The organism is Prevotella sp. AM23-5 (genome assembly GCF_003473645.1).
Taxonomy (GTDB): Bacteria; Bacteroidota; Bacteroidia; order Bacteroidales; family Bacteroidaceae; genus Prevotella; species Prevotella copri_A.
This window is the reverse complement of sequence record NZ_QUCG01000029.1, coordinates 1-44,359: the sequence shown is the minus strand read 5'-3', so window position 1 is coordinate 44,359 and position 44,359 is coordinate 1. Positions and strand designations below refer to the sequence as shown.

General features: G+C 47.0%; 33 protein-coding genes, 1 other RNA gene and 1 riboswitch. Of the genes, 20 read left to right on the top strand and 14 right to left on the bottom strand.

Annotated features, from left to right (window positions below):
* The first annotated feature begins 26 nt into the window (after nt 1-26).
* The 8 genes from DW657_RS08860 to DW657_RS08825 all read left to right on the top strand — a co-directional run bounded on the left by DW657_RS08860 (nt 27) and on the right by DW657_RS08825 (nt 10,837).
* Complete coding sequence (locus DW657_RS08860) at nt 27-977, top strand: toprim domain-containing protein (protein ID WP_118312241.1); 951 nt, start codon at nt 27-29, stop codon at nt 975-977.
* 190 nt (nt 978-1,167) lie between these two features.
* On the top strand, nt 1,168-2,532 hold the full coding sequence (mobV, locus tag DW657_RS08855) for a MobV family relaxase (protein ID WP_118140359.1): 1,365 nt from the start codon (nt 1,168-1,170) through the stop codon (nt 2,530-2,532).
* 256 nt (nt 2,533-2,788) lie between these two features.
* On the top strand, nt 2,789-3,382 hold the full coding sequence (locus tag DW657_RS08850; protein ID WP_022328649.1) for a C39 family peptidase: 594 nt from the start codon (nt 2,789-2,791) through the stop codon (nt 3,380-3,382).
* 10 nt (nt 3,383-3,392) lie between these two features.
* Nucleotides 3,393-3,776 carry a hypothetical protein gene (locus tag DW657_RS08845; RefSeq protein WP_106812876.1) on the top strand — a complete coding sequence of 128 codons (384 nt, stop codon included), beginning with the start codon at nt 3,393-3,395 and terminating at the stop codon, nt 3,774-3,776.
* 376 nt (nt 3,777-4,152) lie between these two features.
* Nucleotides 4,153-4,404, top strand: a riboswitch (cobalamin riboswitch).
* Nucleotides 4,362-6,767 (top strand): TonB-dependent siderophore receptor, encoded by a 2,406-nt coding sequence (locus DW657_RS08840; protein WP_158577342.1) that lies wholly within the window; start codon nt 4,362-4,364, stop codon nt 6,765-6,767. It overlaps the preceding riboswitch by 43 nt.
* Before the next feature lie 92 nt (nt 6,768-6,859).
* Complete coding sequence (locus DW657_RS08835; RefSeq protein ID WP_147381918.1) at nt 6,860-7,963, top strand: YncE family protein; 1,104 nt, start codon at nt 6,860-6,862, stop codon at nt 7,961-7,963.
* A gap of 147 nt (nt 7,964-8,110) precedes the next feature.
* On the top strand, nt 8,111-8,623 hold the full coding sequence (locus tag DW657_RS08830; protein WP_118312238.1) for a nitroreductase family protein: 513 nt from the start codon (nt 8,111-8,113) through the stop codon (nt 8,621-8,623).
* Nucleotides 8,624-8,635: 12 nt separating this feature from the next.
* A complete protein-coding gene (locus DW657_RS08825; protein WP_118312237.1) occupies nt 8,636-10,837 on the top strand; it encodes a helix-turn-helix domain-containing protein in 2,202 nt (733 codons plus the stop codon).
* A 177-nt stretch (nt 10,838-11,014) separates the two neighbouring features.
* Here DW657_RS08825 and DW657_RS08820 read toward each other — a convergent pair whose 3' ends face one another.
* From DW657_RS08820 to DW657_RS08810, 3 genes are all read right to left on the bottom strand, one after another.
* Nucleotides 11,015-12,196 (bottom strand): MalY/PatB family protein, encoded by a 1,182-nt coding sequence (locus DW657_RS08820; protein WP_118312242.1) that lies wholly within the window; start codon nt 12,194-12,196, stop codon nt 11,015-11,017.
* A gap of 146 nt (nt 12,197-12,342) precedes the next feature.
* Complete coding sequence (locus DW657_RS08815; RefSeq protein ID WP_118312236.1) at nt 12,343-13,527, bottom strand: PLP-dependent aspartate aminotransferase family protein; 1,185 nt, start codon at nt 13,525-13,527, stop codon at nt 12,343-12,345.
* Nucleotides 13,528-13,697: 170 nt separating this feature from the next.
* A complete protein-coding gene (locus DW657_RS08810; RefSeq protein ID WP_118312235.1) occupies nt 13,698-15,938 on the bottom strand; it encodes a TonB-dependent receptor domain-containing protein in 2,241 nt (746 codons plus the stop codon).
* 311 nt (nt 15,939-16,249) lie between these two features.
* On the opposite strand from DW657_RS08810, the gene DW657_RS08805 reads away from it, so the two are divergent.
* A complete protein-coding gene (locus DW657_RS08805; RefSeq protein ID WP_233546693.1) occupies nt 16,250-18,847 on the top strand; it encodes a prolyl oligopeptidase family serine peptidase in 2,598 nt (865 codons plus the stop codon).
* A gap of 263 nt (nt 18,848-19,110) precedes the next feature.
* On the opposite strand, the gene DW657_RS08795 is transcribed toward DW657_RS08805, so the two are convergent.
* Nucleotides 19,111-20,283: an MFS transporter gene (locus DW657_RS08795; RefSeq protein WP_118312232.1), complete on the bottom strand. Its 1,173-nt coding sequence runs from the start codon at nt 20,281-20,283 to the stop codon at nt 19,111-19,113.
* Between the two features lie 400 nt (nt 20,284-20,683).
* On the opposite strand from DW657_RS08795, the gene DW657_RS18165 reads away from it, so the two are divergent.
* From DW657_RS18165 to DW657_RS08760, 6 genes are all read left to right on the top strand, one after another.
* Nucleotides 20,684-20,857, top strand: a complete 174-nt coding sequence (locus tag DW657_RS18165) for a hypothetical protein (protein WP_176425561.1) — start codon at nt 20,684-20,686, stop codon at nt 20,855-20,857.
* 388 nt (nt 20,858-21,245) lie between these two features.
* Entirely contained in the window at nt 21,246-22,631 is a 1,386-nt protein-coding gene (mtaB, locus tag DW657_RS08780; protein WP_089544172.1) for a tRNA (N(6)-L-threonylcarbamoyladenosine(37)-C(2))-methylthiotransferase MtaB, read from the top strand.
* Between the two features lie 53 nt (nt 22,632-22,684).
* Nucleotides 22,685-23,569 (top strand): TIGR01212 family radical SAM protein, encoded by an 885-nt coding sequence (locus DW657_RS08775; RefSeq protein ID WP_089544171.1) that lies wholly within the window; start codon nt 22,685-22,687, stop codon nt 23,567-23,569.
* A 3-nt stretch (nt 23,570-23,572) separates the two neighbouring features.
* Complete coding sequence (locus DW657_RS08770; protein WP_118312230.1) at nt 23,573-24,598, top strand: glycosyltransferase family 2 protein; 1,026 nt, start codon at nt 23,573-23,575, stop codon at nt 24,596-24,598.
* 226 nt (nt 24,599-24,824) lie between these two features.
* On the top strand, nt 24,825-25,601 hold the full coding sequence (locus tag DW657_RS08765; protein ID WP_117663446.1) for a gliding motility protein GldB: 777 nt from the start codon (nt 24,825-24,827) through the stop codon (nt 25,599-25,601).
* A 114-nt stretch (nt 25,602-25,715) separates the two neighbouring features.
* Nucleotides 25,716-27,872, top strand: coding sequence for a S9 family peptidase (locus DW657_RS08760; protein ID WP_233546691.1), 2,157 nt, complete (start codon nt 25,716-25,718; stop codon nt 27,870-27,872).
* A gap of 195 nt (nt 27,873-28,067) precedes the next feature.
* On the opposite strand, the gene DW657_RS08755 is transcribed toward DW657_RS08760, so the two are convergent.
* The 3 genes from DW657_RS08755 to DW657_RS08745 all read right to left on the bottom strand — a co-directional run bounded on the left by DW657_RS08755 (nt 28,068) and on the right by DW657_RS08745 (nt 31,259).
* Entirely contained in the window at nt 28,068-28,697 is a 630-nt protein-coding gene (locus DW657_RS08755) for a hypothetical protein (protein WP_118312228.1), read from the bottom strand.
* A gap of 29 nt (nt 28,698-28,726) precedes the next feature.
* Nucleotides 28,727-29,590 (bottom strand): RNA polymerase sigma factor RpoD/SigA, encoded by an 864-nt coding sequence (locus DW657_RS08750; protein WP_118312227.1) that lies wholly within the window; start codon nt 29,588-29,590, stop codon nt 28,727-28,729.
* Nucleotides 29,591-29,792: 202 nt separating this feature from the next.
* A complete protein-coding gene (locus DW657_RS08745) occupies nt 29,793-31,259 on the bottom strand; it encodes a trypsin-like peptidase domain-containing protein (RefSeq protein ID WP_118312226.1) in 1,467 nt (488 codons plus the stop codon).
* Nucleotides 31,260-31,715: 456 nt separating this feature from the next.
* On the opposite strand from DW657_RS08745, the gene rnpB reads away from it, so the two are divergent.
* The 3 genes from rnpB (at nt 31,716) to DW657_RS08730 (ending at nt 33,125) form a co-directional block, all read left to right on the top strand.
* An RNA gene (rnpB, locus tag DW657_RS08740) (RNase P RNA component class A) lies at nt 31,716-32,148 on the top strand.
* Between the two features lie 113 nt (nt 32,149-32,261).
* Nucleotides 32,262-32,696, top strand: coding sequence for a hypothetical protein (locus DW657_RS08735; protein ID WP_089544165.1), 435 nt, complete (start codon nt 32,262-32,264; stop codon nt 32,694-32,696).
* 21 nt (nt 32,697-32,717) lie between these two features.
* Nucleotides 32,718-33,125, top strand: a complete 408-nt coding sequence (locus DW657_RS08730; protein ID WP_089544164.1) for a YkvA family protein — start codon at nt 32,718-32,720, stop codon at nt 33,123-33,125.
* Between the two features lie 151 nt (nt 33,126-33,276).
* On the opposite strand, the gene DW657_RS08725 is transcribed toward DW657_RS08730, so the two are convergent.
* Complete coding sequence (locus DW657_RS08725) at nt 33,277-34,611, bottom strand: NADP-specific glutamate dehydrogenase (protein WP_118312225.1); 1,335 nt, start codon at nt 34,609-34,611, stop codon at nt 33,277-33,279.
* 298 nt (nt 34,612-34,909) lie between these two features.
* On the opposite strand from DW657_RS08725, the gene DW657_RS08720 reads away from it, so the two are divergent.
* The gene (locus DW657_RS08720; protein ID WP_118312224.1) at nt 34,910-35,572 is read left to right on the top strand and encodes a hypothetical protein; all 663 of its coding nucleotides are present in this window, start codon (nt 34,910-34,912) and stop codon (nt 35,570-35,572) included.
* 117 nt (nt 35,573-35,689) lie between these two features.
* Here DW657_RS08720 and DW657_RS08715 read toward each other — a convergent pair whose 3' ends face one another.
* Nucleotides 35,690-37,051: a VapE domain-containing protein gene (locus tag DW657_RS08715; protein WP_118312223.1), complete on the bottom strand. Its 1,362-nt coding sequence runs from the start codon at nt 37,049-37,051 to the stop codon at nt 35,690-35,692.
* Nucleotides 37,052-37,690: 639 nt separating this feature from the next.
* Between DW657_RS08715 and DW657_RS08710 the strand changes: the two genes are divergently transcribed.
* Nucleotides 37,691-39,253 (top strand): ATP-binding protein, encoded by a 1,563-nt coding sequence (locus DW657_RS08710; RefSeq protein WP_118312222.1) that lies wholly within the window; start codon nt 37,691-37,693, stop codon nt 39,251-39,253.
* A gap of 290 nt (nt 39,254-39,543) precedes the next feature.
* On the opposite strand, the gene DW657_RS08705 is transcribed toward DW657_RS08710, so the two are convergent.
* From DW657_RS08705 to DW657_RS08685, 5 genes are all read right to left on the bottom strand, one after another.
* Nucleotides 39,544-41,109 (bottom strand): ATP-binding protein, encoded by a 1,566-nt coding sequence (locus tag DW657_RS08705; protein WP_199658333.1) that lies wholly within the window; start codon nt 41,107-41,109, stop codon nt 39,544-39,546.
* Between the two features lie 17 nt (nt 41,110-41,126).
* Complete coding sequence (locus DW657_RS08700; RefSeq protein ID WP_158577340.1) at nt 41,127-41,993, bottom strand: DUF2971 domain-containing protein; 867 nt, start codon at nt 41,991-41,993, stop codon at nt 41,127-41,129.
* A 9-nt stretch (nt 41,994-42,002) separates the two neighbouring features.
* On the bottom strand, nt 42,003-42,383 hold the full coding sequence (locus DW657_RS08695) for a hypothetical protein (protein ID WP_199658331.1): 381 nt from the start codon (nt 42,381-42,383) through the stop codon (nt 42,003-42,005).
* A 64-nt stretch (nt 42,384-42,447) separates the two neighbouring features.
* On the bottom strand, nt 42,448-42,684 hold the full coding sequence (locus tag DW657_RS08690; RefSeq protein ID WP_118312219.1) for a helix-turn-helix transcriptional regulator: 237 nt from the start codon (nt 42,682-42,684) through the stop codon (nt 42,448-42,450).
* Nucleotides 42,685-43,004: 320 nt separating this feature from the next.
* On the bottom strand, nt 43,005-44,270 hold the full coding sequence (locus DW657_RS08685) for a dicarboxylate/amino acid:cation symporter (RefSeq protein ID WP_233546689.1): 1,266 nt from the start codon (nt 44,268-44,270) through the stop codon (nt 43,005-43,007).
* Between the last annotated feature and the right edge of the window lie 89 nt (nt 44,271-44,359).

Here is a 44,359-nt window from a genome sequence, read left to right as displayed (position 1 = left end):
ATACACCACTTAATCCACAGTAAGACATGAACATTCAAGAAGCAAAGCAAATCAAGATTGCAGACTATCTGCAAAGTTTGGGACACCGCCCTGTCAAGCAGCAGGGTGCAAACCTTTGGTACAAGTCACCGCTGAGAAACGAAAGCGAGGCATCTTTTAAGGTGAACACCACGATGAACAGTTGGTTCGACTTCGGAATGGGCAAGGGCGGCAACATCATCACCCTTGCGTCATACCTCTACGCATCAGACAGCTTGCCATATCTCTTGGACAAGTTAGAGAAGCAAGCACCCCATGTGCACCCGACCGACTTTTCTTTCCCTCAGCAAGCCTCCGAGCCGAGTTTTGAGATATTGGAGGTTAGGGAACTCAACCATCCTGCACTCCTGCGCTATCTAAGCGAGCGGAATATTGACCTGCGCATCGCCCGAAAGGAATGTGTCGAACTTCATTTCTCACATGATGGCAAGAACTACTTCGCCATCGGCTTCGAGAACAAGTCGGGCGGTTACGAGGTGCGCAACCGATTCTTCAAGGGGTGTATGTCCCCCAAGGACATCACCCATATCCGACATCAAGGCGAGCCAAGATACGCTTGCTATGTTTTCGAGGGCATGATGGATTATCTTTCTTTTCTCTCGTTACGCTTGGAGAAGTTTCCTGCTTGTCCGTCATTGGATGCGCAGGATTATGTGATACTCAACTCCACAAGCAACGTGGACAAGGCAATTGATGCACTCCATGGCTACGAGCGCATCAGTTGTCTGCTCGACAACGATGAAGCAGGGCGGAAGGCAACGCATGCCATCGAGACTGCCCTCGGCTATCGTGTGAGGGATGCCTCCCACTTGTACAGTGAGTACAACGACTTGAACGACTATCTGTGCAGAGTGAAATCCAAACAGTCGGTACACCAAGTACAGCCTGTTAAGCGAACCGTTCCACCTCGGAAGAGAGGCGCAGCCTTGGGCATGTGATGTGTTTTCTGCCCCAATGGCTATTCTGAACGGAAAAGCCATAGCTCAATAGGGCGTTTTCTTGACGCAGTGGCACGCCACCGCTAAAAACGCCCATTGAGCAAAGGGGCATCCCCTTTTGAAACCCCGTAAGCCATGCGCAGGACGCAATGTGGCAAGCGGATTTGTACAACTCTAAAACAAGTTTATTATGGGACATTTCAGTTTGGATTTCAAGAAGGCAAAGGGCAGTTCTGACGCAAGGGAATCAGACCACATAGAACGCAAGGTGATTCCCGACAACGCAGACCCAACGAGAACGCATCTCAACCGTGAACTGGTCAAGATGCCGAGTGGTGTGTACGGTCGTGACGAAGCCATCTCCCACCGCATCAAGACTGCAGGCATCAAGCGAAAGATTACCAACGACCAGGTTAGGGTGATAAGAACAGTTCTTTCGGGAACACATGAGGACATGATGAACATCGCAGAAAAAGGACAGCTTGACGATTGGTGCAACGACAGTTTGAAGTGGTTGCAGGACACGTTCGGCAAGGAAAATGTCGTGTCGGTGGTTCTCCACATGGACGAGCACACGCCGCACCTTCACGCCTCCATTGTTCCGATAGTGACAGGCGAACGGAGAAAGGCGAAGAACAAGACAACGGAAGAGGGCAAGCGGACATACCGCAAGAAAGCCAATGCCGTGAGGTTGTGTGCCGATGATGTGCTCAACCGTGACAAGATGGTTGGCTATCACGACAGCTATGCGGAAGTCATGGGCAAGTATGGCTTGAAGCGAGGTGTCCGTGGATCAGATGCGAGACATACCACCACGACACAGTATTACCGCAACATCAAACGAGAGACGGAGAGACTTCAAAACTGCATGAAACTGCTGCAATCCGATGTGGAGGAAGCGGAGCGATTGCTCAAACAGACCAAGAGTGAAATCAACACGGAGAAGCTACAGGCAGCCAAGACGGAAGCCAAGACTGCCTTTGTGTCGAAGATTGGTTCTCTTTTGGGTAGTGGAAAATTGAAGGAGGTGGAGCAACACAACCGAAAGTTGTGCGAGCTTGTGACAGACCGAGAGCAATACATTGACGAACTCCATGAGAAAATTCAGCGAACGGAGGACAGTCACAGCAAACAACTTGACGAGATGCAGCGGAAGCACCAATCGGAGGTCGCGAATTTGGAGAGCAAGCACTCCACGGAGGTAACGATGCTCAACGACATCATCCGCAAAGCCAAGCGTTGGTTCCCGATGTTGGAGGCACGCTTGCAAATGGAAGACCTGTGCAGGAAGATAGGATTCACAGTCGAGCAAATCGGAGTGCTTCTGACCGGAAAGGCACTCAACTTTAGCGGTTCACTCTATTCCGAGAAGCACAGAAGAAAGTTCAATGTGGAGAATGCGGAAATCAAGGTGTTTTCTGATTCTACCAAGCCGAACCAACTGTTTTTGTATATCAATAGACAGCCTATTATAGAATGGTTCAAGGAGCAATGGAATATCTCAAAAGATAGAAGAACCTTAAATCCGAAGATAAATAAAGAAGAAAAAATCTAAAGACCTGAGCAACAAAAAGTTGCTCAGGATTTGGATATGTCAGAAAAATCACGCTATCTTTGTAGCGTCAAAATTTAAAAAGATATTTCTAGGCAAACAAAGATATATTGTTAAAAAGGATAAATAATTTTAATTTTTCAACACTTAAAATATTTTTTTTGTAAATTTGTAAAAAATATAGAATCTTGTAGATTTAAAGATGGTTGCTACAAGTGCAAGAATTGAATGACGAAACCATTTGGAAAGGAAAATGTATATGAAGATAAAACATTTGTTATTTTTTATTCCTGTGACTTTTTTGGTCGCATGTGAAGGGACTGATTTAATCGAGCCAGACAATGTGTCGAAAGAACAGATTTCCACTCAAATAATTTATAACCCGACAAAATATTCAAAACAAAAAGGTGATGTCTTTGTCAAAAGTAGTTTGCCAACAACAATGGCAAAGCAAATACCTAATGCCTGCGTAACATCAATTATGGAGTATGCAAACAATAAAGTTTTTGGTGGAACAGTAAATGAGGGAGCGTATATTCTATATTATACACAAACATATAATTCAAATCCTTTGATTGATGGTGTTTCTTTGGATTATATCGAGCCTTTTGTAACACATTTCTTTAAAACTCAAACATTTACAAATTATAAGTCTGCAATAGATGCCAAGCATCCCGTCATGACTGATGTAAATAGCCAAATAGAAAGCTCTGCCCATAATGTGTTATGTGTAGGATATAACTCCAATACGGGTGCTGCTATTTATATGGACCCTGAGCTTGCTTGTATGTACTCAGTTAATGCTGGGTATTTTTTACAAGATTATAATATAGTATTAACAGGTATAAAGTAATTAAATAAATATGAAGTTAATTTTTAAATATTTTTTTATTTCTCTATTGTTCCTAAATGGGCAATTAGTTCATGCACAATCATTTAAAATCGACAGCTTAAAAGGTAAAAAATGGGAGTTGCAATTGCCAAAAGGAAAGTCTTATACTTCGAATCTTATATTCAAAGATACGACATACACAACTAGTTTCTCCTTTAATGGACAGACTCATACTATAGAGAAGCCATACTTAATACAGCAGGAAAACGTAGAAACATTTTATGTTATTTTTCCATCAGAAGGAAAGGGTACAAAAACTTTCCCTGTTAAGTTTAAAGTTTTAGAATTTACCGACAAGTTGCTAAAATTGCAAAATACAACAACAAATGTTGTAAATACGTATTTCGCAAAATAAACAACTAGTAGATTGTAAAGTCTAAAAGTTTAGTAAGGCACGTGTGATATTTCATCAATCATCAGTATGTGACGAACGACGTTTTACTCAACTTTTAGACTTTACAGACTACTAGTAAGACCGTGCTTTTTGCAACATATTACTCTGTTTGATATTTTTTGTTTAATAAAATTCTTAGATTCATTATTTTTTTTGTATTTTTGCAGCCGAAAAGAGTTGTTAGGCAGCAAACGTATGCAGATTGCAGAATTTAGAACTGTTGCTAAATCATTACCTCTGTTGAGGTGAAAAACTCATAAATAGTTCATTTTTAGCTATTCGGCTGATTTTAGCGTAATTTTCGAAGAAAAACTTTGTTATTCCGCGATTTATGCTTACCTTTGCACCCGCAATTGGTTCGCAGTCGCCACGTGCCGCTATAGGAATGGGGGTGGACTGCGATTAAAAGGGAATCGGGTGAGAAGCCCGGACAGTCCCGCTGCTGTAAACATCTTCTTCCGAAATGAGGGGCACGAATGCCACCGGGGAAGAACAGGCAAGCATCTAAAAGGTCACTGACATTTTTTCGGGAAGACCGCTTGTCTGATGGATGTAAGTCAGAAGACCTGCCGTTGCCATCCTTTCTTATCACTGCGCCCTGCAGCTGATAGGAAGATGATTTCATCCAACCCCGTGGGATGGGTTCGTGATGAAGAAAATAGAAACAACAGAATGAAGAAAAAGAAAAGAATAACGCATGTTGCCCTGATAGGCGCCATGTGGATGAGCGGCTTATCTACCCTCCAGGCTCAGCATCTTGAACCGGTATGGGTAGGAATGCAGGCTTCGGTAAGCGATTCCCTTCGTACTCGCACGCAGCATCTGGATGATGTGGAGGTGAGAGCGAAGAAGCCCCGTAGTGCCCTTTCGAGCGTGACTCCTGTACAGACCATCACCAGTTCTGAACTTCAGTTGCTGGGCATTACCTCAGTGGGAGATGCTGCCAAACGAATGGCTGGAGTGCAGGTGCGTGACTATGGTGGAATCGGTGGACTGCAGACGGTGAGTGTGAGAAGTCTGGGCGCCTGCCATACGGCGGTGAGCTACGATGGAATCGTGGTGAGCAATATGCAGGCAGGACAGATTGACGTGTCGAGATATTCGCTTTCCAATATCCGCCAGCTCTCGGTGGCAATCGGACAGGGTAGCGACCTGATGCAGTCGGCACGGCATTATGCTTCGGCAGGAATCCTGAGCATCGAAAGCCGTGGGATAGACTGGACTTCTCCGCAGCCCTGGCAGCTGAAAGTGAACGCCAAGACAGGTTCCTGGGGCTTGTTCACGCCTTCCCTTCAATATAGCCAGCGGCTCAGCAGTCAGACAGCTCTTACTTTCGACGCCAATATGGTGAGGGCAGATGGAGTCTATCCTTTCACGATTCAGAACGGAAGATACAAGGAGCACCACAAGCGCTATAATTCTGATATCCTGTCGGGACAGGGAGAGGTGAATCTCTTCCATCGTTGGGATAAAAACGAACTTTCTGCCAAGGTTTCCTATTACAATTCCAAACGTGGATTGCCGGGAGTGGTGATTCTCTACAATTCTGATGCTGAAGAGCGGATGTGGGATAAGAGCTGCTTCGCCCAGATGGTTTGGAAATCGCAGCTAGCTCCCCGTCTCGCACTGAATGCAAGGTTGAAATACGCCCATACGTGGTCGAAATATGAAGATTACAATGTGAAATATCAGGGCGGAAAGCTGACGGATATTGCCCGGCAGAATGAGTATTATGCCTCTGCCACGATAGGTTATGATCTGGGGTGGGGATGGACAACGGCACTTGCCGAAGATTTCTCCATCGGCGATCTTCGCACCAATGTTGTTTCACAGCCTAATCCTACCCGCTACTCATCGCAGACCGCCTGGTCGCTGAGATGGAAATGGCAGAGATGGCAGGTGGATGGGAATCTTGTAGGAACCTACATTTCCGAAAAAGCTTCGAAAGAGGATAAAGGTTCTTCCGACTCATCCTCATCTTCCGGTTCTTCCGGATCTTCCTCTTCAGTAAATGCCCGGATTCCTGCCGACCGAAAGCGGATTTCGCCAAGCATCGCCATGAACTATCGTCTGCTTGCCGATGAAACGCTCTATCTCAGGGCGATGATGAAGAGCACCTATCGCGTGCCGACTTTCACGGATATGTATTATCTGCACATCGGCAATACGAATCTCAAACCTGAGAATGCTACGGAATGGAACCTCGGTGTAACTTGGGCGCATCAGTTTGGAGGAAAAACGCTGCGGAATCCGGCTCGTGGAATCAGTCTGCAAGCCACTCTTGACACCTATTATAATAAGGTGACGGATAAGATTGTGGCTTTCCCGACTACCTATGTATGGAAGATGGTGAATTTCGGACGAGTGGAAATCAAGGGCGTAGATGCTACACTTTCGTTCGGTGTTCCGATGGGAGAGAAGATGGCTTTGGATGTGGATGTTTCCTATACCTATCAGTATGCGGTGGATAAGACGGACAGTAAGAAGAGTTATTACCGCCATCAGTTGCCTTATACGCCTCGCCATTCGGGCAATGTTTCTGCCGTATGGCGCAATCCCTGGGTGTCTGTGGGATGGCAGATGCAGGCTGTGGGCGAGCGATGGAGTATGATACAGTGCACGGATGAATATCGGATGAAAGCATATCAGGAGCATACTTTCACCTTATCGAGAGAGTTTTCGCTCGGAAAGAGAAAGAAGAACATTGAGTCGGGAAGTGGGGCGAGAGAAAATGCTCTTAAAGGCAATGTTTCAGAAGAAAATGCCCTTTATGGAAACGCTTCAGAAGAGAGTGCACTTGATGGGAATGCTTCAAGAAGGGATTTTTCAAGGGGCAGCGTCCTGAAACTCAGTTTCTCCCTGCTCAATGCCTTCAACAAGCAATATGAGGTAATTAAGTATTATCCGATGCCGGGCAGGAGTTGGCAAGCCACAGCTTCGCTTACCTTATAGAAAGCCGGATGGTTGGAAAACGGAATAGAAATCTGAATAGAAAACTGAAAGTGAGAAAAAATAATATTCAATATAACAAATAGAGAATGAAAATGAAAAAAATGAAATTGAGAAGTTTGTTTATGGCAATCATCTGCGGATTGATGATTGCTGCTGGTTTTACATCATGTAGTGATGATGAGGAGGATAATTCATGGAAGGAGGGATCTAAGGTAGATCTTCCTCAGTATCGTGCCTTCGTTCTGTCAGAGGGTAGCTATCGTAAGAACAATAGCCATCTCTTCTTTGTGGATCCTCAGACTGATCTGCCTTCTGAGAATGATATCTATTTGACTCAGAATGGTAAGGGCCTGGGTGATACAGCCAATGATATGATTGAGGAAGATGGCAACATCTACGTGGTAGTAAATGTTTCCAAGAAACTCCTGAAGCTGAATGGTTCTGGTGTTCAGCAGGCAGAGTACAGCTTTGATGAGAAGTTGGGTGAGCCTCGCTACATCTGCGAAGACGATGGTAAGCTCTATGTTTCCAGCTATGGTGGCTATGTAAGCCGTTTCGATGCAAAGACCTTGGCTTTGGAGGCTTCTGTAAAGGTAGATGCTAACCCAGAGGAGCTTGTTGAGGAAGATGATGTAATCTACGTAGTATGTTCTGGTTATGGCGCTGGCAAGACTCTCTGCACCATCAATACCAAGACTTTCGACAAGGCTGAGTCTATTGAAATCGCCAACAATCCTCAGCGTATCGTAGAGAGCGATGATCATATCTACGTTCTTGCTGGCAGCCCATCTTATAATCCTGCCAACTACGATTATTCTACAGCTGTCTATACTTACAATCCTCAGACTAAGAAGTGCGATTATATTGCCAACGCTACCAAGATGATGGCTTATGATGGCAACCTCTACTTCACCAATTCTACATCACCTGATTGGGTGACTTACACCACTACCTACAACATCTACGATGCCAAGAGCAAGCAGGTTTCTACATGGAATCTGAAGAATATTCCTGCTGAGGTGGCTGGTAACACTGTATATATGATTGAGCGCAATCCATACGATGGCAGTTTCTATCTCGCCTATACAGACTATGCTAGCAACAGCACCATCTGCCACTTCACAGCAACAGGCGAGTACAAGAGCAAGTTTGATGCAGGTGGCATTAATGCCAACTCAATGTTGTTCTTGAGATAATCAGCTTGCTGAAGAATGAAATCCTATGAAAAGTAGGAAATTCCTGAAAATCATAGGAGGATAAGAAGGAAAATCCCCGAAAGGCTTGGGCTTTTCGGGGATTTTTTGTAATTTTGCCTTATATTAATAAGATAAAAACGAAATGGTATGAAAAATATGTTGGCATTGAGCCAAGAGCGTTTCTCGGCTCGCAAGTTTACCTCCGAGGCAGTAAGTCAGGAGGATGTGGATTACATCATGGCGTGTGTGCGACTGGCTCCATCGGCAGTGAACAGACAGCCTTGGCATTGGCTCATCGTCCGCTCGGATGAGGCTAAGGAGAAACTCCAGGAGTGCTACGACCGTGAGTGGTTCAAGACAGCCCCAATGTATATTGTGGGAATGAAGAATGTGAATGAGAACTGGGTTCGCAGATACGATGAGAAGCCTCATGGAGATATTGATGTGGCAATAGCTGCCGAGCACCTCTGTCTGGCTGCCACCGAAAGAGGTCTGGGCACCTGCTGGGTCTGCAATTATGATACAGACAAGATGCAGCAGTTTTTCCCTCGCGAAGGTTTCGAGGCTGTAGTGATCATCCCTCTCGGTCATATTGCTGAGGATTGTCCTCATACCGAGAAGAAGCGCAAGGAAATGAACGAGATCGTGGAAGAAATCTAAAAAACGAAGCTAATGGAAATGAACGAAGAATCCATCCTGGCATGGAACATCATAGAAAAGACCAGCGCTAACCTCTTCCTTACGGGCAAGGCAGGCACAGGTAAAACGACCTTCTTGAAACAGCTCAAGGAGAAGTCGCCTAAACGAATGGTTGTGCTTGCCCCAACAGGTATTGCCGCCATCAACGCCGGAGGAATGACCATTCATTCGTTCTTCCAGCTTCCTTTTTCGCCATACATTCCGGGTACAACCTTCGGAAGTGGCGAACAGAAACGCTATCAGTTCAGCAAACTCAAGCGAAACATCATCCGAAGCATCGACCTGCTGGTCATCGATGAAATCAGTATGGTACGCAGCGATTTGCTCGACGCCATCGACTCCGTGCTTCGTCAGTACCGCAAGCGTCACGACCTTCCTTTCGGCGGTGTGCAGCTCCTGATGATAGGCGATCTGCAGCAGTTGGCACCAGTGGTTACGGCACAGGAGGAACAGCTTCTGAAAGAGCATTACGATACTCCTTTCTTCTTCAGCAGCAATGCGCTGAAGCAGGTGGGCTATCTTACCGTAGAGCTCAAGAAGGTTTATCGCCAGCAGGACGAGCAGTTTATCTCCCTGCTCAACCAGATTAGGGAGAACAGGGCTTCGGATGCTACCTTGCAGGCATTGAACCAGCGTTTTATCCCTAATTTCGAACCGCCGAAGAACAGTAACTTTATCCGCCTGACCACTCATAATGCGCCAGCCCAGCAAATCAATGAGCAGCAGCTTGCCGCCTTGCCATTCAGGGCATTTTCCTATACGGCAGAGGTGGAGGATAACTTCCCGGAATCATCTTATCCGGCAGATTTCATGCTTACTCTGAAGCCCGGAGCACAGGTGATGTTTATCAAGAACGACCCGCAGCACCGCTTCTATAATGGTATGATTGGTGAGGTTATCGGTGTGAAACCCGATGAAGAAGGAGATAAGATCATCGTGCGCAGCAAGGATTCTGATGAGGAGTTTGAGCTGGAGAAGATGGAGTGGGTGAATGCGAAATATACGATCAATGAGGAGACCAAGGAGATAGAGGAGACGGTAGAGGGCAAGTTCCGACAGTATCCTTTGCGCCTGGCTTGGGCGATTACCATCCACAAGAGTCAGGGCCTTACCTTCGAACACGCCATCATCGATGCTTCCCATTCCTTTACCCATGGTCAGACCTACGTGGCTTTGAGCCGCTGCAAGACCTTGGAGGGAATGGTGCTCAGTCAGCCTCTGTCTCGTGGAGCCATCATCAGCAGTCAGACGGTGGATGCTTTCAACAGTCAACTTGCTGCGCCTACCCAGGAGCAGATCAGCTATCTGGAGCAGCAATACGTGCTTCACTGCATCGGCGAACTTTTTGATTTCTATGCTATTAGCGGAAGTTACGAGCATCTGATGCGCTGTCTGGTAGAATTCTTCAACAGCAAATATCCTCGTGTGGTGAGCGAGTATCAGAAGTTGCAGGTGGTGCTGAAGAGTCTGATAGGTGTTTCTGATAAGTTCCGTCTGCAATATACCCGCATGCTTTCCCAGAATCCTGATATCCTTCAGGCAGAACTGCAGGAGCGTATTCACAAGGGTGCTGAGTATTTCTTTGATAAGATAGGTATTCTGAGCGATTTGATCAGAAAGTCGAATCTCGATACGGATAATAAGGTAGCAAAGAAACAGTTCCAGGACCGCTTCTCTGTCTTTTCTGAGGATGTGAAGTTGAAGGAACGTCTTTTGAAATACGAGCGTAGCGCTGTGTTTACGGTGACTGATTATCTGAAGAAGAAGGCGCAGTTTATGTTGCTGGATGAAATGGGCGAAGGCGCGTCTTCAAGTGCAGGTTATGCTTCTGGTAGAAAAGCCAGAAAGCAGAAGAAATCGAATGAGTCGAAGGAACCGAAGATTCCAACCAAGGAGGTGAGTTTCAATCTTTATCAGCAGGGAATGACTGTGGATCAGATTGCTGCAGAACGTGGTTTTACCAAAGGCACCATCATCGGTCATCTTACCTCATACGTAAAGGAAGGAAAGGTGGGATTGCGTGCGTTGATTTCTAGTGCCCACGAAAAGAAAATCCGTGAATTCATGGAGGCTCATCCCGAGATGGAGCATTTCAGCGAAATCAAGGAAGCATTGGGAACCGGCATTGATTATTACGAAATCAAACTGGTACGTGATTTAATGGAGGAGGAATAAAGGTCTTCCTCTCACCATTAAATCATTATATCTTTTTATATTGATTGATAGAACTTTCGTCGGTAAGCCCCATACGCCCTGAAAGGGCAGAAGCTCATAGCCCAGGGCACTCGCCCTGGGTTTTGTAATGGATTTAAACTTGTCGCCCTGTAAGGGCAAAAGCTTCTCTTGGCTGGTCTAGAGTTGGGCTACAGCCTTTTCCAGCTGTTGCAAAGCCTGCTTGAGAATGCTTCTAGGAGTTGCAACATTCAGTCGCATGAAGCCCTCACCGCCAGGACCGAACATTTCACCATCATTCAGTGCCAGGTGTGCCTTGTCGATGAATAAATCGAGAAGCGCATCGTGGGAGAGATGCAGGTCTCGGCAGTTGAGCCAGACCAGGAAGGAAGCCTGTGGGCGCAACGGACGAATGCCTGGAATGTGCTCGCAGCAGTAATCCTCTACGAATCGGATGTTGTCTTCTATGTAGGCAAGCATCTTCTTTCTCCATTCCTCACCCTTGCGGAAAGCAGCGATGGTGGCGATAGGAGCGAAGAGGGTTGGCTCATCCAGTTCGTTGGCACTCAGCCAAGGATAGAATTTCCTGCGGATTTCTTCGTTTGGAACGATGGCGTAGCTGCTTACGATTCCTGCAATGTTGAAGGTCTTGGAAGGAGCCTGGAAGGTGATGCTGATGTTGCGCGCCTTGTCGGAAACCGAAGCAAATGGGATGTGCTTGTGTCCGAACAGAGCCATGTCTGCATGAATCTCATCGCTGATAACGAGCAGATGATGTTCGTAGCAGAAGTCGGCAAGTCGCTGCAGGGTTTCCTTGCTCCAGGTAATTCCGCCTGGATTATGAGGATTGCAGAGAATCAGGATCTTGCACTTCTCATCATAGATTTTCTCCAGGTTTTCGAAATCCATCTCGTAATATCCATCCTCCTTCATCTTCAGCGGATTGAAGACCACCTCTCTGCCGTTGCCCTCTGGAGTGAGGCGGAATGGGTGATAAACGGGTGGCTGGATGATGACTTTTTCATCTGGACGGGTGAAGACATTCACCACGAGTCCGATACCTTTTACAATACCTGGAATGAAGCGGATCCACTCTCGCTTCACATCCCACTGGTGATGGTCATGCACCCAGTCGATGATGCTGGGCAGATAATCTTCCGGCTCCATGGTGTAGCCGAAAAGAGAGTGTTCCAATCTTGCCTTGAGGGCATCTGTAATGAAAGATGGGGTCTCGAAATCCATATCGGCTACCCAGAGTGGCAGCAGATCATCTCGTCCCCAGCGGGGCAGCAGGGCGCCATGCTTCAGGTCGTCGCTGCCCGAACGGTCTATAATCTTATCGAAATCGTACATTTTTTTAATCTTTAACTTTAAATGCCGGGCAATATACAAAGCTTTTGCCCTTACAGGGCGCCTTACTGATTGCCATTATACCCAGGGCGATGCCCTGGGCTATGAGCTTTTGGGCCTTCAGCCCGTACTTAAACCACTTGCGAAACTTGAGTTTACTATAAATTATCAACCGCCTGCTTGATGTCTTCGAAGAGATCATCCACATCCTCCAGACCTACGCTGAGGCGGATGGTAGTATCTTTTACATCCATCGACTTGCGCATACTCTCGGAGAATGCACCGAAGATGGTGCTTGCCGGATGAATGGCGAGCGAACGGTTGTCGAAGAGATTGGTGGCACGATGGATGAGCTTCAGATTGTTGAGGAAACTGAAGCAGGCTTCCTTGCTTTCCAAATCAATGCAGATCATGGCTCCCGCCGTCTTGCCAAACTGGCGCTGCGCCAATTCGTGGTAAGGATTATCCTCCAAACCTACATAGTTTACATACTGAATCTGAGGCAGGGTGCGCAGTTTTTTGGCAAGTTCCAGGGCATTGCCGCTTTGAACACGATAGCGTGCATCGAGCGTTTCGAGTCCGATGGTCTGCATATAAGCTACCTGTGGAGTCATATAGGCGCCGAAGTTGAAGAGCATTTCTCCATAGAGACGCTTGGCGAAATCGCCGTTGTAAGGAGTTCCGTAGTCGATGACCAGACCGCCGAGCGAAGTAGCACCACCACTTACATATTTAGAGCTGGAAACCACCTCAATATCTACTCCCAGACTCTTAGCCGAGAACTGTGTGAACGGAATCACGGTAGAATCCACTACCAGCGGAACATTCTTTTCGTGAGCCACTTCCGAAATGGCTTTCAGATCGGCAACCTCCAACTGTGGGTTGGTCAGGATTTCCAGGAATACGCAACAGGTGTCATCGTCGATGGCCTCACGTACCTCCTTGATATTGGTTAAATCGCGCAAGCGTACCTTTACACCAAAACGGCGCAGAGTAGCCACGAGCAGCGCATAGGTGTTACCGAAGAGATGCTTCGAAGTAACGATGTTCTTGCCCTGTGCTGCCAAGGACATGAAAGTATTGCTGATTGCCGCCATTCCTGAGTTGAAGGCTGTGGCGTGGGCTGCATCGGTGAGGGCTGCCACTCGGCGCTCCAGGTTGGTTACCGTAGGATTCTCCACACGGGAGTAATCAGGTGCCTTGATTTTGTCGGTGAATGCTTCCGACATCACGGCAGCATTGTCGAATTCGTAGGCAAGGGTGTTATATACTGGAACGCTCAGCGAATCGTAAGCATCGCGGCGTTCGTATTCCAAATGAATGGCTTGCGTTTGTTTCTTCATTCTTTTATGATTTTATGTGATATTTTGTATGCAAAAGTACAAAAAAGAAATCAAATAGACAATAGCTAGCATTAAAAAACGAGTTGCGAATGCTTTTTTTATGCATTGCAACTCGTTCGAGAGAGTGTATTGATTATTCTATTCTATGTTTCCGATGGTTCCTGGGCTTGTTAGTTTCCATTCATTCCACCCGTCTGGATTCCCTGTTTTTCTTCCTGGAAATCGTTCTTGATGTTGGATTTCGCCTGCTGGAATTGCTTCTTGGTGTTGCCGAATTTCCAGGTAAGGGTGAGACTGATCTGGCGCAGAGGCACCTTCACCGTCATATTCTGAACATAGTCAGAACCCATGGTCTTCTGCTTGATGTTGAGCTTGTCGTCGGTTGGTGTGAGAAACATCAGACTCAGGTCCAGCTTATCCTTGACGATGGATTTGGAGAGGGTGGAGTAGAAGAAAGCCATTCCGCTCTGATAGCCCTGCAGGGTGTGCTGCTTGCTCTGAATGATGCTTCCTACCGTCCATTGTAGTTCCCAAGGCAGAGTCTGTTGCAGATTGATCATCGTACTGCTGTTCCAGCCATGGTTCTTCCATCCCAGGATTTCGCTGCGCAGGTCGTTGTAGCTAAGACTCTCGTTCAGCATCAGTCTCGTCTTCTTGAACACCAGCCAGTTGGCAAAGACATTCAGACTGGCGTTGCGAGTCTTCGAAACATTGCCGTAGGTGGTGTTGAGCAGGTTGTCTGCATCGATGAATGAATACTGCTCTATCTGGTTGTTGCAGAATCCATAGCCCAGAGTCGTGCTCAGGATGAATCTAGGGTTGTAATAATTGAACACCATGTTCAACTGATGCGACTTCACCACGTCGAGGTCTGTATTACCATAGCTGATGGCGGTAGGATTACTGCGATCTACATACGGGTTGAGATAGGTGATTCCCGGACGGGTGATTCTCATGCTGTAGTTCACGCCGAGATTCACTCCTGGAGTGATGCTGTAGGAGAGGCTGGCGCTCGGCACGAAATTACCATAGTTTTTGTCGAAGTTGTCGCCCTTGCCCTGCTCGAATTTCACTTTCTCCCAGGTCTGTTCGTATCGGGTTCCCAGCATGGTTCCAATCTTTCCGAAGTTTCCTTTCCATTCAGCATAGGCAGCCAGGATGTTCTGGGTGTTCTTATACTCCATACTGTTGGCAGGATTCAGCGTTTCGCTTTTGTCAGCTGCTACGTCGTAGTATCGGGAATCGCTCTTGTTGATGCGGGCAATATACTTGGCTCCGAAGTTCAGACGCTGGGTGGCGCTGAGCGAATGGGTGAAGTCTGCCTGGAATGTATGCTCCGTTCCGCGTGTCTTGCTCTTCGAGAGCAGGTCGTTGAGCTGGAGAGTCGTCACATGACTGATATTGTCGTAGAATGTATAGTCGTCGGTGTGAGAAGGGTTGGTACTGAAGAGATAGCTGAGGATGAGATTGTTCGTACGCTCCTTGTTGAAGAATCGCTGATAATCGAGACTTCCGTTGAAGGAGGTGTTGCCCATATCCTGCTTCATCTCATTGCCGTATTCGAATCCTTCGCCGTAGATTCCGCCTGCCATCTTCGTGAGAGGGTGACCCGTAATCTTCTGGTTGAAGGTGGTCAGACCAGCCGTGGCGCTGATGTTGCTCAGCGAATCGAGTTCGTAGCTCAGACTAATGTTGCCCATGGAGAAGGGCTGCTTCATATCCGAATTCTGATAGTAGTTCATCGTGCTTCCATCTTTCTGGATTCGGTCGAAGGAGATGGTGGTTCCATCCATGCGCTGATGATTGTACATTCCGTTGGCACTGTAGGTAAGCTTGCCCTGCTGACCGCTGATGAAGGCGGAGATGCGCTGCGTCTGGTTGCCGGCAGCAGCACTGATGTTGCCATTATAGCCATTGCTGAGGTCGTTGCCTCCGCCGCCGTTCACGGCTTGCTTGTTGAGTACGATGTTAAGCACGCCTCCCGTACCTTCAGCATCATACTTGGCTCCCGGATTGGTGATTACCTCAATGTTCTTGACCATGGTAGCCGGCATTGCCTTGAAAATCTGCGAAGGGTTGGCAGAGAACATCGGGTTGGGTTTTCCATCCACATACACCTTGAAGCTGGATGAACCATTCACGGTAATGTTATCCTGTCCATCCACGGTAACCATCGGCACCTTGCGCAGCATGTCGAGAACGGTAGAAGCCTTGGCGTCAGCATCCTGTTGCACGTTGTAGGTCATCTTGTCGGTCTCCATTTTTACCAGTGGTTTGGATGCAACCACGGTAACAGCGTTGAGATCCACGTCTTTCCAGAGGGAATCTGTGACCTCAGCATTGCTCTGCGCGAAACTTTCGAGCGAGCAGACGAGCAGAGTGCTCATCAAAATCATATTTTTCTTATTCATATTCTTCGTGTTTGAATATCCTTGTTTATTGACTATCTTTTTGCCTTTTTGTTTGTTTGACGATGCAAAGATAACAGATTCTTTTGTAAAGACAATGACACCGGGAGGGGTTTAACCCAACAATAACTTTCTGAAAGCCGTCCTTAACATTGAAATAACATAAATTTATCAGAAACCTTGTAAAAAGCATAAAATGTAAGCCATTCATTCGTTTATCTCGACTTTATTTTGTAATTTCGCAGCGAAATAGAAAATTCAGAGTTTCTTGGATGATCATAGAATAAACAATAGAATAAAAATATAAATCAGTTATGATGAAATCAACTAAAATGAGCCTCCGGGCTCTTACGTTTAGTGCTGCACTCTGTGCTTCGCTCGGAACATCGCTTTCTGCCTTTGCCGAGACCATCGAAGTGCAGAAGCTGAAACATGCAGGTCCTTATCCTGTAGCTACCCCTTGGATGGCGGATAGCGTGAATGTGAAGGGTGAGAAATTCTCGATGGAGGATGTGCTCGACTCGCCGCTCTCGTTTACCTTATTGAATAATGGTAAGGAGGTGGCTGCTTCCCAGCTCCTGGCTGATAGCAGGCAGAATGCTCTTCACCTGGCTTCTTTCACCATATCAAATACCAGCCGTACCCAGGCTACCATCGAGGTGAAGGGATTGAAGCAGTATCGCCTCTTTGTGGATGGAGAGCAGGTGAAAGTGAATGGCGATAAGGCAGAGACTGTCCTGATGCCTTCTACCCATACCGTGGTCATCAAGTACCTCACCGCTTCATCAGCCGATGCTTCCGCTTCAGAAAAGAATGCATCAGAAAAATCATCTTCTTCAGAAAAGAAAGCTGATCAGGATTTCAAGATCAGCATTACTGCGGCAGACGGCAAGCAGCTGAGCGTGGGCGAATCTTCTGTCAGCACCAAGCGTACCTTTAATATATATGATGTAATCTGCATGCCTAACTATGCGAGCGTTCAGATGTCGCCAAACGGCAAGTTCATGATCGTGAGCAAGACTTGGGTGGATCGTCAGGGTAAGAACCATAGCATCAATGAATTGAGAAACTGTCAGACCAACAAGGTGGTTGCTTCTTTTGAGGAAAGTGTAAGATGGATGCCTCGTACCAACAAACTGTATTTTACCGAGAAGGCGAGCGACAGTTCCATTGCCGGCGAAGGAAAGGCTGATGGCGAAGTTCAGCTGATTACCATCAATCCGATGAATATGGAGCGAGAGGTGTTGGCGGCAAACATTCCGGAGGGATGGTTCCAGTTTACTCCAGATGAGAAATCGCTCATCTATACGCTCTATGAGGAAGGCAGAAAGAAGGACCCTCAGGTGTACGATGTAAAGGAACCAGATGACCGCCAGCCAGGATGGAGAACCCGCAGCTATCTGGCTAAGTATGATCTGGCTTCAGGCATTCTCCAGCCGCTTACCTTCGGCTACCATAATGTTTATCTCAACGATATTTCCGCAGATTCCCGCTATCTGCTCATCGGCAAGAGCGAGGAGCGCCTTACCAAGCGTCCTACTACTCTCAACTCGCTCTATCGTCTCGATCTGAACGATATGAGTGTTGAGGCGCTGGTAGAGAAGGGTGAATTCCTGAACAGTGCCCAGTTCTCGCCAGACGGCAAGAGCATTCTCGTTACCGGTTCGCCTGAGGCTTTCGATGGAATTGGAAAGAATGTGGAGGAGGGACAGACTCCTAGTATGGTTGACACCCAGCTCTATCTGATGAACCTGGCGGATAAGAAGGTTCGTCCGATGACCAAGAATTTCAATCCTAACGTGCAGAGCGTGGATTGGAGTAAGGCGGATGGCAATATTTACTTTACAGCCGAGGATAAAGACTGCATGCATCTCTTCCAGCTGAACCCTAAGTCTGGCAAGTTTACTTTGCTCAAGACTCCAGAGGAGAACATCAAGAGCTTCTCCATCGCAGCGGCTGCTCCGGAAATGGCGTTCTCAGGACAGAGTGCATCCAATGCTGACCGACTCTACAAGATGAGCACCAAGGCACAGAAGTCGCTGCTCATAGATGATCTCAGTGCCCGCCTGCTGAAAGACATCGAGCTGGGCGAGTGCAAGGCTTGGAACTTCGTGAATTCCCGTGGCGACACCCTTTGCTGCCGTTACTATCTGCCACCTCATTTCGATGCTTCCAAGAAGTATCCGATGGTGGTGAACTACTATGGCGGTTGCAGTCCTACCACCCGTATGTTCCAGAGCCGCTATCCTCATCATGTCTATGCAGCGATGGGTTATGTGGTTCTGGTCGTGAACCCAAGCGGAGCCACCGGTTTCGGTCAGAAGTTCTCTGCCCGCCATGTGGATACTGCCGGCGAGGGAGTGGCTGAGGATATTATCTCCAGCACCCAGGCTTTCTGCGATGAGCATAGTTTCGTAAACCGCAAGAAGGTAGGTTGTATCGGCGCCAGCTACGGTGGCTTCATGACTCAGTATCTTCAGACCAAGACCGATCTCTTTGCCGCAGCCATTTCTCATGCCGGCATCAGCGACCATACCAGCTATTGGGGCGAAGGCTATTGGGGCTACAGCTACAGCGAGGTTTCCATGGCGAACGAGTATCCTTGGACCAACAAGCATCTCTTCGTAGATCAGAGTCCGCTCTACAATGCTGACAAGATTCATACTCCATTGCTCTTCGTGCATGGAACAGCCGATAACAATGTGCCTGTGGGAGAGAGCATCCAGCTCTATACGGCTTTGAAACTCCTCGGTCGTCCAACGGCGATGGTTCTGGTAGATGGTCAGGATCACCACATCATCGATTATGAAAAGCGCATCAAGTGGCAGGACACCATCTTCGCATGGTTTGCCAAGTGGCTGCAGGATGATGGCAGCTGGTGGAAAGAAATGTATGGAGAGGAGAAAATGTAAAAAGAAGGGTGTGTCATAAGTCCAGATAATGGCAACCGAGGACGGGCTGAAAGCCCAAAAGCTCCTAGCCCAGGGCAGCGCCCTGGGTTTTAGAACAAATACAAAAAGTCGCCCTGAAAGGGCAAAAGCTTTCAATTTCAAAGCTTTTGCCCTTTCAGGGCGACTTTGCTTTTTGCCAATATTTCCCAGGGTGCTACCCTGGGCTAGGAGCTTCTGCCCTTTCAGGGCGTATTGGATGTGACTTATAATACATCCTCTTTTTCTTATTTCTTATTGCTCAGTGAAATCATCAGGGAGATGAAGGCGAAGGAAATGCCTACGATGCAGACTCCCAGCCAGTCGGCTTGGGTCCACACGTATCCGGCACAGAACGTACCGAGTGAACCACCGATGAAATAGGTCGTCATGAAGATGGTATTGGCGCGGTTGGAAGCCTGCGGAATCTCCTGCAGGCAGCCGCTCTGATTGCTGAGCTGCTGACATTGCAGTCCGATATCTACCAGGATGATGGCTGCGATTAGTCCTGCGTAGGTGTCGCCGAAAAGGAGGGCTATTACCCAGGCGATGATCTGCATGGCTGCTCCGAAGAGGCTGAACTTGTGGATTCCGAACCTTGGAACCAGCTTTCCAACGCTGCTGGCTGCCACGGCTCCCATGATTCCGCAGAGTCCGAGCATTCCCACCATGTCGCTGCCTGCATTGAAAGGAGGCTGGGCAAGATGGAAGGCGAGGCACGACCAGATCGCCATCATGCTTCCGAAACCGAAGGCGGCACGGATGGAGTAGATGCGGATGGAAGGGTGGAGGATGAAGATCTCAGCCACGGTAGTCATCAGTCCTCTGTAAGTACCCACATAGTTGCGCTTCATCTCAGGCATCATCAGTATCATGATTCCCATGCAGACCACCATGATGAGGGCGGCGAAGAAGAACATCTCCCGCCATCCCAGCCATTCGCCGATGTAACCGCTGATTACTCGTGAGGCAAGAATACCCGTGAGCAGTCCGGAGAGCACAATGCCCATATTCCTGCTCTTGTTCTCGGGTGCGGAGAACTGTCCGGCTATCGGGATGAAGAACTGAGGAATCACGGAACAGGCACCTATGAGCAGGGAAGCTCCCCAGATCATCCATACGTTTTGTGCCACGGCCATCACGATTGCCATCAAGGTTGCGATGGTCATATTCACGAGGATGAGTTTCTTGCGCGAAAACATGTCTCCCATAGGGATGAGAAAGAACAGTCCCAGCGCATAACCTATCTGGGTAATCACGGTGATGAGGTTGGCGCTCTGCTCGGTAATGTCCAGATCGTGGCGGATCAGTTCGAGAAGCGGCTGGTTGTAGTAGCAGTTGGCTACTGTGAGTCCTGCGATGATAGACATCATCAGGAGAATGCTGCGGGGAATGCCCTGATTTTCTTTTAGCTGTATCATTTTTCTGTTTATCAAAGAATCTTTTTCGAGTGCAAAGTTACAGAAAAGTTTGCTGCCAGCCAAGTTTTGAGGCTTGATTTCTTAGAAAAAGTTTCTGCTTTCTTCCTCGCGCGTACCTTATTATATGTATATAGTTCGTCTTTGCTGGGGTGTTGGCGCGCACCTTTGTTACGCTAAAAAACACCGAAAAGTGTTAAAATCGGGCTGTTTTCGGACACACTAAAAACTTTAACTTTTGTTAGCACTTTGTAAATGACTGAATATCAATAGATTGTGATTTTGTTACAAAATACCCCTAAAAAAAAACACAAAAAAAAGTTCGCCGTATAAAAAAAATGCTTACCTTTGCATCAGTTTTAATAAACGAATGATTGTTTTACAGATTTAAAAAGCAAAGAAAATGAAGAAATTAGTTTTTATGTTCGTAGCTATCGCAGCTATCTCTTTCGCATCATGTGGTAACAAAACAGCTCAGACAGCAGCTACTGCTGATTCTGACACAGCTGTAGTTGATTCAGCTGCTGATTCAGTTGCTGTTGATACAGCTGCTGCTGCTACAGATTCAGTTAAGTAATTTAGAATTACTTGCGAACGAAAAATGAGAGAAACAACCGCTGGACTTCGGTCTAGCGGCTTTTTCGTTTTATAGAGACTATGTTTCATTTTTTTAGGTTGCTGAACTTTCGCTTGTGGTTTAAGTACGGGCTGAAGGCCCAAAAGCTCCTAGCCCAGGGCAACGCCCTGGGTATAATAGCAATTTGCGAGGCGCCCTGTAAGGGCAAAAGCTTTGTTAATTGTCTGATATTTGAAAGCTTTTGCCCTTACAGGGCGACAGGTTTGCGTCCGTAATTACCCAGGGCGCTGCCCTGGGCTAGGAGCTTCTGCCCTTTCAGGGCGTATGGCGCTTACTTGTGAAAGTTCAGTTCGGTTACCTTTTAGAAATATTAGAAAAAGATAAATATATGATAGATTCAAGTGCCTTCCAAGGCAAAAAGGCTGCCTACTATACGCTGGGCTGCAAACTCAATTTCTCGGAAACCTCCACTTTCGGCAAGATGCTCGAAGATATGGGCGTCATTACGGCACAGAAAGGGGAGAAAGCAGACATTTGTCTCATCAATACTTGCTCGGTAACAGAAGTTGCCGATCATAAGTGCCGTCAGGCTATCCATCGTATGGTGCGACAGAATCCTGGTGCCTTCGTCATCGTCACCGGTTGCTACGCGCAGCTGGAGTCGGAGAATGTGAGCAAGATAGAAGGTGTTGACCTGGTGTTGGGCGCCAACGAGAAGGCTCACTTGATTCAGTATCTCAGCGATGCATGGGCCAAGAAGTTTGCCGTAGAAAACGGACTTCCTGTCACCGGCGAGAACCTGGAGTCTTCAGATTCTGCCCTTCATCAGCACCACAGCGTGAAGACCAAGGAAATCAAGACCTTCCAGCCTTCATGCTCCCGTGGCAACCGTACCCGCTACTTCCTGAAGGTGCAGGATGGTTGCAACTACTACTGCACCTATTGCACCATTCCTTTCGCCCGTGGCAATTCCCGCAACCCAAGCATCGAATCGCTCGTGGCTCAGTGTGAGCAGGCGGCAGCTGAGGGCGGCAAGGAAATCGTGATTACCGGTGTGAACATCGGTGATTTCGGACAGACCACCCACGAGCGGTTCCTCGACCTTGTGAAGGCGATGGACCAGGTGGAAGGCATCAAGCGTTACCGTATCTCCAGTCTGGAGCCGGATCTCTGCGATGATGACCTCATCGCCTACTGTGCCGAGAGCCGTGCCTTCATGCCTCACTTCCATATTCCGCTGCAGAGCGGAAGCGACGAGGTGCTCAAGCTGATGCACCGCCGTTACGACAAGGCGCTCTTCGCCCACAAGGTGAACCTGATCAAGGAGAAGATGCCTGATGCGTTTATCGGCGTAGATGTGATGGTGGGCTGTCGTGGTGAAACTCCGGAGTGCTTTGAGGAGTGCTATGAGTTCCTGAAGAGCCTGCCTGTTACGCAGCTCCACGTGTTCCCATACTCCGAGCGTCCTGGAACCGCAGCCTTGAAGATTCCATACGTGGTAGATGAGAAGGAGAAGAAGCTGCGCTCCAAGCGTCTCCTTGAGTTGAGCGACCAGAAGACTCAGGAGTTCTATGCCCAGTACATCGGTACCGAGGCTGAGGTGCTCTTCGAGAAGGCGCCAAGAGGCAAGGCAATGCATGGTTTCACCAAAAACTATGTTCGTGTGGAACTTTCGCCTGCTCTCGCCAAGGAGGAATACGACAATCAGCTCATCAAGGTTCGTCTGGGTGGTTTCAATCACGACAAGACGGCATTGAAGGCAGAATTGATTTGATAGCTCAAAGTAAAGGCTGATCATAAAGTTCAAAGTTCAAACCTCAAAGTTCAATGTACTACAATGATTTTGGCTCCTGGATTCGGAAGCGGTTTCCTGACTTCCGGGTTCAGAAGATTTCGATAGATGCAGGATTCTCCTGTCCTAACAGGGATGGAAGAATCTCGAGCGGAGGATGCACGTACTGCGACAACCGTACGTTCAATCCCAGCTATTGCGACCGCAGGAAGTCGATAACGGAGCAGTTGGAGGAGGGCAAGGCCTTCTTCAGCAGGAAGTATCCGGATATGAAGTATCTGGCTTATTTCCAGGCTTATACCAATACCTACGCCAAAGTGGAACTTCTCCGTCAGATGTACGAGGAGGCGCTGCAGGTAGAGGATGTGGTAGGAATCGTGATAGGAACCCGTCCTGATTGCGTGAGCGATGAATTGCTGGATTATCTCGAGGCGTTGAACCGGCGCACCTTCGTGCTGGTGGAGTATGGCATTGAGAGTGCCAACGATGAGACCCTGAAGCGCATCAACCGTGGTCATGATTTCGCCTGCTGCCGGGATGCGGTGGAGCGAACCCACGCCAGGGGAATCCTCACGGGTGCCCACATCATCATCGGCTTGCCGGGTGAGGATGCGGCAGAGAGCCTCCGTCAGGCGCCCATCATCTCTTCCCTTCCCATCGACATCCTGAAGATTCACCAGATGCAGATCATCAAGGGAACCCGCCTGGCACAGGAGTATGCAGAGCATCCCTTCCACGTCTATACGGTAGAGGAATACATCGATGTCATCGTAAAATACATCCGGCTCTTGAGAAAGGACCTGGTGCTGGAGCGGTTCGTCAGCCAGTCACCTAAGGAACTGCTTGTCGCACCGAAATGGGGACTCAAGAACTATGAGTTTACCAATCTCCTGAATAATAAGTTAAAGAGTTTACAGTAAAATATGGCTAAAGTTGCAATCGTAATATTAAACTGGAATGGGCAGAAGATGCTTGCCAAGTATCTGCCTAATGTCGTGGAGTATTCACGGCAGGATGCTGAGATATGGGTGGCTGACAACAATTCGTCAGACCAGTCAATGCTTCTCCTGGAGACTCAGTTTCCCCACGTCAAGACCATCGTTCTGGAACAGAACTTCGGCTTTGCCGAGGGCTACAACCGTGCGCTGGAGCAGATAGAGGCAGAATATTATGTTCTCCTGAACAGCGATGTGGAGGTGGCTCATCACTGGCTCACTCCGCTCATCGAGTTCATGGACAGCCATCCCCAGGTGGCAGCCTGCCAGCCTAAGCTCCTGGCGGAATACGACAAGGATATGTTTGAGTATGCGGGAGCCTGCGGAGGTTTCCTCGACAAGTTCGGCTATCCGTTTTGCCGCGGCCGCATCTTCGAGACCGTGGAACGCGACAACGGACAGTATGATTACCAGCAGGAGGTGCTCTGGGCTACGGGTGCCTGCATGATGATCCGTGCCAAGGATTACTGGGAGGCAGGCGGACTGGATGGCCGCTTCTTTGCCCATAACGAGGAGATAGATCTCTGCTGGCGATTGCGCCTGATGGGCAGGAAGATCTACTGCATTCCGGAGAGTGAAGTCTATCACGTGGGTGGTGGAACCTTGCCGAAGAGTAATCCGATGAAGACTTTCCTGAATTTCAGAAACAATCTAACGATGCTCTATAAGAATCTGAGCGATAAAGAATTATCTCATGTTATGAGAGTGAGATGGTTTCTGGATTATTTGGCTGCTTTCGTGATGCTGATCCTGAAACGCAACCTGGGCGACTTCAAGGCAATCTTCAAGGCGCGCAGGGCTTTCCAGGCATGGAAGCACGATTTCGATGAAGATCGCAAGAAAATTCAGGAGAATAGAGTGGAGGAAAAGATACCGCAGGTTTTCGATTGCTCCATCCTCTGGCAGTATTACGCCAGGGGCAAGAAACTCTTTTCGGACTGCACGATTCGATAGTAGGGAGCTAACTCCTTGACTCCTCAATAAGCGACAGAATATTGCACAGATAGCCAATAGTGAGTAAAAGTGTTAGCATTTTGCTCGCTATTGGCTGTTTTTTATTATTTTTTTGAGATTTTGCTTGGTAATTTAAATATTTTTTAGTATTTTTGCAGTCGTAACCAGAAGACTTTAAAATTACGTGAAAAGAATATTTGATTATATCGTCATATTAGCATTTATCATGCTCTGTTCGGCCTGCGAGTTCAAGTTCAAGCCGAACGAGGAGGCTGACGCTGTCCCTTTAACGGTGCAGCGCTACGACCGTCTGCAAAGCAGATACCTTACCACCGGTGATTTCTCTGCCCTTCAGCAGATGAATACCGACTATCCGATAGAAACCCGAACACTGATAGAGAAGATGCTGCAGCTTGGCACCATTACCGACGCCAACATCAGCAACCGTTTCCTGATGTTCTATCAGGATTCCACCCTCCAGTCGCTTATCGCAGATGCTGAGGCCATGTATGCGAACATGGACGACATCAACGAGCAGCTGAAGAAGTCGTTCGGCCGTCTGCACGACTGGCTGCCTGAGCTTCAGCAGCCATACTTCTATGCCCAGATTGGTGCGCTCGACCAGAGCATCGTGGTAGGTGAGCATTCGGTAGGTATTTCACTGGATAAGTATCTGGGTCCGGAATATCCGCTCTACAAGAAATTCTATACAGCCCAGCAGCGTGCTACCATGCAGCGCGAGTATATCGTGCCCGACTGCCTCACCTTCTATCTGCTGAGCATCTATCCGATGAAGGATTTCGATACCCGTCCGCAGCTGGACCGCGACCTGCACATGGGCAAGATCATGTGGACCGTGAACAAGGCGTTGGGTAAGGATATCCTGGACACCAAGTATGTGAAGACCATCCAGGCTTATGTGAAGCGCAATCCGAAAATCACAGTCAAGGAACTGCTGGAAGACGAGGACTATTCGCCTATCGAAGCGCTGCATAAGGACTAATCAGCAGGATAAGGACTAATCGGATAAGGATTAGTCTGGTGCTGGATGAAGCAGGAAAAACAAAAGCATTCAATACAATACATGAAAAGATTTTCAATTTTTGTTGCAACGATGATGATGGTATCAGTAATGCAGGCAGCTGAGAAGCTCGATTTGAAGTCGATTACTTCAGGTGCATTCTCTGCCTCATACGTTACAGGAATCAACCCTATTGAGGGTACCGATCTCTATGCTTCCATCAGTTCTGATGGCAAGCAGGTAGTAAGTTATTCTTTCAAGACTGGCAAGCAGGTGGCTGTGCTCTTCGACGTAGAGGCTGCCAAGGCTCCGATGAAGTCGGTAGAGGGCTACGTGATGAGCCCGGATGGCAAGAAGATGCTCGTCTTCACCAAGAGCAAGGCGGTGTATCGCCGTTCGTTCAAGGCTGAGTACTTCATCTATGATATTGCCCGCAAGACCATCAAGAAGCTTTCTGAGGGCGAGAACCAGCAGGTGGCTACCTGGTCGCCGGATTCACGCCACATCGCCTTCGTCAAGGACAACAACATCTTCGTAACCGATGGCGAGAAGGAAGTGCAGGTTACCAAGGACGGAAAGTTCAATGAAGTGATCAATGGTATTCCCGACTGGGTATATGAGGAGGAGTTTGCCTTCAACCGTGCCTTCGCCTGGAATGCTGACGGAACCTCACTCGGCTGGATCCGTTTCGACGAAAGCCACGTGAAGACCTATTCCCTCCAGCTCTTCGAAGGCGCCAAGCCTACCCGCAGCGAGTTTCACGATTATCCGGGAGAGTATTCCTACAAGTATCCTAAGGCAGGACAGGACAACTCCAAGGTGAGCCTCTGGAGCTACGATATGAAGACGGGCAAGACCCTCGCACTGGATGTTCCGGTAGATGCAGACGGCTACTATCCTCGCATCAAGACCACTCCAGACGCCAACAGTCTCATCGTCTATACGATGAACCGCCACCAGGACGATATGCGCCTCTATTCCGTGAATCCATTCACCGGCAAGAGCAAGCAGATCATCCAGGAAAGCGTGCCTAAGTTCATCAAGGAAGAGGTGATGGAGAACAGCATCGTGGGCAAGAAGAACATCCTGCTCCCTAGCGACCGCGACGGCTACATGCACCTTTATCTCTATGATATGAAAGGCAAGCTGATCCGCCAGGTAGAGAAGGGCAACTACGATGTTACCGCCATCTACGGCATGGATGAGAAGACCGGCGACATCTATTTCCAGGCAGCCATGCTCAATGCACACGACCGCCAGGTTTATGTGGCTCACAAGAACGGCAAGGTGGAGCGACTCACTTCTGAGGAGGGTTCCAACTCGGCTTACTTCTCAGGCGATTACCGCTATTTCGTGAACAACTGGAGCAGCTACAGCCATCCATACGTTTACACCGTACGCAACAACAAGGGTAAGGTGATCAAGACCCTGGAGGACAACAAGAAGCTGTTGGAGAAGACCAAGCAGTATAACTGGGGCAAGCGCGAGACCTTCACCTTCACAACATCAGAGGGCGTGAAGCTCGACGGATGGATGGTGAAGCCGGTAGATTTCGATGCCAGCAAGAAGTATCCGGTCATCCTCTTCCAGTATTCCGGTCCGGGCAGTCAGCAGGTGCTCAATTCCTGGAGCACGGGAAGCATGGGTTCCGGTGGAGCCTTCGATTACTATCTGGCTCAGGAGGGATTCATCGTGGCTTGTGTAGATGGCCGTGGAACCGGTGCCCGTGGTGCTGAGTTCGAGAAGTGTACCTATCTGCGCCTCGGCGACCTGGAGTCAAAGGATCAGGTGGAGACAGCGCTCTATATGGGCAGTCTGCCATACGTGGATAAGGACAACATCGGTATCTGGGGATGGAGCTATGGTGGTTTCAATACCCTGATGAGTATGAGCGAAGGCCGCCCTGTGTTCAAGGCTGGTGTGGCTGTTGCGCCTCCTACCTGCTACCGCTTCTATGATACGGTCTATACCGAGCGTTACATGCGTACTCCTCAGGAGAACGAGGAGGGTTACAAGGTAAACCCAATCGAGCGTGCCGACAAGCAGCATGGTGCCTTGCTTATCTGCCATGGACTGGCAGATGACAATGTTCATCCACAGAACACCTTCGAGTATTCAGAGGCATTGGTTCAGGCAGACAAGGATTTCAAGGAGCTTTGGTACACCAACCGCAACCACGGCATTTCGGGAGGTAACACCCGCAATCATCTCCTGCGCCAGATTACCAACTGGTTTAAGGATAAAATGAAATAAAGACATCAGGTTTATTCCTATAAAAAAAAGCCCCCGGAGGTTTCACAACTTCCGGGGGCTTTTGCCCTTTTGGAGATTTCACAACTTCCTAGGGGCTGAACTAAACTACTAACATTCAGCGGTAATCTAGTACCGCTGACGCCCTAAAAAATTATAGGTATTAACTACTAAATATTTTTTAAAAACTTCTTTTCTTTATGCTTCAGCTTTTTTCTTGGCTTCCGCCTTTTTCTGCTTCAGTTCCGCCTTCTTCTGCTTCACTTCGGCTTTTCTCTGCTTCAGCTGGCTCTTCACTTCAGCTTTCTTCTGCTTCAGCTGAGCCTTTGCCTCCTTCTTTTCAGCCTTTCTTTCAGCCTTGGTCTTTGGCTCCTCCATGTCGCTTGGCTCTACCGCCTTGAACATGAACTTGCTCTCGTCGATGTTCTTCATCTGCCATGGAGTAGGGAGGTCCTTCGGCTTCTCGCCGTTCTTCAGGCGCTTTGCCTTCGCCTGCTTGGTGTAACGGTCGTGCAGCTTGGTCCATTTCTTCTCCGCCTTCTTGAAGTTGCGGTCGAAGATCACGATGCAGGTTCTCTTGGGTGCACCGATCGACTCCAGGTATTCCTTCAGCTGCAGGGAGTAGTTCTCTCTGTTGTCCAGGAAGAGCTTCTTGTGAGTCAGATATACTGAATCAACTCTCTGCACGCTGGTCATATACACCGTAGAGTCGCTGAACGACGATGCGAAACCGAACATATATGCAGTTGTCGGATCATTCTTGGCGTGAGCCGTGAATGAAGAGATGGCTGCGATAGCCAGTGCTAATGCGATTTTTAAAACTTTCATTTATTCTTTTCTATACTTATGTTTTGCGCTTACTGTCCCAGATAGGATTTCAGCAGTTTATTCTTCGTGTTGTGTCTGAGTCGGCGCAGGGCTTTCTCCTTGATCTGCCTTACACGCTCCCTCGTCAGGTTGTACTTTTCACCTATCTCATCCAGGGTCATTTCCGGCGAGCCGTCTATTCCGAAGAATGCTCTCAGCACCTTCTGCTCCTTGTCGGTGAGCAGCTTCAGTATGCGGCTTACCTCAGCCTTGAGCGATTCTATGGCGAGTTCCTTGTCGGTATTGGATGAGTCGCCAGCCAGGAAGTCGATCATGCTGCTGTCCTCGCCGTCGGCGATAGGTGCATCCATGCTCACGTGGCGTGAGTTCGCCTTCATGGCATCTGCAATCTTGTCTTCGGGCAAATCCACACGCTCGGCAATCTCATCCACGCTCGGCTTGCGCTCGTGTTCCTGCTCGAACTTGTTGAGTTCCCTTGTTATCTTGTTGACGCTACCCACCTGGTTGAGGGGGAGGCGTACCAGTCTGCTCTGCTCAGCTATAGCTTGCAGAATGCTCTGTCTGATCCACCAAACGGCATACGAGATGAACTTGAAGCCGCGTGTCTCATCAAATTTTTCTGCAGCTTTGATAAGCCCAACGTTTCCTTCGTTGATAAGGTCAGGTAAACTGAGTCCCTGATTCTGATATTGCTTGGCAACAGATACCACGAATCTCAGGTTGGCTTTGGTCAATCTCTCCAGGGCTCTCTTGTCCCCTTTTCTTATGCGCTGAGCGAGTTCCACTTCCTCGTCGGTTGTCAGGAGCTCCTCGTGTCCAATTTCTTGGAGATATTTGTCCAACGATGCGCTTTCGCGATTCGTTATAGACTTTAAAATTTTCAGTTGTCTCATGGTAGCAATTTAATTTTGTAGATGCAAAAGTACACTTTTTGTTTGGAAAAACAAAAAAAATAGCAGATATTTTTCAAAATACCTGCTATTTTGTCATTTTTTCTCTTTTCAGAGGGGCTGAGTTCTCTTTTCAGAGGGGATTAAGTTCTCTTTTCTTAGGAACTTCAGCCGGTTCATCCGGTGATAGACGCCCCTCAGCCGATTAGTCCTTCTGCAGTGGAACAGCGAAGTAAGCCTTCTTGCCTGTAGGCCATACTCCCTGGATGTAGAGCACAGGATCCTTGCTGGTAGAAGCACTCTTCACAGCCTTCTGCAGGTCGTCGAGCGATGTGATGTTGCTGTCGTTGATGCGCTGGATGATGAATCCGCGTGAAATGCCGGCATCCTTCAGGGCACCGCTGTTCACCTTCATCACCTCTACACCATACTTGATGCTGAGCTGGTTCTTCTGGCTCTCTGTAACAGGACGGAAGGTTCCGCCGAGCACGTCGAGGTCTGCGCTCTTGATTACTGAGGTGTTGCCCTGGGCATTCTTCAGGGTGATGGTCTTGGTGGTCTCCTTCTTGTTGCGCAGGTAGGTGATGCTCATCTTGTCGCCAGGGCGCTTGCCGTTGAGCGACTCCTGCAGTTCTGCCATCTTGGTCACCTTCTTGCCATCTACCTTGGTAATCACGTCGCCTTCCTTCAGTCCGGCAGCAGCACCGTTGCCGTCTTCATCTACCTTGGCGATATAGACACCCTCGTTGGTTCCCAGGTTCACGTCCTTGCCGTTTTCCTTCTGGGCGTTGATGTAGTTGAGCACGTCGCTACCCTGGATGCTCAGCATCACGCGCTGTACGCTTCCGTACTTCTTCAGGTCATCCACCACCTTGTTCATGATAGAGGTAGGAATGGCGAAGCCGTAGCCTGAGTAGGAACCGGTCTGGGAGTAGAGCATGGCGTTGATGCCCACCAGCTCACCCTGGGTGTTGACGAGTGCACCGCCTGAGTTACCTGCGTTGATGGCAGCATCGGTCTGGATGAAGCTCTCCACGCCGTTGGCGCCGAGCGAACGTGCCTTGGCAGAGATGATACCTGCGGTAACGGTATTGTTGAGTCCGAATGGATTGCCCACTGCGATGACCCATTCGCCCACCTTCACATTGTCGCTGTTGGCGATAGGCAGGGTAGGCAGGTTCTTGCCATCCACCTTGATGAGGGCGAGGTCGGTGCTCTTGTCGGTACCGATGATGCGTGCAGAGTACTCGCGGTTGTCGTTCAGGGTCACGGTCAGCTCATCTGCGCCTTCCACCACGTGGTTGTTGGTTACGATGTATCCGTCTGAGCTGATGATTACGCCCGAACCTGTAGCCTCTCTCTTAGGAGTCTGCACCTGCTGCTTGCGTGTGCCGCCCTGACCTCCTGGATTGCCGAAGAATCCGAATGGGTCGAAGAAGCCTCCGAATGGGTCGCTCTGAACATCTACGGTCTTCACCTTCGAGTTCTGTACGTATTTGATATGTACCACGGCTGGCAGAGCCTTCTCTGCTGCGTAAGTGAGATCAACTGGTTGACCTGGTGCTGTTGCTGTTACTGCTGGTGAAGCGTTCACCTTCATGAAAGCACCTGTTGAGAATGCTAGCGAACCTACGCATAGCACTGCCATTACATAATTAGTTACCTTTTTCATGTTTAATATCCTTTTTATTATTATTTCCTTTTTTATTGTTACGCCTAGCCATCAGCCAAATCTATGCCAAATCCCTCGGGTCTGCCAAATCTGTCAGCTTCTTGCCTCAGCTTTTCGGTTGCAAATATAGAGTCATTTTTTGATATACGTATAACTTTGAGCCATTTTTTATTCCGTTTTAACATTTAAAATTAACACTTTAACGGCTCTTAAACAAGAATAGCCCTATTTTTACAATTATTTGCTACTTTTCTGAAAAATGATAGTTTTGTATATGAAATTAAAACTTCTTGATATGCAAACGAATGTGAACGAAACAAGAGAAAAAGATGACTGGAATGTCAGTCTTTCGGGATGAGAAAGCCGTAAAATCATCCCCAAAAAGCGAAAAGAGTTTAAAAACTCAGAGAAATTGGCGGTTAAGTCGAACTTTTTTGCTATCTTTGCATTTCGAAAGCAGTGCTCCGGCTTGTCGCTGGCATTCTCTACTGGGGGGTGCGAGAGGAAAGTCCGGGCAGCGTAGGGCATCCCACTTCCGAAAATAGAAGCTATTGGTGACAGTAGGTGTCGGTAGAAGAAAATTACCGCCCGAAACTTATTCCGTAGCGAAGTCAGGCTCCGGCAGGGCATCGTGGTTTAGTGTCGGGTAAGGGTGAGAAGGTGGTGTAAGAGACCACCAGCTGGCGGGTGATCGCCAGGCTGTGCCATCTGGGAGCTGTAAGCTCATGTAAACCGCAGATTGAGGGCGGCTCGTCCGATTGCCTTCGGGCTGCTGCGGAGGGTAGAGTGCTTGAGCCCAGGGGTGACTCTGGGACTAGATAAATGACAGGCACCCGTATCGTTTCCGACGGTATGGGTACAGAACTCGGCTTATAGGAGCACTGCTTTCTTTCTTTTAGTTCTTTCTGCATCATATATATATAATAAGGTATGGAGACATATATACCTGTCAATGTAATGTAGGATGCGGTGTTTCAAACCATTTAAAAATAACCAGCAATTATGAATCTTAGAGAACCGGAAAAGCAGATATTAGACGATTTTGAGCACAAGGTAACCAACAAGATGCAGAAGTATGGCGATGAGCCCGACTTCCCTAAGTTGGAGAACTATGGACTTACCCGTATGGAGCTGGATGACTATCTCTTCGATAAGCAGGCCATCCTCGATATGGGCGGTTCCAAGCGCACGCAGCTCACGGTGGGCGGTTTCATCACCGTCATCCCCGTATTGATCCTTTCCTGCTTCCCAGATAAGTCGCCTATCTATGAGAACGGCAAGGCGATGACCACCATCATCGCCATCATCATCGGTCTGCTGCTCGCCTGCTTCTGCAAGGCATTGCTCCAGATGGTGATCCTCTACCGTGTGAACAAGCACAAGGAAACGAAGATGGAGACCTTTATCAAGGCAGTACTCTTCTATGAAAAAAGATAATAACTTTAAAGCATTGAAGATATGAATTTACCTGATTTTATGGCTTATAAGGACAAATTCACTCAGAGTGCATTTGTCGAGAAGATTTCGCACGTGGCAAAGCGTGCAGGTGCCAAGATGGTTTATGCAGCTCTCATTCTCTATTATACGCTGGAGAGTGACAAGGTTGCGCTCAAGGACAAGGCGATGATTATCGGCGCCCTGGGCTACCTCATCAGTCCGCTCGATGTGATTCCCGATGCCATTCCGATAGCGGGACTGAGCGACGACCTGGCAGTGCTCATCTTCGTGCTTCATAAGGTATGGGGAGATGTTTCTGAGGATGCGAAGCAGAAGGCTCACGACAAGCTCGCACAGTGGTTTGATGAAGATGAACTTCCACAGGCAGAAGATCTCTTCAAGGAGAATCCGGAAGATACTCCGGTCTGATTCATTTAGAATACATTCATTTTTTTCGGCACCCGTTTCCGAATTTGGATTCAGGACAATAGCAAAACGGCGGACTCTCACGAGCCCGCCGCTTCTATTAATAACTAATAAATGATTAAATCCTTTTATCTTTTTACGATTTTTATCTTTTTTATACGATACCCTGAGCCATCATAGCCTTAGCTACCTTCAGGAATCCGGCTACGTTAGCACCCTTTACGTAGTTTACGTAACCATCGTTCTCAGTACCGTACTTCACGCAGTTAGCGTGGATATCGTTCATGATGTCGTGGAGCTTTGCGTCAACCTCCTCGCGTGACCACTTCAGGCGCTCAGAGTTCTGGCTCATCTCAAGACCAGAAACAGCCACACCACCAGCGTTGGCAGCCTTACCTGGAGCGTAGAGGATCTTGGCATCCTGGAACACCTTGATAGCCTCTGGAGTAGTAGGCATGTTAGCACCCTCGCTTACAGCGAATACACCGTTTGCGATGAGAGCCTTGGCAGCCTCCTCGTTGATCTCGTTCTGAGTAGCAGATGGCAGTGCGATGTCAGCCTTCTCAAACCAAGGCTTAGCACCCGCAACATATTTTACACCATATTTCTCAGCATATTCCTTGATACGGCCACGCTCTACGTTCTTGAGCTCCATGATGTAGTCGAGCTTCTCGCGGTCGATACCGTCTGGATCGTAGATGTAACCATCAGAGTCTGAACATGTAACAGGCTTAGCACCCAACTGGAGCAACTTCTCCATAGTGTACTGGGCAACGTTACCTGAACCAGAAACCAATACAGTCTTGCCCTTGATGTCGATGCCCTTGGTAGCGAGCATGTTGCAGAGGAAGTAAACGTTACCGTAACCAGTAGCCTCAGGACGGATGAGAGAACCACCGAACTCCTGACCCTTACCGGTCAAGACACCCTGGAACTGGTGAGTCAACTTCTTGTACATACCGAAGAGGTAACCTACCTCACGGCCGCCTACACCGATATCGCCAGCAGGAACATCCTCGTCTGGACCCATGTGACGGTAAAGCTCAGTCATGAAAGCCTGGCAGAAACGCATCACCTCGTTGTTGCTCTTGCCACGTGGAGAGAAGTCAGAACCACCCTTTGCACCACCCATAGGGAGAGTAGTAAGAGAGTTCTTGAAAGTCTGCTCGAAAGCAAGGAACTTCAGGATACCCAAGTTTACAGACTTGTGGAAGCGAAGACCTCCCTTGTAAGGGCCGATTACGTTGTTGTGCTGAATGCGGTAACCCATGTTAGTCTGTACGTTACCCTTGTCATCTACCCAAGATACACGGAACTGGATGATACGGTCTGGGATGCAGAGGCGCTCGATGAGGTTTGCCTTCTCGAACTCAGGGTGCTTGTTGTACTCTTCCTCGATAGTACCGAGAACCTGACTAACAGCCTGGATGTACTCCGGCTCGTTTGGGAATCTTCTTTGGAGATTCGCGATTACTTCAGATGCTTTCATAATCTTTATCTTTTATTGTGTTTGAAATTTCTTTTTTCTTGTTTGCGCTTGCAAAGATATAGCTTTTTCTTGAAATAACCAACAAAAAGAAAGAAAAAATGCACAAAAAGCAGAAAAAAGACAATCTTTTAACTTTTCGTAAAGGTTCATGTAGCCTAATTGTGTGCGTACACCTTATTATATATATGATTTTCTCTATCTTTTTGTTTGGGTTTTGATATTTTTTCGTATCTTTGCATCGTGTAAGGAACTTCACGCAGGAGTCTTCTTCACAAGACTTTATAAAATATGAAAGATTATGCCAAGAGCTACAGGACCGATAGGTTATATAGAGCACCGATCTCCGATGAAAGATGAGACTGGCAAGTATTTGATTCATCCTCAGTTTGTATATAGGGATGTGTATGATTTAAAGAATATGCGTGATGGTATGCGTCAGCATTACCAGATGGCTACTCCTCAGTTTCTGGCAGCCATCCAGTCTATCAAGGATGAGACGATGATGGCACTTTCCAGTGGTATGGAGGTGAAGATAGGAGATATGTTCATCATCAAACCCAAGTTGAAATTGAGAGACCATAAGGATGATGATGGCAATATATATCATAAGGTGTATCATGAGGGTGAGCTGATTCCTGCCAATGAAGTGGTGATTGAGGGTTTTGAGGTGAAAACCACCCGTGAGTTTGATAAGGAGTTCTTTGTCAATTATGGTGGAAATTGCAGCCGTATTCCCTGGAAGGTAAGTTTCCCGCCTAAGGAGTCGGCTCAGGAATTGCTGGACATCACCAACTTCTGCAAGAAGCATGGCTATATCACGGTAAAGGATTTGATGCGTCTTCATGGTGTTACTAAGTATCATGCCCAGAAGGTTCTGTCTGGCTATTGCGAGGGCGAGTTCCCGAAGATGACTCGAGAGCGCGAAGGCAGGGTCTTCATCTATCGTAGAATAGGAGTGTAAAAACGATAATTATCTACCGAAGAATAGGGGATAAAAAAGATAATGCAGAAAAAGTCCTTTCACAAAACTCTTCTTGTTGTTGATAAACAGAGAGTTAAGTGTGAAAGGACTTTTTTCTTATCCTACTTCCTTTACAAGATAGAAATTGCCGTCACGGGTATGTTCCGGTTTGCCGAAAAGATGGGTCAGGATCTTGCTGAAGGGATTCAGGACGATATTCTGAACACCCTTGGCGTGTATCGTTTTCAGCTTTTTCAGGATGATGTCGGCGGTCATTTTCTCTCCCTTTTCCCCTCCTTCGGGAGTTCTGAAGTACGAGGCAACGGTTCTTTCCAGGTCTGTCTTGATATAGTAGGGCAGATTGTGTTCCTGCATCTCCTTTTCATCCTCCTTGGAGAAGAAGTAAGGCTCGCCATGCTCTACCTCATCTAATAGTTGGGCATAAATCTGGTCGTGCTCGATGTCATCTACATTGATCATCCCGTCGGGTTCCAGAATCAGGAATCTTCGGGAGCCTGAGCGGTCGGTGAGAAGTTCGCGCTGGTTGCTGGTGCCGGTGAATGAGGCGGAGCGGGGCAGACGGTTGAAGTTCTTCTTGTAGGCACCGATGAAACTAGGTTTCATGGTTTGCATCAGGGTCTTCATCAGCGGCATCTTCTTTGGATTCTCCTTGTCCAGCTCATCGTCGTTGATGATGGCAAACTCTACAATCTTTCTCTGTGCATTTCCCTTTTGGTTGAGCGAGAAATCATCCGTGTAGTAATCTCTTAACCCGTTGGGTAATAGGCTTCTGAGGAAAGTACTCTTATGTAGTCCCTGTGTCGTTGAAACCAGAGTGAGCATCACGCTGTTGGCATGTTTCTCGTCGTATCCTGCCATCTGCGCCACCATGGCACGTAGCCAGATTCTTCCCATCTTCTGACAATAGTCAGAATGGTTGATGCGGCGCAGAAAGTCGCCGATTCTATCCTTTCCATCCCAGGTACCTCTCACCTGATTGATGTAGGAGCGGATAGGATGATAAGGTTGGGCGTACTTCGACTTGATGAGTCGCTCTACGAAGTGATCGCGCACAAAGATGCCAGCCTCCTGCACTTCGATGGCGATGGTGTTGATGGCATACTTGTCGATGATTTCGAAGTCATGCTTGATGGCATCTTCGGAGTCATGTCCTTCTGCTTCAGCCTTCTTGCGGTATTCGAAAACATCGGTGATGACATTGTATCGGAACTCGTAGTTCTCCAGCAGCCACTTCTGCATATCCGCGATAGGGCGGAGGTAGTTGCGGCTACGTTTCTTGTACTGTGCCTCTTCGTCGGCAACTTTCTGTTCCTTCTCCTTTCTGAAGTCCTCCTTCTGCTTTTGGAGGTTGTCTTTTTCCTGTTGAAGGTTTTCTTTCAGCAGATCATTCTGCTTTTCGAGTGCTGCGACATACTGAGTATCGTCGATCAGTCTCTTCAGTGTTCTTTTGATATTCATATATATAATCTCGGTTAAATTCGTTTATTGAGTAATATCACTGCAAAGATACAACAATAAAGAGGCGTTTGCAATACTATCGGCGATAAATGTTGCAATAAATTTAGAGGGGAGAAGGAACGTTTACTTGAGGGAGAAAGGACCTATAGAAGAAGGATAAATGATGCTCACTTCGTATCGGTTGACCCTAGTCATCCATATAGATGACCCGGGTCGTCTATATGGATGACGGTAGTGGTCTATATGGATGACGGGAGTCATCCGATTGCAAGAAGGTATGTTTTCTCCTTCTCTTCCACGTTCTTTCTCCCTCCGGCAAACGTTCTTTCTCCCCTTCGTATTGGTTCCGTCGTTTACTGTTTTTAGTTCCATCGTTTACTCTTGGTGCAAGTGATGTGAAACGGCATCGATAAAAATGCCTTCACACTTAAGTGTGTGAATGTCAATATATTGCGGGTGCTGTGAAAGGAAAAATGATTTTGTAATGCAAATAAGAGTTTTCCATAGATATTCGATTACTTATTTAATATCCAAGAGTAGATTCTGGCAGAAATGTTTGGAGATTACGGAAAAAATGATTAGTTTTGCAGTTGAATAGGCTGATAGGTTGTTATCACCGGAAACTTAAAAGACAGAACAATGGCAGAATTGAAATTATATCCAGTAGGAATCCAGACATTCGAGGAAATAATCACTCGGAATCTTCTGTATGTAGATAAGACGGAATATGTCTATCGCATGACTCATAGCGGTGGCAAGCATTTCTTCTTAAGTCGTCCGCGCCGTTTCGGAAAGTCATTGCTTGTTTCAACATTCAAAAGCTATTTTCAAGGCAAAAAGGAACTCTTCAAAGGATTAGCCATCGAAAAGCTGGAAAATGAGTGGACGGAATATCCTGTACTGCATTTTAGTATGGCAGGAGGTAAGCACATGGAGAAAGAGCAGCTGGAAAGATATCTGGGAAGGCGACTTGCTGAGCAGGAAAAGGTATGGGGTATTACATCTCCTGCAGTTGATGCGAACGACCGTCTCATTTCGCTTATCCAGACTGCTTATGAAAAGACAGGTAAGCAGGTTGTCGTACTGATTGATGAGTATGATGCACCTCTTCTTGACGTTGTTCATAGCGATGTTAACTTGCCGGTGCTTCGCAATGTGATGCGCAATTTTTATAGTCCGTTGAAGGATTGTGAACCAATGCTCCGTTTTGTCTTCCTGACCGGTATTACGAAGTTCTCGCAATTGAGTATCTTTAGTGAACTGAATAACATTACGAATATAAGTATGCGTAATGACTATGCAGGAATCTGTGGTATTACCAAGGAAGAATTGGAGTCTCAGATGTCTGCGGATGTTGATGCTCTAGCGAAAAAAATGGGCAAGAGTAGAGAGCAAGCATTGGAAGCTTTACGGGAGTTCTATGATGGGTATCATTTTGCGGCGCAATCCCCTGATATATTCAATCCTTATAGTTTGCTGAATGCTATGGCTGCTGGTTGTTTGGATTATTATTGGTTCTCTTCAGGCACACCAACTTATCTGATAGAAATGCTCAAGAAATTCCAGGTTATGCCATCGGAGATTGGTAGTTGTGAAGCCGATCAGTCGGAGTTTGATGCACCAACAGAAGGTATGTCATCTGTTATGCCTTTATTGTATCAGAGTGGTTACATCACCATTAAGGGGTACGATCCGGAGACGGAACTCTATACCCTGGATATTCCTAACAAGGAGATTCGGGTTGGGCTATACCGTAGTCTCTTACCTAATTATATAGGTATGAATACGGTGAAGGGAACTACGACCATTGCCAAGATGTCAGCTCTTATCCGTCGCAACGATATGGATGGAGCCATGCAGATGCTTCAGGCTTATCTGGCCACGGTTCCGTATTGCAACAATGTTGACTCTGAGGGACATTATCAGCAGATGATGTATGTGATATTCTCTATTCTTGATAATTATGTAGATGTAGAAGTTCGTACTCCATCGGGAAGGGTGGATATGGTATTGAGAACTGCTACCCATCTTTATCTTTTTGAGTTGAAGCTCAATAAGGATGCTGATGCAGCGATGAAGCAGATCAATCTTAAGGAATATCCTAAGCGCTTCGCTTTAAGCGGCTTGCCAATCGTAAAGGTTGGGGTTAACTTTGATGTGGCAACGCATAATATTACAGATTGGAAGATAGAAGCGGAGTAAAATGGGGGTATCCTGGCTTATGGGAGATTGTCCGTGGATAGACAACCTCCCCTGAGCCATATTCAAGGAAATTAAAAAGTACTTACGATGATTTCAAAGGGATATTACAAAGTTCCCTTCTCCATTTGCCTCAGTAACCGGACTCTGTTTATCAATACAAGCATGAATAGAGGTTTATCATTTTTCCTCCGTGTTTTCAATATTTTGCATAGTTAATCTCTCCTTGTTGCCTTTTAGTAAATGAAACAAGGAGGCAACATCAGATAGGTCGCTTTTAAGTTGATCTATTCTTATATTCGCCCAAAGAAATCTGTATATTCTTCATCGAGAATCTTCCACGAACCATTGATTCTGCTTCCTTCTTTCACAATCAGATTTTGTTCTATCAATCGTTTGAGGTATTTTTGTACCTGGCGTGTTGATACGTTTAGCTTATCTGCTATTTGCGCAGTTGTCACTTTTGGATTAGAAGTGATAAGTTTGTAGATGGCTCTTTTAGCCTTCACGAACTCTTTTCTTTGCTTGACTTCTTTGGCTGTTTCTTTCTTTTCGTTAGCGAACTCTTTTTCTGAGTTGGCGAACTGTTTTGTGTCGTTGGCGAACTCTTTTGAGTCGTTCGCGAACTGTTTTTCTGAGTTGGCGAACTCTTTTGAGTCGTTCGCGAACTGTTTTTCTGAGTCGGCGAACTGTTTCTCGTCATAATTGAGATTCCATAGAGTCACATGAAATTCTCCTGAATTAGATTTGAATTCTGGTGCTTTGTACCCAGGGAACTTTTCAAAATGTTTGTATTCCTTGACAATCTTCTTCATGCCACTCCCTCTGCGTTCCATCAATTCAAGTCGATTGAAGAAATCTGCAAGGAGAGGGTTACGACGTTTGGAAGGTACGTTCATTGGGTCAAGATGTTGGATAAGACTTCCGTCCATCATGCCTCCCGGTGAATATACTTCCATTCGATTATCATACATGTCTATGTGGATTTCACTGCCAAGTTCTAAGTAATTGCGATGAATAATGGCGTTACTTATTACTTCTGTTACGGCACGCTCAGGATAGTCTGGAAGTTCTTCTCTGTAAGTAGCTTCTTTCCACCACTTCTTGTGTGAGTTATTTTTGATAAATGCTACGGCATCTTGCAATTGCCCAATGACACTTCCTTCAAACTCTGCGTCATCCAAAGCTTCGCCCAATCCACTTGTCATATCAAGCCCATTCCATCTTGTACAGAATATTCTTGATTGACGGATAGGAGAGTCATCTGCTATTAGTGCACCTGCGTTGGTCAGTTTGCCCTGTGTGTCGATGATGCCCCATGAAGTGAACTCAGAATCCTCAAAAGAGCGTCCCAAGCGTTTGAAATGTACTGATTTCAATTTGGTAAATGACATATCATCAAATCTGTATGGTGCGGCAAGGCTGTCGTAGTTCTTGCCAGTTCCTTTAAGAACAAGATTTCTCAATTGGATGCGGTCTGCTACAACTGATTCGTTTCCAATGCGGATGAAGGCGACACGTTGTTTGTCACCTATATAATAATAAGGGGTCTCGTCACCAGATGCGATATGCAATAAAATCAGTTTTTTACCCTCAACTTCTTGAAATTCCAAATTGATGGTTGGGATAGGATCCAACTTAGTCTTGATGGCTTCGCTGATGAGTTCTGCATCTTGCTCAGCATTCTCAAGTCCGACAACCAGATCGTCATCGCTGATGCCAAAGATAAGTGTGCCGCCTTCGCCGTTAGCAAAGGCAGATACACTTTTGAGCCAGCTCTTAGGTCGCTTGGCCTCTATCTGTTGTTTCTTGTCGTAGGCTGTCGCTTCGCCAATCAGTGTATGTATATCTATCTTCATTGTTATATTCGGTTTCTTTAAGGAATCTCTGACGTTACAATTTCAATATTTTTAGTGTCAATTCCTTTTGTCCATAAGAACTTTTTTATATTTATCACAATGTTATTCGAATCTTGGCATGGTCCAATTATTATTTTGCTCAGGCAATTAATAGGCACATTTACCTCAATATATGGGATGAGGGAACGATTGTCTCCTATGCGATATTTTGAGATGAGTTTTGTATCTATAATACGCCATTCACCTTCGGCTTTATATTTATAATGCTTATAGATTGGAGCGTACTCATTGATAAGCCTTTTTTGTTTTACATCATTCCATTCCTTGTCTTTGCCGAAAATATTATCTATAGCTCTCTCGTAGGCTTCTTCTGCAATTTCTATATTGTTAGGATCGATATATTTACACTCCCGAATATTTCTTGTGAGTAAATATGTAGGGTCGCTTTCACTCCGATATTCACGTTCTTTGCAGTCTGGTCCATATATGGGTAGCGTTGATGGTAGTTTGGAAAAATCAAATCCCAAACTAATGCCATCTCCATTCTGACCATATCCACGCCACATTGTTAAATCATCTTCTTGTGTAGAAAGTGAAATCGTATAAATATTCAAGCCATACCATGGCTGTTTTATAAGTTGCTTATCCTCATCAGTAAGCTCTACTTTCTTCGTTTTTGCATAATTTAAAATCCTATTCTGTAATCCTTCAAAAAAGAATTGACATTCTGTAGGATCGTTTTGATATGCATAATGAGTTGCCCACATAGTTATATATGTAGGATTTATGTCATTCTTTTCATACACCAATGAATGATCTATCATAGAATAGAACGTATTCATTGTAGTATAATGATATAATAATTTTTTATTTTCTTTACTCATAGTCATACTTTAATTGTCATATTCAAATTTATTCCATGCTTTGAGAACGAGGTGCTTGGTGCGGTATTCGCCGTATTGGCGCAACTCATTGTCTTTCAGTACTCGGAAGGTCTCGTTGATGCAACCCTTTCCACAGACATCTTCTGGGTCTAAGATGTAACGGAGATCTTCGGTGTTGAGACCATAGAGGTGGGCGAAGATGGCATCAAGCTCGGCTTGGAGGATGGCTCTGCGCTCTGGATTATAAATCCAAGGCTGCTGGTTGCCAAGCTGAGGAAGCTCGGAACGCTGTTCCTCGCTCATTTCTTCCCATAGCTCTGAAGCCCAACCGTCCATGTCGTGATTGAAATAGCATAGCTCCGCTACTCGCTTCACGATCTGCCATTGCATGGTTGATGGAATTTGGGCGGGGGGTGAGGAAAGGAAGTTGTTTTGCAATGAATGTACTGCGAATTCAACACGGATATAGATAAGTGCTTTGTCTGCTTTTGACGGCAGTAATAGCTCCCGTATATCCAACATCTAACTTTTCTGCGATGATGGATAGGGGCTCCAAACTTGGTTGCGCCGTATTGGTACACCATTTAGAAACTGTAGCTGGATCTTTACCGATTTCTCCAGCCAGCCATTTTGCGGTCTTCTTTAGCTCCACCAAAACAAGTTTGAGGTGGTTAAGGTCTTTGTTTGCCATTGCTTATCTCTTTAATCTGTGACAAAGATAGTGTTTTTCTTTGAAAAACACGGCAAAAATACAGAATATTTTCTTATGTTCTTTGCGAATTAGCTCTATTTTTGGAAAATATGGGTGTTTTACGTGGCTATACATTAATTATATATAAGGAAGTGAGTTACTTCTTTATGCTATTATTCATGATGATTTTCTTTGCAGCATCAGAAATAAAGGTTGAGGAAACCAACGCTTTGTGTAAACAGACATCAGCCTATGGTGATTCTTTTCCTCATCACCACAGGCTGATGTTCTATTTTATATGCTAGGTGTTTATTCTATATTTACTGCTCTTTCAAGTCCTTATCTACCATAGCGCAGACACAGGAGTCTGACCATACATTCTCTGCCGTTTCTACCATGTCGATAATGGTATAGATTGGCAGGATGATACCCATGATGCCGATAGGAGCATTGATGCCGGACATCAGAGATAGGGTAAGGAAATAACATCCCATCGGCACTCCTGCATTACCCACTGCTGAGATAACTGAAATGAAGAGCCAGAGAATCATCGTAGTCCAAGGTAAGGGCATTCCTCCATTCTGCATCAGGAATAAGGAGGTTACGAGGATAAACGCAGCGCAGCCATTCATGTTGATGGTAGTACAGATAGGCAATACGAAGCGGGAAACCTGATTGGAAACTCCCAGTCTATCTTCTGCTGTCTGCATCGTTACCGGCAACGTAGCAGCCGAACTCTTTGTAAACAGAGCCATCAATACTGCCGGCATCATCTTGCCCAATGTTCGCACAGGATTCAAGCCTCTTGCCAAGAGGAAGAGCGGGAGGATGATGAAGAATTGAATCACATTACCTCCCAGGATAACAGCTACGTACTTTCCTAGAGAAGCCATCACGATTCCTGCGGAGAACTGGGCTGAGAGTTGTGCTGCAAAGGCAACGATACCCAGAGGCAGAGCCCAGATTAATCCATGAATCAGCATGAAGAGCAGATCCTGCAATCCAAACAATCCCTTCATCACGACTTTTTTCTTGTCGCTTGATGGCATTTTGGTTAAAGCAATACCTGCGGCTGCCGCCAAAATCAGGATGGAGAGTACATTTCCTTCGGCAAACGGCTTGATGATGTTGTTGGGTATTACCCCAAGAATATGGTCATAATAGCTGGTTTCTCCCAGCTTTTGGGGAACATCTGCCATACCGCTCTGTACCAAGGCTGTAGGTAAATTGCCTGGAGAAACGATGTTGTAGAGCACCAGTCCCACTGCCGCAGCTGCTATCGTCGTGAGCAGGGTGTAGGTGATGGCGTGGCGGAATATCTTACCGGTATCTGCCTGGTTGCCCAAGGATGCCAGGGTGGTGATGACTGCCAAGGCTATGGTTGGTACTGCCAGAAGTTGGAATAAGCGGGTATAGACCGTGGCGATGAAATTCATCAGGCCATCCAGCCAGCTGATGCCGAACATACCCAAAACTGCGCCTACTATCAAAGCGGCAATCCATAGCATCAGCTGCTGGGTTTGCTTATTCTTCACTCCTTTTTGCTTACTGCTGCCAGCATTGCTATCCGGCTGTCTATTTCCCATATCATTTATTGTTTTTACCATGATTTTAAATTATTATTTTTTTAGACAAAAGTATTCTCCTTATTCCAACCCCCACATATCATTCAGCA

Excerpts from the sequence above, each read along its gene's own strand:
- DW657_RS08860 (WP_118312241.1), top strand. The coding sequence starts at position 27 with ATGAACATTCAAGAAGCAAAGCAAATCAAGATTGCAGACTATCTGCAA.
- mobV (WP_118140359.1), top strand. The coding sequence starts at position 1,168 with ATGGGACATTTCAGTTTGGATTTCAAGAAGGCAAAGGGCAGTTCTGAC.
- DW657_RS08850 (WP_022328649.1), top strand. The coding sequence starts at position 2,789 with ATGAAGATAAAACATTTGTTATTTTTTATTCCTGTGACTTTTTTGGTC.
- DW657_RS08845 (WP_106812876.1), top strand. The coding sequence starts at position 3,393 with ATGAAGTTAATTTTTAAATATTTTTTTATTTCTCTATTGTTCCTAAAT.
- DW657_RS08840 (WP_158577342.1), top strand. The coding sequence starts at position 4,362 with ATGGATGTAAGTCAGAAGACCTGCCGTTGCCATCCTTTCTTATCACTG.
- DW657_RS08835 (WP_147381918.1), top strand. The coding sequence starts at position 6,860 with ATGAAAAAAATGAAATTGAGAAGTTTGTTTATGGCAATCATCTGCGGA.
- DW657_RS08830 (WP_118312238.1), top strand. The coding sequence starts at position 8,111 with ATGAAAAATATGTTGGCATTGAGCCAAGAGCGTTTCTCGGCTCGCAAG.
- DW657_RS08825 (WP_118312237.1), top strand. The coding sequence starts at position 8,636 with ATGGAAATGAACGAAGAATCCATCCTGGCATGGAACATCATAGAAAAG.
- DW657_RS08815 (WP_118312236.1), bottom strand. The coding sequence starts at position 13,527 with ATGAAGAAACAAACGCAAGCCATTCATTTGGAATACGAACGCCGCGAT.
- DW657_RS08810 (WP_118312235.1), bottom strand. The coding sequence starts at position 15,938 with ATGAATAAGAAAAATATGATTTTGATGAGCACTCTGCTCGTCTGCTCG.
- DW657_RS08805 (WP_233546693.1), top strand. The coding sequence starts at position 16,250 with ATGATGAAATCAACTAAAATGAGCCTCCGGGCTCTTACGTTTAGTGCT.
- DW657_RS08795 (WP_118312232.1), bottom strand. The coding sequence starts at position 20,283 with ATGATACAGCTAAAAGAAAATCAGGGCATTCCCCGCAGCATTCTCCTG.
- DW657_RS18165 (WP_176425561.1), top strand. The coding sequence starts at position 20,684 with ATGAAGAAATTAGTTTTTATGTTCGTAGCTATCGCAGCTATCTCTTTC.
- mtaB (WP_089544172.1), top strand. The coding sequence starts at position 21,246 with ATGATAGATTCAAGTGCCTTCCAAGGCAAAAAGGCTGCCTACTATACG.
- DW657_RS08775 (WP_089544171.1), top strand. The coding sequence starts at position 22,685 with ATGTACTACAATGATTTTGGCTCCTGGATTCGGAAGCGGTTTCCTGAC.
- DW657_RS08770 (WP_118312230.1), top strand. The coding sequence starts at position 23,573 with ATGGCTAAAGTTGCAATCGTAATATTAAACTGGAATGGGCAGAAGATG.
- DW657_RS08765 (WP_117663446.1), top strand. The coding sequence starts at position 24,825 with ATGCTCTGTTCGGCCTGCGAGTTCAAGTTCAAGCCGAACGAGGAGGCT.
- DW657_RS08760 (WP_233546691.1), top strand. The coding sequence starts at position 25,716 with ATGATGGTATCAGTAATGCAGGCAGCTGAGAAGCTCGATTTGAAGTCG.
- DW657_RS08755 (WP_118312228.1), bottom strand. The coding sequence starts at position 28,697 with ATGAAAGTTTTAAAAATCGCATTAGCACTGGCTATCGCAGCCATCTCT.
- DW657_RS08750 (WP_118312227.1), bottom strand. The coding sequence starts at position 29,590 with ATGAGACAACTGAAAATTTTAAAGTCTATAACGAATCGCGAAAGCGCA.
- DW657_RS08745 (WP_118312226.1), bottom strand. The coding sequence starts at position 31,259 with ATGAAAAAGGTAACTAATTATGTAATGGCAGTGCTATGCGTAGGTTCG.
- DW657_RS08735 (WP_089544165.1), top strand. The coding sequence starts at position 32,262 with ATGAATCTTAGAGAACCGGAAAAGCAGATATTAGACGATTTTGAGCAC.
- DW657_RS08730 (WP_089544164.1), top strand. The coding sequence starts at position 32,718 with ATGAATTTACCTGATTTTATGGCTTATAAGGACAAATTCACTCAGAGT.
- DW657_RS08725 (WP_118312225.1), bottom strand. The coding sequence starts at position 34,611 with ATGAAAGCATCTGAAGTAATCGCGAATCTCCAAAGAAGATTCCCAAAC.
- DW657_RS08720 (WP_118312224.1), top strand. The coding sequence starts at position 34,910 with ATGCCAAGAGCTACAGGACCGATAGGTTATATAGAGCACCGATCTCCG.
- DW657_RS08715 (WP_118312223.1), bottom strand. The coding sequence starts at position 37,051 with ATGAATATCAAAAGAACACTGAAGAGACTGATCGACGATACTCAGTAT.
- DW657_RS08710 (WP_118312222.1), top strand. The coding sequence starts at position 37,691 with ATGGCAGAATTGAAATTATATCCAGTAGGAATCCAGACATTCGAGGAA.
- DW657_RS08705 (WP_199658333.1), bottom strand. The coding sequence starts at position 41,109 with ATGAAGATAGATATACATACACTGATTGGCGAAGCGACAGCCTACGAC.
- DW657_RS08700 (WP_158577340.1), bottom strand. The coding sequence starts at position 41,993 with ATGAGTAAAGAAAATAAAAAATTATTATATCATTATACTACAATGAAT.
- DW657_RS08695 (WP_199658331.1), bottom strand. The coding sequence starts at position 42,383 with ATGCAATGGCAGATCGTGAAGCGAGTAGCGGAGCTATGCTATTTCAAT.
- DW657_RS08690 (WP_118312219.1), bottom strand. The coding sequence starts at position 42,684 with ATGGCAAACAAAGACCTTAACCACCTCAAACTTGTTTTGGTGGAGCTA.
- DW657_RS08685 (WP_233546689.1), bottom strand. The coding sequence starts at position 44,270 with ATGGGAAATAGACAGCCGGATAGCAATGCTGGCAGCAGTAAGCAAAAA.